The organism is Cryobacterium inferilacus, assembly GCF_019599185.1.
GTDB classification, from domain to species: Bacteria; Actinomycetota; Actinomycetes; order Actinomycetales; family Microbacteriaceae; genus Cryobacterium; species Cryobacterium inferilacus.
The window spans coordinates 1-55047 of record NZ_JAIEUL010000010.1 but is presented as its reverse complement, the minus strand read 5'-3'; the positions used below and the strand labels follow the sequence as shown (position 1 = coordinate 55047).

Here is a 55047-nt window from a genome sequence, read left to right as displayed (position 1 = left end):
GGACCACGTGCTCTGGCACCCCGACCTCGGCGACGCGCCCCGATACGGCACGGATGCCTGCGCGGCGTACCTGCTCACCCTGCTCGCGCAGCCGGACTGGCCGGAGCAGATCGCCGAGGGACTACCGCCGGAGTACGCCGAGGAGATCCCGATGGAGCTGCTCGGCCTCGTCACCGGCCTCCCCGCCGGCAGCACGCAACTGCCCTGGGACGGGCCCACCGTGCGGCTGATCGAGCACCGCGGCCACGCGCCAGGGCACGCGGCCCTGCTGATCGAGGAGAGCCGGGTTCTCGTCGCCGGCGACATGCTGTCCGACATCCTGATGCCGTTCCTCGACCTGGAGGCGGCGCATCCGCTCGAGGACTACCTGGCGGCGCTGGAACTGTTCGACAGCGTGGCCGACCGGGTAGATGTGGTCATCCCCGGCCACGGCTCCGTGGGCGTGGGCGAGCAGGTGCGGGCGCGGATCGACCTGGACCGGGCGTACGTGCAGGCGCTGCGCGACGGCGCCGCGTTCGACGACCCGCGGGTGGGCTCGTCGGCGCCGCTGGAGTGGCTGACCGACCTGAGCTCGTGGCAACGGGAGCAGCTCGCCCAGAAATGACCGCCCCGCCCCGGCCGCGAGGCAGGGTGTGACAGAGCCTCCCAGATGCGCGCGTGAGAACGTAGCGTCGACGTATGAGCGAATTCATGCACAGAAGAATGCTGGGACAGGGCCTCGAGGTGTCGGCCATCGGCCTGGGCGCGATGGGGATGTCGATGAGCTACGGCCCGAACCCGGGGGACCGCGACGACATGATCGGGGTGCTCCGGTTCGCCGTGGAGAACGGCGTCACCCTCATCGACACCGCCGAGGTCTACGGCCCGTACGAGAACGAACAGCTCGTCGGCGACGCGATCGCGCCGATCCGCGATGAGGTGGTGGTGGCCACGAAGTTCGGCTGGCGGATCGTGGACGGCCAGATGCAGGGCGTTGATTCCCGGCCCGAGCAGATCCGGCGGGTGGCCGAGGGGTCGCTGACGCGGCTCGGGGTGGAGGCGATCGACCTGTTCTACCAGCACCGGGTCGACCCGAATGTGCCCATCGAAGACGTGGCCGGTACCGTGGCGGAACTGGTGGCGGAGGGCAAGGTCAAGCATTTCGGGCTCTCCGAGGCCGGCGCGAACACGATCCGCCGCGCCCACGCGGTGTTCCCGGTGACGGCCGTGCAGAGCGAGTACTCGCTGTGGACCCGGGATCCGGAGGCGGCGGTGCTGCCGACCTGCGCCGAGCTCGGCATCGGCTTCGTGCCGTTCAGCCCGCTCGGCAAGGGCTTCCTCACCGGAACCGTCGCCGCGGATGCGACCTTCGGCGCCGGCGAGATCCGCGGTCGGGTACCGCGGTTCGAGGCCGACAACCTCGCCGCGAACCAGGCCATCGTCGACCATGTGCGGGCCCTGGCCGAGGCGCGGCACGCGCAGCCGGGCCAGATCGCGTTGGCCTGGCTGCTCGCGCAGCATCCGTTCATCGTGCCGATCCCCGGCACCCGCCGCCGCGAGCGGATCCTGGAGAACGCCGGCGCCGCGGCCGTGGCCCTGTCGGCGAACGACATCGCCGACCTCAACGCCCTGGTGGACCGGATCGGTGTGGCCGGCAATCGTTACGACGACTCCGGCATGGCGATGGTCGGCCTCTGAGACTGCGCGGCCACATCGTGCGCCGCGAACTCGGCCTCCTGGGTGGCCGCCCAGGAGGCCAGCAGGGCGAGCCCGTCGGCGGAGGCCGAGCCCGCAGGGGCGGTGTACACGTTCAGCACCAGGCCGGGCTCGCTGGGCAGGTCCATCGACTCGAAGTTGAGGTCGAGGTCGCCGACCACGGGGTGGTGCAGCCGCTTCACCCCGCTGCGGTGCAGCATCACATCGCGGGATGCCCAGCGCCGCCGGAACAGTTCGCTCCGGGTGGACAGTTCGCCGACCAGGGTTATCAGGTCGGGGTCGTGCGGGTTACGGCCCGCCTCCAGCCGCAGCATCGACGCCGCGTTGTGGGTGATCTGGTCGAAGTCGCGCCAGAACTGGTCGGCCGCCGGGTTGAGATAGGCGTAGCGGGTGGTGTTGACGGGCCGGTGCGGGTCGTCGAACACCGGTGAGTAGAGGGCCCGCGCGAGCCGGTTGGCCGCGATGATGTCGTGCCGGCCGTTGCGCACCCAGGCGGGGGCGTCGGAAATGGCGTCGAGCACCTGCTGCAGGGCCGGCCGTACCGTCTGGCGGGGTTTGCCCGCCCGTCTGCGGCTCGGACCGGCAGCCCGGGCGAGGTCGAAGAGATACTCCCGTTCGGCCTCGTCCAACTGCAGGGTTCTGGCCAGGGCGTCGAGCACGCTCTCGGAGGCGCCGGCGAGGTTGCCGCGTTCGAGCCGCACGTAGTAGTCGACGGAGACGCCCGCGAGCATCGCCACCTCCTCCCGCCGCAGTCCGGCCACGCGGCGGTTGCCGCCGTAGGCGGGCAACCCCGCAGCTTCGGGCGTGATCCGGGCCCGCCGGGAACTCAGGAACTCGCGAATCTCAGCGTGGACATCAGACATACGCTCCACAGTACGGTCCCGGCCGGCCGCGGGGGAGGCCCTGCCCGTACCCCGGTCGACGAGCCCGTTGTCGACGCGATGCCGGTTCGCGACCGCCCCTCGTGCAGGCCTCCCGGGAGTGCTTCACTGGGCGGCACAGAAATGCGACGCTCAGAGGAGGCACCACATGGACACTCCGACGTACCTTGGAACGGATATCGCCGGATTGATGCACGCCGCCCGCGCGGAGGCTCGACGAATCACCGCGGCGAACAAGGGCGACATGGTCAGTGATCACCGAGCGATCCTGGACCGGTTGCAGGCGGGCGGTCTCATCACCGAGGCCGAAGGGCGAACGCTGCTGGAGCTCTACACGATCGGCTATCAGGCGGGGGAGCCGAAAGGCGATGCCCAGCGGGCGTATTTCCGGACCCGGGACATGTATGGCGAGTTGGCTGCGACCGGCACGGCCAGCCCGGTCGCGCTGGTCGTGGCGTCGGCCGCGGTCGGGTCCTTCGAGCTGTCGGAGAATCCCGACGGATCGACGACGGTCACGATCGCCAGGGTGAGCTACGGGTCCAGCCTCGCCGGCATCGGAGCCGGGATCGGGGCGATCCTGGGCGGACCCGCTGGCGGGGCGCTCGGCGGAGCGATCGGTGGTCTCATCGGTGGCATCGTGGACGACAAGAAAGACAAGAAGTAACCTGCACCGTTTGAGGCGTCGGTTCAGTGGATGACCGCGAGCAGCACGCCGACGGCGATGAAGAGCAGCCCGAACACGCGGTTCAGCACCCGCTGGCCCCTGGCATCCCTGGTGAAGCGTTGAAAGGACCGCGCGGCGACGGCGAAGAAGAACCACATCACCAGGATGTCGATCGCGACGACGGTGGCGGCCACGATCAGGTACTGGGTGGGCAGCGGCCGGTCGACCCGGATGAACTGGGGCAGGAAGGCCAGGAAGAACACGATCGCCTTGGGGTTGAGCATGTTCACCCACAGGCCGCGCTGGAACATCGACCAGCGCGGCTCGTCGCTCAGCGCCCTGGTGCGTTCGGCATCGAGCTCTGGCGTGGCCAGAAACTGCCGGATGCCCAGATAGACCAGGTAGGCCGCGCCGGCGTAGCGGATGACGTTGAACGCCACCGGTGAACCGGCCACGAGCAGGCCCACCCCGAGGGCCACGATCACGATGTGGATGAGCAGTGCGGCCTGCTGACCGAGGATTCCCCAGATCGAGCGGCGGAACCCCGCATTGAGGGCGTTGCTCATGGTGTTGATGGCCCCGGCTCCGGGTGTGAAGCTGATCAGGGTGCCCGCGCCCACCAGGGCCACCCACAGGGAGAACTGCATCTGGCCATCTTAGTTTCCGGGCGCGACGCGACCGGTTTCCCGGCTTGACCTCTAGTTTGCTGAGAGTCGTTCCGCGGGCTTCGCAATCCCTTCCGATTGCCCGCACCGGACTATATCGTTGAGTATCGTTAGCGATTCACGGAGGAGGACATCATGGGCAATTCATTCCCCACAAGCGGGTTCGGTGGCAGCGGGTTCGGAGGCAGCGCAGAGGGCATGTGGCAGGCGATGGACCAGCTGCGCTCCAAGTTCGAGAAGCGGGCGGGCACCCGGATGGGCCGCGGTGACGTGCGCGCTGCCGTCCTCGCCCTGCTGGCCGAGAAGCCGATGCACGGTTACCAGCTCATCCACGAGATCGAAGAGCGCAGCGGCGGCAGCTGGAAGCCCAGCGCCGGCTCGGTCTACCCGACCCTGCAGCTGCTGGCCGACGAGGGCCTGATCAGCGCCGAAGAGTCCAACGGCCGCAAGACCTACTCGCTGACCGACACCGGCCGCGAAGCCGTCGCCGGTTCCGGGACGTCGGCCCCGTGGGAGCCGGAAGGCTCCGCGGAGGACACCGGCTTCACCGCCCTGCCCAAGGCCGGGTTCGAGCTCGCCCAGGCCGCCGCTCAGGTCGGCCGCACCGGCACGCCCGAGCAGATTCAGCAGGCCGTGGCCGCGATCGACGAAGCTCGTCGTCGCATCTACTCCATCCTCGCCCAGGACTAACGGGTGTCATCGGTTCGTCGGGGCCGCATCCAGCTGAAACCCGGCGACGGCGGCTCCCGCGCGCGGTACCGGCGCATCCTGCGCTTCGCCGGCTGGAACCTGGCGGTGACGTGGTTCTTCGAGCTGCTGTTGCCGCGGATCGGGCTTGCCACGGTGGCGGAGCGCACCCGGGCGAAGCGGATGACCCGCTTCGCTCAGCGCTTCCACGTGCTCGCGGTCGACCTCGGCGGACTGATGATCAAGGTCGGCCAGTTCCTGTCGTCGCGCCTGGACGTGCTGCCGCCGGAGATCACGTCCGAGCTCGAGGGCCTGCAGGACGAGGTGCCGCCGGTGCCGTTCGCGGCGATCCGCGCCCTGGCCGAGGCCGAGCTGGGCATGCCGCTGGAGCGGGCGTTCGCGTGGGTCGACGAGACGCCGGTGGCGGCCGCATCCCTCGGTCAGGCGCATCGCGCCCGGCTCGCCCACCCCGATGCCGCCGACACCGGGCTGGACGCCGTGGTGATCAAGGTGCAACGGCCCGGCATCGACACCATCGTGGACGTGGACCTCGCGGCCCTACGCCGGGTGAGCGGCTGGCTCAGCCACGTGCGGCTGGTCTATGACCGGGTGGATGCGCCGGCGCTGGTGGAAGAGTTCGCGGTGACCTGCCTCGAGGAAATCGACTACCTGCACGAGGCCGCGAGTTCGGTGCGGTTCGCGGAGGAGTTCGCCGGCGACGACCGGGTGGGGGTGCCCGCGGTGGTGTGGGAACGCTCCACCCGGCGGGTGCTCACCCTCGAAGACGTGACCGCGATCAAAATCACCGATGCGGCCGCGCTCGCCCGCGCGGGCATCGACCCGGCCGAGGTGGCGCCGGTCTTCGCCGCGGTGATGTTCGACCAGCTGTTCACCAGCGGTTTCTTCCACGCCGACCCGCATCCGGGCAATATCTTCGTCACGCCAACGCCGGGTGACCCGAACGGTCGCGGCTGGCGGTTGACGTTCATCGACTTCGGCATGATGGGCGAGGTCGGCCCGAGCACCAAACGGGGGCTGCGCAAGATGCTGATCGCGGCCGCCTCCCGAGACGGCCAGGGGCTCGTGGATGCGTCCCGCGACGTGGGCGTGCTGCTTCCCTCCGCCGACACGACCGAGCTGGAACGGGCGATGACGCAGCTCTTCGCCCGCTTCGGCGGGATGGGTTTCGCCGAGCTGCGTGACGTGGACCCGCGGGAGTTCCGCGAGTTCGCCATCGAGTTCGGTGACGTGGTGCGGTCGCTGCCGTTCCAGCTGCCGGAGAACTTCCTGCTGATCGTGCGGGCGATGTCGCTCACCTCCGGGGTGTGCAGTTCGCTGGATCCCGCGTTCAACCTGTGGGACTCGATCGAGCCCTACGCCAGCCAGCTGCTGCGCGACGAGCGGGGCAATCTGGCGCAGGACCTGGGCAAGCAGACGCTGGAGAACGCCGGCATCGCCTGGGGTCTGCCCAAACGGTTGGACTCCCTGGTCAGCCGGTTCGACAACGGCACGGTGGCCGTCACCAGCCCGGCCCTGGAGCGCCGGATGGCGCGGCTGGAACGCACCATCGGGCGGGTGGTGTCTGCGGTGCTGTTCGGCGCCCTGCTCATCGCCGGTGCGGTCATTCGGGCCGATGACACCGTGTTCGGCACGGTGCTCCTGGTCGGGTCGATCCTGCCGCTGCTGCATGCACTTTTTGCGGGTCGTCGCTAGGATTCCGGCATGACGGCGCCGAAGCTCTACCTGACGTTTCCCGGCACGACCCGCGCGGCGCTCGGCTTCTACGCCGAGGTCTTCGGCGGTGAGCTCAGCCTGTACAGCTACGAGGAGTTCGGCCGGCAGGACGGCCCGGCGGATGCGATCGCGCACGGCGTGCTCGACGGCCCGGTTGCCCTGTACGGGTCGGACGCGGCCGCTGGCGAGCGGGGCTTTCGGCTGGACGGCGCCCGGCTGGCCCTGCTCGGCACCGCGGAGCCAGCGGTGCTGCACGACTGGTTCGACCGGTTGGCGGTGGGCGGCACGATCGTGGACCCGCTGGCCCCGAAGCCGTGGGGCGCCTCGGACGGTCAGGTCATCGACCGGTTCGGGCTGCACTGGCTGATCGGCTACGAAGCCTGAGCGGCGCGCCCGTGCACCGGATTCGCCGGGGCGAATCGGGGTATTCGGCGGTAAAATTGATGGCGAAAAACGAGACGAAAGGAGCAGATGTCATGCAAAGCGTCAGTTGGTTCGTGCCGATCCTGCCCGACAAACTCGATGCCTGGATCAAGTTCACCGAGGAGTCCAACGCCCGCAAAGACGAGCACGCCCGGTCGCGTCGACGGGCGGGGATCACCCGGGAGGTGGCCGCGCTCGTTCAGACCCCGCAGGGCAACTTCACCAGCATCTTCCTGGAGGGCGAGGACGTGTCGGCGGCACTGAAGTCGATCGTGAAGTCGGACGACCCCTACGACAAGTGGTTCATGGCCATGACCGCCGAAATCCACGGGATGACGCCGGAGACCTTCGAAGCGCCGCTGCCTGCGGTGTACTTCGACTACCGCGAGGCAGACACGGAGAGCACCGCAGCGCCGAGCCGGGAGGAGAGGGTCAGCCACTAGTGATCTGCCGCCGGACCACTGGGTTCGACGGTGCCAACGTCGCTCCTGAGACACTCAGGGGCGACGCCTATGTGCGGCGGCTGGTTCGTGCGGATGCTGAACCGCGCGGCTGCCGCCCGGTGAGTCACCGGGGCTGTTGCCGGCTCACCATCTCGGTGATCCAGGCCGGCGCGTACGGGGACGTGCAGCCAGGCGGAGTGGGATAGTCCTCGAGCACACCGAGACGTTCGCCGATGGCCAGGGCACGGGCTCGCTGCCCCGGATGCTCGATGCCGATCTGCGCGAGGCAGTGGTTCATGGCCCACTGCAGGCGCGTCGGCGCATCCGTCATCTCGGCCTCAATGGTGTCGAGCAGGCCGGGCAGGTCGAGGCCCTCGGGCTTTTTGGCGACCCAATCGGTGGTGAGCGCCCAGCCGGCGCTCGCGACGACCGGGTCGGGGTCGGCGAACCAGAGCACGCGCAGCTCCTCGACGTGCGGGCTCTTCTTCACCACATAGTTCACGAGCCAGTCCTGCACCTTGGGTGCACGCGCCTCGCGCAGCATAGTGTCGAGCTCCTCGCGCCCGAACAGCTTGGGCCGGCAGATCAGGATGGCCAGCAGCCGAGCCGCCGCATCACCGCACTGCCACAGCTCGCGGGCCAGCTCGGGCTGAACCTTCAGCCGCTTGGCCACGGTGCGCAGCCGGGTGAGGTTCACCCCGTGGTCGTCACCGTGGTTGGCGTTCACCGCCCGCATCTGCGGGTCTTCGAGGGCGGCGAGCTCGGCCAGCACCTCGGCCGCGGTCGCCGTGGTCGTTGCCGTTGCCTGGGCCATAGCGGTCTCCCGTCCGTCGCGTGTGAGTCCAGCCTACGGGGAGGGAGAATTCGGAGCACAGGGTGCGCCGCGCCCGCGCCCGGGGTCAGTCGGTGTCGGATGCCACGCCGTCGGTGCCGCTCGAGTCATCGTCACCGGGATCCCGGCGCTCCACCCCGACGGTGACCTGGGTGAGCAACGCGGCGATCGCGCCCACCGCCACGAGCACGGGGGAGAAAGCAGCGGTGATCACGGTGACGGCGAGGCCGGCCGTGAGCGGAATCTCCAGGAGGGTGGCTCCCTCGTCGTTCTTTATGAACACCCGGCGCACATTGCCTTCGTGGAGGAGTTCGCGCACCTTGGTGAGGAGGGTGTCTCCGGAGATCTTGAACTCTTCGTAGCGGTTATTTTCGGTCATCACGAGCTCGGGACGCCCCGGAACGCGCGGATGACCTGGCCGAGCGCCAGGCCAACGGCCGTGATCACGGGAACGGCCACCACCAGCAGCGCGATGCGGTTGGGCCGAAACTGGAGGCCGTCCGCACTGCCGACGTAGGCGCCGATCGGCACCGCGTATCCGCCGCCTCCGCCGCCGCGGCCTTCGCCCACGCCCATACCGGCCGGGCCGGGGCCGCCGCCCTCTGGCATCTCGCTGGAGCCTTCGCCGCCGCCGAAGCCGAAGCCGACGAGCGCGACCGGGACGAGTTCGTGCCCGTCCACCGTCGTCCGCTCGCCGTAGGCCAACTTCGCGCCCCAGGAGGGCACCGATTCCGCTAGTTTCTCGATGAGATTCGCCATGCAGCGACCGTACGCGGGTTCGCGGGTTCCGGCTAGCCGACTTGCGGGCAGTATGGCCTGGCTACAGATCGTGGGCGCCGGGAAGGTGGCGTCGCCGGCGGGACATCGTCGCCGGCTCGGCCTCCGCTGCCCCCGGATGCTGTGCTCGGTGCGTCGAATACCAGCGCTGGTAGGCGGCCACCAGCGGCACCGAGGTGAGGCCGTGCAGCAGCACGCTCAGTGCCACCGTGACGAGAACCGTGGTGAGCACGACCTCGCCCTCTGGCACACCCCGCTCGAAGGCGAGCAGGGCGAACACCAGCGAGGCCAGCCCCCGCGGGCCGAACCAGCCGATGAACGCCACCGTGGGCCGTTTCAGCCCCTGACCGGCGAGGGCCAGCGCGACCGGGAGCATCCGCACCAGGGTGAGGCTGAGCGCGGCGTAGAGGATCACCTGCCAGGTGATGTGCGGCAGGGCCAGGGTGAGGGCCATCGCGCCGAATCCGATCCAGGTGACGGCGGCGAGGAGCCCGCCGGTGTCTTCGGCGAGCAGGGTGACGGCCGACCCGCGGGCGCCGGAGAGCCGGCCGAACGCGAGGCCGCCCACGAAGGCGGCGATGAAACCACTACCGCCGAGGGTGACGGCGATGGTGAACGCGAGCAGCGCTGCCGCCAGGGGAACCATCTGCCGCCACTCCCTGCCGATCCAGTCCCGGTGGTCGGCGGCTCGGAACAGCAGGCCGCCCAGCACACCGGCGACCAGGCCGCCGACGAGCCCCCAACCGATCTGGGCGGCCATGCTGCCGAGCACCGCCGAGGGCACATCGGTGTCCAGCTCCGCGTTCGCGATCGCGAGTGCCACCAGGAAGAACGGCACGGCGAGACCGTCGTTCAGGCCGCTCTCCACGTCGAGCGCCTGCCGTACCCGCCCGGGCACGGCCGGGTCGGAGACGACCTTCTGGCCCAACGCCGCATCCGTGGAGGCCAGCATCGTCGCGAGCAGCACCACCGACGCCAACGCCATCTCGGGGAAGACCAGCACACCGACCACCGACCCGGCGAGCATGGTGAGCGGCAAGCCGATCAGCAGCAGCCGGGTCGGCCAGGCGAGCTCGCGGCGGAGCGCCCGCAGGTCGATCCGGGTGGCGTCGCTGAAGAGCAGCAACACCAGCGCGAGTTCGGCGACGAGTTCGGCGACCGCGGAGTCCACGGCGACGTCGAGCCACCCCAGCGCCGACGTGCCGACGAGAAACCCGACGACGGTGAGAAACAGGGCGGAGGTGATGCCGCGCCGGTCGAGCGGCCTGGAGAACACACTCCAGAGAACGATGATCGCCAGCACCGTCGTGGCCGCAACCATCCGAACCCTGCTCTCGATCGTGGCGCCCACCCGCCGTTATGCACCACGTTTACACCCGAACGGGGCCGGATTCTAGGCATCCGGGTGTGGTCTGCGGCGGGCCGGATGCCGGCGAGGACGGTTGCTAGGCTGACCGGATGTGCACCGACGACGCGATTTGGCGGGAGTGAGCCGTGGCTGAGCTGCGGGGTACGAGTGGGGGTCGAGCCCGGTGGGCGCGCCTGACCGAGTCGGTGGAATCACGTCTGTGGCCGCTCCCGGTGGCCGCGGTTCTGCTGGCCGTGCTGCTCGGGCTGGTGCTGCCGCGCATCGACCTGCTCATCGACGCCGAGCTGCCCACCGCCGTGGACTCGGTGATCTTCAACGGGGGAGCGGAGACGGCGAGGTCGGTGCTGTCGTCGATCGCCGGCTCGTTGATCACGGCGACGTCGCTGACCTTCTCCCTCACGGTGGTGGCCCTGCAGCTGGCCAGCAGCCAGGCGTCGCCCCGGGTGCTGCGACTGTTCGCCAGGGACCGGCAGGTGCACGCGACCCTGGCCGTGTTCCTGGGTACCTTCGCGTACTCGATCACGGTGCTGCGGTCGGTGCGAGCGACGACGGATGACGCGGCCGAGTTCGTGCCCAGGGTCGCCGTCACGACGGCGTTCGTGCTCACCCTGGTGAGCGTCATCATGCTGGTCTTCTTCCTCGCCCACCTGGCCGCCCAACTGCGGGTGGAGACGATGCTCAAGGACATCCACGCCGAAACGGACCGCACCATCGACCTCGTCGGTGCCGGCAACGAGGCCGCCAGGGCGTACACCGCGCCGGTGCAGGTTCCGGCCGGAACGCACACCGTAACGGCGGCCGTGAGCGGTTTCATCACCGGGCGGAACCACGGGGCTCTGGTGGAGTACGCCGCCGTGCACGGCCTGGTGTTCCAGGAGGTGCGGCCGGTGGGCGAGAACGTCGTCGCCGGCACGCCGCTGCTGGTGTGGTGGTCGGCCGGGAACGGTACCGAGCCGGCGGACGCGGACGCTGCGGCCGCTGACGACGTGGCCGATGCGGTGCGCGGCGCGTACTCGATCGCGTACGAGCGCACCGCGGCGCAGGACCTCGATTACGGGGTGCAGCAGATCGTGGACATCGGCGTGCGCGCGCTGTCGCCGGGCATCAACGACCCGACCACCGCCGTGAACGCCCTCGGGCACCTCAGCGCGATCGTGGCCAGCACCATCCAGATGCCGCCCCTGCCCGCCGCGCTCGCCGATGCGGACGGGAACCTCCGGCTGGTGACGGTCACCCGCACCACCGCGGAGAGCATCCACGACGCGCTCGCCCAGATGCGGCACTACGGCGCCACCGACCCCACGGTGGTGCGACGGTTCCTGCAGCTGATCAGTGATCTGGCCTACACCTGCTCCGCCGGGGAGGTGCTGGCTGCCCTGCAGGAGCAGCTGGCCGCCCTGGATTTGCAGTTGCGGGCGCAGAGCGACGATCCGGCCGCCACCAGCGAGATGCGCACCGCCGTGGCCGACGTCGCGGCGCAACTCGCCGGCGCGCCAGTGACGAGATAGCGGTTTCGGTGCCCCAGCTGTTGTGCACACCCGCCGGGCGGGGGCGCTGTCCACAGGGGACAGGGTTTCCGGTGCCGGCCGGATGCCGGCCACGACACTGGGCGGATGGACCTTGGCAGCTGGCTCACCCAGCATGACGGCATCGCACACTCGGCACAGGCTCTGCGGGCTGGGTTCACCCGGTACTCGATCAGGCAGAGCGTCGCCGTCGGCCAGTGCGAACGCATCCGTCGGGATTGGCTGGCCGTGCCGACGGCCCCGGCCGATCTGCGCGCCGCAGCCGCGCTCGGCGGGCGGGTGGCTTGCCTCAGCGTGGCCCGTCGACTCGGGCTGTGGCACCTCTCGGACGGGATGACCCACGTGAGCGTGCCGCGGAACGCGGTGGTGGTGGCAGACACCGGGCTGCGGGTGCACTGGAGCGGCGGGCCGGTGGCGGTCGGTCGGTTCGCCCTCGTGGAGCCCATCGAGAACGCCCTGGTGCACATTGCCGGGTGCCAGCCGTTCGAGAACGCCCTCGTGGTCTGGGACTCCGCCCTGAACAAGAAGCTCGTCACCGAGCGGTCGCTCGCCCGGCTTCCGCTGCGCAGCGCGGTGGCTCGAGCCGTGGGGGCGGTGGCGAACGGGTTGGCAGATTCGGGCCTGGAGACCCTGCCGGTGTCGCGGCTGGCGGCCAACGGCATCCGGATGCGCCAGCAGGTGGTGCTCGACGGCCACCGAGTCGATGGGCTCATCGGCCACCGGCTCGTGGTGCAGATCGATGGCTTCAGCTTTCACTCCACGGTCGAGCAGCGGCGTGCCGACGTCGCCCAGGATCGCCGGCTGGCCCTGCTGGGCTACACGGTCTTTCGCTACGACTACCGGCAGATCCTGTTCGACTGGCCGCGCGTGGAGGCCGAGATCATGCGGGCCATGGCCCAGGGTGTGCATCTCGACCCGGCGTCCCGGCCCATCCGTGACGCACGCAAATAAGGAGATAGTGAGCTAAAAAGGACGCTTTCGGCCGAAAACGTCCTTGTAAACTCACTTTTTCCTGATAACCGCGCGCGTGCTCCGGCGGGCGGGGCCGGGCGGATGGCTGTCTAGGCTGTAGGACATGGCCACAGTCATCCTCGTGCGGCACGGACGCACCACCGCGAACGCCACCGGAATCCTCGCCGGACGGAGCCTGGGCGTGCGGCTCGACGAGATCGGGCAGGAGCAGGCCGCGCTGGCCGGCGCCCGGCTGGCCGCCGTGCCGCTGGTCGGAGTGGTCTCCAGCCCGCTGGAACGCTGCCGGCAGACGGCGCAGCTGATCCTCGACCGGCAGGCCGGCGCCCCGGTCACGCCGGTGGAGGACGACATCACCGAGTGCGACTACGGCGACTGGCAGGGTCGGTCCCTGAGCGACCTGGCCGGCGAGTCGCTCTGGCCGGTGGTGCAGACCCAGCCGTCAGCGGTGACCTTCCCCAACGGGGAGTCCATGGCCACCATGCAGGCTCGGGCCGTTGCCGCCATCCGCCGCCACGATAGAGCCTTCGAGGCCGAGCACGGCCCGGAGGCGGTGTGGGTGGCGGTGAGCCACGGCGACATCATCAAGTCGGTCCTCGCCGACGCCTACGGCATGCACCTGGACCTGTTCCAGCGCATCAACGTGGGCCCGGCATCCGTCTCGATCGTGCGCTACGGCAGCAATCGACCGACCGTGCACGCCACCAACACCGACGCCGGTGACCTGTCCTGGCTGGCGGCGAGCGCCCTTGCGGGCGACGCGCCGGTCGGCGGTGGGGCGGGGCATCAGCCGGTACCCACGGCGCGCGCCTAAAATAACCGCATGCCTACAATCGTCCATGAGTTCGCCTGGCCGGATCGGGTCGTCGTCGGCACCGTCGGTCTGCCCGGTTCCCGCACCTTCTACCTGCAGGTGCGCACCGGCGCCCAGATCGTGAGCATCGCGCTGGAGAAACAGCAGTCCGCGCTGCTCGCCGAGAAGATCGATGAGATCCTCGACCAGCTCATCAACTACGAGGGCAACCCGTTCAGCGTGCCCACCGCCACCCCCATCGAGCTGGTCGACAACGACCCGTTGGAGCCCGTCGAGGAGGAGTTCCGCACCGGGTCGATGAGCCTGGGCTGGGATCCGACGACGGTGCAGATCGTGCTCGAGGCGTTCCCGATCGCGGACGACGATGACGACGACGACCTGCTCGAGGTCGCCGTGATCGAACCGGCCGAGATGCTGCTGGTGCGGATGCCCGTTGGCACCGCCCGCGCGTTCGCCAAGCGCACCCGCGAGATCGTGGGCGCCGGCCGGCCGCTCTGCCCGCTCTGCGGCTACCCGATCGACTCCGACGGTCACACCTGCACCCTGCCCGCTCTCTGACCATGACGGATGCCGACCTCGCCGCCGGCGACCTGGAACTCACCGGGCGCATCACCACGGCGTCCAACGCGACCTTCCTCGGCGAGATCGACGGTGTCACCGTGGTGTACAAGCCGATCGCGGGCGAGAACCCGCTCTGGGATTTCCCGGACGGCAACCTTGCCAGCCGGGAGGCCGCCGCCTACCTGGTGTCGGAGGCGTTCGGCTGGAACGTGGTGCCGCGCACCTGGCTGCGGGACGGCCCGATGGGCCCCGGCATGGCGCAGCTCTGGCAGGACCTGGACCCCGAACAGGACGCCGTGGACCTGATCCCGGCCGACGCCATGCCCGAGCGGGGCTGGCGGCACGTGCTCGACGGACAGGACGAGAAGGCCCGACTGGTGTCCCTGATCCACGAGGACACCGAGGCCCTGCGCCGGATGGCCGTGTTCGACATCATCGTGAACAACGCCGACCGCAAGGGCGACCACATCCTGGCCATGCCTGGCGGTCACCGGCACGGCGTCGACCATGGGCTCACCTTCCACGCCGAACACAAGCTGCGCACCGTGCTCTGGGGCTGGTTGGGCGAGGAGCTCACCGCGGACGAGCTCGCCGGCATCGACCGGGTCAGCACCGCGCTCACCGGCGACCTCCGCGCCGCTCTGGCACCCCTGCTCACTCCGGCGGAGATCGTCGCCCTGGCGGCGCGCTGCGACCGGCTACGCGCCGAGGCCCGCTTCCCAGAGCCGCAGGGCTCGATGCCCGCGGTGCCCTGGCCGTTGTTCTGAGCATCCGGCGCCCGTTTCGTCGCCGTCGGCGCCCACCACGTGGCACGCTTGAGGCATGGACCTGGAGGTAACCCCCGCGCTGACGATTCCGGCGACGGAACTCGGCTGGCGGTTCTCCCGGTCGTCCGGCCCAGGCGGTCAGCACGTGAACACCTCGGACAGCCGGGTGCAGGTGTCCTGGAACATCGCCGACTCGGCGGTGCTCACCGACGAGCAGCGGGCGCTGCTGCTCAGCCGTCTCGACCGGCGCCTGGTCGGCGGCGTGGTCACGATCGCCGCCTCCGAGCAGCGCTCCCAGCTGCGCAACCGGGAGATCGCGCTTACCAAGCTGGCCGAGCTCGTCTCCACCGCGCTGGCCCCGGACGGCCCCAGCCGGCGGGCGACCAAACCCACCCGCGGATCCGGTCGGCGGCACCTGGCCGCCAAGCAGCAACGCTCGGCGACCAAGAAGCAGCGCCAGCGGCCGTCCGCCGAGTAGCGCCGCCGCATCCGCTAGGCGGGGTGGGCGCGCAGAAAATCGGCCGTGACGGCAGCGAGCGCGGCGCCGATCTCGGCGGCTGGGCGGGTGGCGCCCCGCACCTCGAAAGAGTGGTTGGCGCCGTCGACCAGGTGAAACGTCGCCGCGGTGATGCGCTGCAGCACCGGGGCGAACTCGTCGGGGCTGCCGAACGGGTCGCGGGTGCCCTGCACGAACAGCATCGGCCGGTCGATGCCATAGAGGTGTTCGTCGCGCAGCTTCTCCGGCTTGCCCGGCGGATGCAGCGGGTAGCCGAGCAGCACCAGTCCCGCCGCGGGCATTCCTTCTGCCACCGCCATGGACGCCATCCGCCCGCCGAAGGATTTGCCGCCCGCCCAGACGGGTAGCCCGGGGGAGAGGTCGGTCGCCGCGGCGTGGGCCGCCCGCCAGGTGTCGATCGCCTTCGGTGCCCGGTCGGGGAGCTTGCGGCCGGCCTCCCGGTAGAGGAAGTTGAACCGCAGGGTCGCCACCTGCGCGTCGTACAGTGCCCCGGCGAGTCCGACCAGGAACGGGTGGTCGAAGCCGGACCCGGCTCCCGGGGCGAGCACGAGGGTGGCGACGGCGCCGGTCGGCCGGGCGAAGGCTCCGGACACCGTCTCGTCGCCGACCGCGATGCGAAGATTCTCAGTCGATTCCATCGCTACACCGTCACGACAACCTTGCCCAGGGCACGGCCTTCGCCCAGGTAGCCGAGCGCCCGCGCCGTCTCCTGCAACGGATAGGTGCGGTCGACAGTGATGCGCAGGTCGCCGGCGGCGCACCGTTCGGCGACGGGTTCGAAGAAGACCGGGCCCTCCCTCGCGATGAGCACCCCCAACCGGCGCCCGGAGACCAGTCCGAGCGCCGCGCCGACGGTCACGATCCGCAGCAGGCTGCGCACGGTTCCGCCGACGCAGAGGTAGCGACCGCCGCGGGCAAGGGCCCGCCGGTAGGCGAACACCGACCGGTGCGCCACGAGGTCGAGGATCAGGTCGAACGGTTCGAGCCGGGTGAAGTCCGAGGTGGTGTAGTCCACGACCTCATCGGCGCCGAGCCCGCGCATGAAGTCCAGCTTGCCCCCGTTGTCCACGCCGGTCACGTGCGCTCCGGCGCGTTTGGCCAGCTGGATCGCGAAAGACCCAGACCCGCCGCCGGCGCCGTTGATCAGCACCCGCTGCCCGCGACGAACCCGCGCGGTGCCCTGCACCGCGATTGCACCGGCCTGGGGCAGGGTCGAGGCCTCCACGAAGCTCAGCCCGGCGGGCTTGGGGGCGAGAGCAGCGACCGGCGCCACCGCATACTCGGCGAAGCCGCCCAGGAGCCCCAGGTTGTCGCCGTACACCTCGTCGCCCACCCGCAACCGCGTGACCCCCGAGCCGACGGCAGCGACCCGCCCGGCGATATCGGAGCCCAACACCCGTCGCCGGGGCGCGCGCAGCCCGCCCAGCCGGGCGTATCCCGGGCGGCCGGTCAGGCCCTCCCAGTCGGACAGGTTGAGCGAGGTGGCGGCCACCTCGATCAGCACCTGGCCGGCACCGGGCGCCGGTGTCGGGATCTGCTCGACCCTGAGCACATCCGGCCCGCCGTACCGGTCGTACACGACGGCTCTCACACCGACCGGCTATCGAGCGCAGCACCCTGATCGACCATGCCGGCCAGTGTACGCGGGGCTGCCAGACACCGGAACGCGAACGTAGGCTGGTGGCATGACCGGCCCACGCGAACCCAGCGATACCCCGCTCAACGTGGCGCGGTACAAGATCAACCGCGAGATACCCGCAGCCGAGAAACCCGAACCGGCCGAGCCCGACACCAACGAGGCCGGTCAGTCGATGATGGATGCCCGCGCCCAGTACGTGGAGATCTCCATCCAGCAGGCCATGCGCCGTGGCGACTTCGACAACCTGCCCGGCACCGGCAAGCCGATCCCCGGGCTGGAGGCCCCGTACGACCCGGACTGGTGGATCCGCCAGAAGATCGAACGGGAGCAGATCACCGGTCTGGGCCCGCCCGCGCTCACCCTGCGCTCCGAGGACGCCGGCCTGACCGCCCGGCTCGACGCCGTGGTTTCCGAGCCGCAGGTGCGGGAGATTCTCGACGACTTCAACCGGCGGGTGATCCAGGCCCGCCGGCAGTTGCGCGGCGGCCCACCCGTCGTCACGGCCCTTCGCGAGGTGGATGCCGAGGTCGCCCTCTGGCGGGAACGCCGGGAGGCCGCCCGGGTGGAGCGGGAAGCGGCACGGGAGCGGGAGGCCGCCGCCCTGGCCGCGATGACCTGGCGTCAACGCCGCCGAGCCGCCCGCGAACGTCGTTGAGGCGCACGCCAGCCGGTGGCATCCTGCCCGTATGACCGCTGACCCGACCGCCGCGCGCTTTCAGGAGGACGTGGAGGCCCTGGCCACCCCGGAGCAACGCCAGAAGTACACCCGGTACTTTCCGGGTGATGTCTCGTTCATCGGCGTGCGGATGGGTGACGTGTTCGCCCTGGCCGGTCGGTCGCTGGCTATGCCGGTGGGTGAGATCGAGAGGCTGCTCGAGAGCCCGACGCATGAGGTGCGGGCCGGTGCCTGCTCGATCATGGCGAAGGCGGCGACACACCGCACGGCCGACCAGGGCCGGCGGGAAGAGCTCTACCAGCTGTACCTGCGACGGCACGACCGGATCGACGCCTGGGACCTGGTGGACCTGGCGGCGCATCAGGTGGTCGGCGGCTGGCTCGTCGACAAACCGCGCGACCCGCTCTACGCCCTGGCGGCATCGTCGTTCTGGCCGGAGCGACGCACCGCCATGGTCGCGACCGCCGCGTTCCTGCGCCGGGGCGACACCACCGACACGCTGGCCCTGGCTCGGCTGCTCGCACCCGACGAGAACGTCTACGTGCAGAAGGCCACCGGCTGGATGCTGCGCTACCTCGGCGACGTCGACCGGAACGCACTGACCGGTTTCCTCGACGAGAACGCCGCCCACCTACCGCGGCTGACCGTGCGCGCAGCGACCGAGAAACTCGCCAAGCAGTCCCGCCAGGACTGAAACCCCGTGCACGGTTCGATCCGGCCGAGCGGCCTATCGACCGCACGGGCGCGGGGTTAGCCTCGGTCGTGACGAGCCAGACCCGGCCTGACCTGCCCACGGCCGGACGAATCGACCAGGGAGACGTCGTGAGTGCGGTGACGGTGCAGAACCTGCGGAAGGAATACGCCGGGGTGGCGGTGGTGGACGACCTGTCGTTCACGATCGAACAGGGCGAGATCTTCGCTCTGCTCGGCCCGAACGGGGCAGGGAAGACGACGACGGTGGAGATCCTGGAGGGCCACCGGAACGCGGACGGTGGATCGGTGCGGGTGCTCGGCTTCGACCCGCAGACCGGCGGGCGCCGGTTCCGGGAGCGGATCGGCATCGTGCTGCAGGAAGCCGGGTTCGACGAGGACTTCTCGGTGCGGGAGCTGGTGAGCCTGTACCGGGGGATGTACCCCCGCCGGCTGGCGGTGGATGCCGTGATCGAGCAGGTGGGCCTGACCGACAAGGCCAGGGCCAGGGTCAAGACGCTCTCCGGCGGGCAACGGCGCCGCCTCGACCTGGCGCTCGGGCTGGTGGGCGACCCTGAGCTCCTGTTCCTGGACGAACCGACGACGGGCTTCGACCCCACCGCGCGCCGGCGGGCGTGGGAACTCGTGGAGGGGCTGCGGCACCTGGGCAAGACGGTGCTGCTGACCACGCACTACCTGGATGAGGCCGAACACCTCGCCGATAAGGTGGCGGTGATCGTGCGCGGCCGGCTGGTGGCGCTCGACACCCCGCAGGCGCTCGCCGCGGCCCGGCACGGCGACACCGTGACCTTTCGGCTGCCGGCGGGCATCGGCATCGCCGACCTGCCGGCGCTGGGGGACACCCCCGTGCCCGACGGAACCGGGTGGGCGGTGGAGACCGACCGGCCGACCGCGGTGCTGCACACCCTGACCGGGTGGGCGGTGCAGCGCGGGGTGGAACTGCCCGCACTGAGGGTGCGCCGGCCGTCGCTCGAAGACGCCTACCTGGCCCTGATCGGTGGGGAATCGTCGGAGGAGGACACCCCCACCTCTGAGGTGGAACTGTGAGTGCCCCCGCGCTGGCGACGGACCGGGGCCGGCCGACGGTGGCCCGGTTGGCGCTGGCCCAGGTCGGGTACGCGCTGCGGGCGCTCTGGCGTAGCCGGACCGTGCTGATCTTCACGTTCGGGTTGCCGCTGGTGTGGCTGGTGATCATCGGGGTCGTGGCCGGCAATGAGACCGTCGATGCGGCATCCGGGGTGCGCCTGATGCAGTTCGTCACGCCCATCGCCGTGGCCATGGGCACCTTCTTCGGCACCTACCCCACCCTGGCGACGTCGCTGTCGGAGGCCAGGGAGACCGGGGTGCTCAAACGGCTGCGCGGCACGCCGGTGCCGGCGGCGGCCTACCTGGTCGGTCAGGTCGGCGCGGCGGTGCTGCTGGCCCTGAGCTCGTTCGTGCTGACCCTCGTACTGGCGGCCGTTGCCTATGGTGTGGAGGTGCGTGCAGAGACCGCCCTGGCGCTCGCCGTGACCGTGCTGGTGGGTATCGCGTCGTTCTCGGCGCTCGGGTTGGCCGTGGCCATGCTCGCGACAACGGCCGCACTGGCCCAGGCGATCTCGATCGGCACCGCCATCGTGCTGGCGTTCATCTCCGGGCTCTTCGTCGTCGGCGGCGAACTGCCGGCCGTGTTGTCGAACATCGCCGGGGTACTGCCGCTCAAACCATACGCGGATGCGCTCACGGACCAGTTCGATCCCTTCCTGACCGGTGCCGGCTGGGACCTGGCCGCCCTGGCGATCATCGCCGCCTGGGGTGTGGCCGGGGCTGCACTGGCCGGTTGGGCGTTCCGCCGGCAGCCGGTGGCGCAGCGGGCGCGCCCACACGCCGCGGCGGCGCGGTCAGCGGGTGCGTCATCCGCCGTGGCCTCGGGCAGCGCCGAGCCGGTGCCGGCCACCCGGCCAGGTGCGGTGCGGGCGGATGCGGTCAGCACGGTCAGCAGGCCCTCGACGGTGCGACTGGTGTTCGACCAGGCCCTGGCGGCCAACCGGGCCACCTGGCGTGACCCCGGTTCGTTGCTCCTCGTCGTGGTTCCGGTGGGGCTCTACGCCCTGCTGCTGACGACGCAGGGGAACGTGCAACTGCCAGGCGGGATGCCGTTCGCGACCTTCTTCGCCGCGAGCATGATCACCTGGGGTGCGGGCACGGCGGTGGTATTGAACCTGCCGGAGGCCGTGGCCAGGGCCCGCGACCGGGGTGTGCTCAAACGGCTGCGCGGCACGCCGTTGGCGTCCGGGCACTACCTGGCCGGCGTCACAGCGGCCGGACTGGCGCTCAGCTACTTCGTGGCCGTGCTCGTGGTGACCACCGGGTGGATCTTCTTCGGGCTGCGGATCTCGCCCATCGGCCTGCTGCTCGGGGTGCTGGTGATCCTGCTCGGCACGCTGACCCTCGCGGTCTGCGGATTCCTGTTGGCGGCCCTGGTCCCCAACTCCCGGGCGGTCGGCGCGGTGGGCCTGATGGTGCTGTTCGTGCTCGCGTTCGTCTCGGACATCTTCATCGTGGGGATCGAGCAGGACTGGTTGCGGTTCATCGGCGCGGTGTTCCCGCTCAAACACCTGCAGGGCGCCCTCGCCGACGTCTGGAATCCGGCCGGGGTGGTGGTCGACTGGGTCGACTACGCGGTCCTGCTGATCTGGGCCGTGGGCGCGACGGCCCTGGCCGTGCGGTTGTTCCGCTGGGAGCCGCGCCGCGGCTGAGCGGATCCCTCGCCCGAGACCCCGACATCACTCTCGGGGCTCACAGTTCCCGGGCGATGTCCTGTGCCCAGGCGTCGATGGCGGGCCAGTCCCGGAAGTCGCCGTTGGGCAGGATCTTCTCCACGGCGGGCATCTTGCCCACCAGACTGTCCCGTCCGCGCAGCTTCGAGGTGTCCATGGCCCCGTAGAACACCTGGGTGCCGCGCGGCGAGAGGCTCTCGGCGAATTCGGCGAACTGCTTCGGAACCGCCTGGGTGAGCATGTCGCGGCCCTCGGCATCCGTTGTCTCGGTGCCGAGCGGGCCGCTGCTGAACAACCAGACCGGGCGGCCGGCGAGCAGCTCGTGATGGCGCCGCACGAATCGGGTGGCATCCTTGCGCCACGAACCCAGGTAGGCCGACGCACCGATCACAAACGCGTCGTAGCCGGTCGGATCGTGCACGTCAGCCACCGGGCGTGCCTCTGCGGGTAGCCCGGCGGTGGAGAGCGTGGCGGCGATGCGCTCGGCGATGCCGGCCGTGGCGCCGTACTTGCTTGAATACCCGACCAGTACGGTCATGGTCTCCTCCTAGGATGCTGAGCGGCGAGTGGGACGCACAGACCGTATACCCACTGGCGCCCGTGCGCCGCGCCTGACCTGGCTGGGTGATTCACGCTTGAAACCCGCGCGGCATGGCGAGAGAATTGGCGCTTCAGGCACCGCCGAGCACCGCCCGGCACCGTCAACAGGGAGCGCCCATGTCGGAACTCACCGTGATCAGGCAATCACCAGACCCGGAGCATTCGCACCAGCAGCGGGGCAGGGCCCCGTCGCTGACAGAACGGCTCAGAGGGCTGGGCCGGAACCGGGTCGGCGCGCTGCTGCTGCTCGCGGCCACGCTGACGGCGATCGTGTGGGCGAACATCCCGTCGGCGTCGTACGCGGAGTTCTGGGACACCCACTTCAGCGTGGGGGTGGCCGACCTGCAACTGGACTTCACCCTGCACGCCCTGGTCAACGACGCGCTCATGGCGATCTTCTTCTTCACCGTGGGACTGGAGGTGCGGCGGGAGTTCGCCATCGGTGAGCTCACCAGCTGGGCTCGGGCCGTGATACCGATGGTCGCCGCCGTCGCCGGGCTGGTGTTGCCCGCTCTGCTCTACATCGCCATCACTTCAGGCTCCGGACAGGAGCACGCCTGGGGGATCGTGATCTCCACCGACACGGCGTTCCTCGTCGGTGCGCTCGCGCTGATCGGGCCACGGATGCCCGGCCGGCTGCGGATCTTCCTGCTGGCGCTGGCGGTCGTCGACGACATCGGCGCCCTGGCCATCATCGCCCTGGTCTACACGGCGGACTTCACCCCGTGGCCCCTGGCGATTGCGGCGATCGGGCTGGTCGGGGTGTACTGCACCCGGTACCTCCGCGGCGGCCGCGGGCCGGTGTACGGCACCCTCGCCGTGATCGTCTGGCTGGCGTTCCTCGCCTCCGGCGTGCATCCCACCCTGGCCGGCGTCGCGATCGCGCTCCTCGTTCCGGTGTACCGGCCCAAGCGGCGTGACGTTGAACACGCCCTCGACCTCGCGCGCACCTTCCGGCAGTCCCCGAACAGCGAATACGCCCGTGCCGCCGCCAACAGCCTGCGTGAGTCGATCTCGATCAACGAACGACTGCAGTCCGCCTACGCCCCCTACGTGGCCTATGTGATCCTGCCCATCTTCGCCCTGGCCAACGCCGGTGTGCAGCTGAGCCCGACCATTCTGGCGGCCGCGGTGGTGTCGCCCATCACCTGGGGGATCGTGCTCGGCCTGGTGCTGGGCAAGCTGCTCGGCGTGTTCGGGTCGACCGCACTGATGCGCCTCGCCCGGCTGGGTGAGTTCGGCCCAGGCCTCACCCTAGACCGTATCGCCGGCGGCGCGGCCCTCTGCGGCATGGGCTTCACCATCTCGCTGTTCATCGTCGATCTGGCCATCGACGACCCGGCCATCCAGAACGAGGCCCGCGTCGGCGTGCTGGCGGCATCCGTGATCGCGTTCACCCTGGCGACCGTGATTTTTCGGCTGTCGGACGCCGTGCGCCCCACTGCGGCCACCGGACTGACACTGGTGCGGCCGGTCGACCCGGCCAGGGACCACATTTTCGGGCCAGTGGACGCGCCGCTGACGATGGTGGAGTACGGCGACTTCCAGTGCGGTTTCTGCCTCAAGGCCACCGGCTCGGTCGAGGAGGTGCACCGCGAACTCGGCGACCGGCTGCGCTACGTCTGGCGGCACGCACCGCTCACCCGGTACCACCCGAACGCCCTCGCGGCGGCGGAGGCGGCGGAGGCCGCGGCCCGGCAGGGCAAGTTCTTCGAGTTCGAACGGAGCCTGTTCGCCGATCAGGAGCACCAACTGCCGTCGGACATCATCCGGCGAGCCGAAGAACTGGGCCTGGACGTGGACCGGTTCACCGCCGACCTGGAATCCGCCGAGGTCACCCAGCGGGTGCAGGATGACATGCTCGACGCCGAGGCGATGGAGGTGACCGCGGTGCCCACCTTCTTCCTCAACGGGCGCCGCCACATCGGCCCGTACGACGCGCAGTCGCTCATCCGCGCGCTCGAGCGCACCGCCCCGGAGCCCGGGCCTGCCTGACGCCCGAGGGTAGCCATCCGCCGCAGTCGGGTCGATGATTGGTGCGTGACGGGATGGGGTGCGCTGATCGGACCCGGGTCATGAACCCGGCGTCGCGGCGCGTCCAGCGCATCTACCTCGTTTTGCTGCTCGGCAACACGCTGGCGGCGTCGTTCATCTGGGGCATCAACACGCTGTTCCTGCTAGACGCCGGGCTGAGCAACTTCGAGGCCTTCGCCGCGAACGCGTTCTTCACCGCCGGCATGGTGATCTTCGAGATTCCCACCGGCGTCGTCGCCGACACCGTCGGCCGCAAGGCCTCCTACCTGCTGGGCACGATCACGCTCTCGGTCACCACCGCGCTGTACTGGCTGCTGTGGCTCTGGCAGTCCCCGTTCGTCTGGTGGGCCATCGTGTCGGTGCTGCTCGGCCTGGGTTTCACCTTCTTCTCCGGCGCGGTGGAGGCCTGGCTGGTCGACGCGCTGACCTCCACCGGATACGCCGGCAGCCTCGAGGCGGTGTTCGGGCGCGGGCTCGTGGTCACCGGTATCGCCATGTTCGCCGGATCGGTGCTGGGCGGCGTGCTCGCCCAGGCCACCGATCTCGGGGTGCCGTTCCTGGTGCGCGCCGGGATTCTCGTGGTCATGTTCGTGTACGCGTTCATCGTGATGAGAGACCTCGGCTTCACCCCTGACCGCTCCCGCGGCCCGCTCAAGGCCACCAGGCTCGTGCTCACCGAGTCGGTCGAGCACGGGCTCAAGCGCCGTTCGGTGCGGTACATCATCCTCTCCGCCCCGTTCGCCTCCGGCGTCGGTTTCTACGCCTTCTACGCCCTGCAGCCGTACCTCCTCGAGCTGTACGGCGACCCGTCCGCGTACTCGATCGCCGGCCTGGCCGCGGCCATCCTCTCCCTGGCGCAGATCGCCGGCGGTGTGCTGGCGCCGCGCATCCGGGTGCTGTTCGCCCGCCGCACCAGCACGGTGATTCTGGCCTCGTTGGTCAGCGTGGTGTCCCTGGTGATTCTGGGCGTGAACAGCCTGTTCTGGCTGGCCGTGATAATGCTGATGGTGTGGGGGTTCGTCTTCGCGGTGGCCGAACCGGTGCGGCAGGCCTACCTCAACGACATGATCCCGTCGAAGCAACGCGCCACCGTGCTCTCGTTCGACTCGCTCTTCGGCAGCCTCGGCGGCGTGTTCATCCAACCGGCGCTTGGGCGTTCCGCCGACATCTGGGGGTACGGCGCCTCCCTCGTGATCGGCGGCCTGGTGGAGCTGATCGGTGTGCCGATCATGCTCGCCAGCCGACGCCAGAGAGACCCCGCCGATACCAGGACCGTGCAGGCGGATGCTCCGGCGCCGGAGACCTGAGCCGGGCCGCGGCGCACGGGTTGCCGGTGATGGCGCACGCGCGTAGCGTCACCAGCGGCATCCACCAACCGGTCGGGAGAGGCCGTCATCATGCACACGTTGCTCGAACGGTACGGGGTCTTCGCCGCCAGTCACCCGTGGCGGGTGGTCGTGGTCTTTCTCGCGGTCGTGGGGCTCGTGGCCGGGTTCGGTCTGGGGTGGGGGCAGAGCACCGACGACACGGTGACCCTGCCTGGCAGCGAGAGCACCGCGGCGCAGGACCTGCTCAACTCGGCCTTCCCCGACAGCGCGAAGGGCTCTGGCACGATCGTCTTCTCCGGCGACGCCGGGGCGTTCTCCTCGGCAGACGGCACCGCCGCGCTGCAGAGCCTGGCCGGCAGCATCGCCGGTGATGACCACGTCACCCAGGCCGTGCTGCTGCCCACGGCGATCAGCTCCGACGGCAGCGTGGCATACATCAGCGTCTCCTTCGACGTGGAAACCCGGGGAGTCACCCCCGCCATCGCCCAGGCCGTGCTGGACACCGCCACCGACGGCGCCCCCTCCGGCGCGACGGTGCTGCCCGGCGGGCAGATCGCCACCACCCTCGCCGCCGAGCCCACCCACGGCGCTGAGCTGGTCGGGCTCATCGCGGCCGCGGTCATCCTGCTGCTGTCACTGGGCACCGCCGTCGCGATGGCGCTGCCCATCCTCACGGCCCTGCTCGGCCTGGTCTTCGGGCTCGGCGCCATCGCCCTGCTCAGCCGGCTGGATGCCATCCCCACTGTCTCCGGAACGATCGCGGCGATGCTCAGCCTCGGCGTCGGCATCGACTACTCCCTCTTCCTCATCACCAAGTTCCGCACGGTTCGGGCCACGGGGGCGCCGATCCCGGTCGCGGCCGGCCGGGCCATGGCCAGTTCCGGCTCCGCCATCGTGTTCGCCGGGGTGACCGTGATGGTGGCCCTGGCCGGCCTGGTGCTGGCCGGGGTGCCGTACCTCAACTCGCTGGCCTGGGTGGCAGCGGCCGGCGTCGCCTGCGCCCTGCTCACCTGCCTGATCCTGCTGCCGGCCGTGCTCGGGCTGCTCGGCGACGGAATCGAGCGGCTGGCCCTGCCCCGCCGCACCGCCCGGCGCAAAAAACCCGGCGTCTGGCACCGGATCGGCGCCGCCACCTCGAAACGGCCCTGGTGGTCCCTGGCCGGAAGTGTCGTGGTGCTGGCGGCGTTGGCGTTCCCGGTCACCGCCCTGCAGCTCGGCCAGACCGACGACGGCAACGACCCCACCGACCGGGTCACCCGGCAAAGCTACGACGTGCTCAGCGACGCGTTCGGGGCCGGGGTCAACGGGCCGCTGCTGGTGATCACCGCCCTGCCGACGCCGGAGCCGAGCGACCAGTCGGTGCCCGCCGACCCCGCCCTCGCCGCGCTCACCACCGCGTTCGGCTCCACCGACGGGGTGGCCAGCGTGGTCGGCGCCACGGTCAGCGATGACGGCACCGCCGCCCAGTGGTCGGTGATCCCCACCACCGCACCGAGCGACCCGAAGACCGCGACGCTGGTGGAAACCCTGCGCAACACGGTGATTCCCGGCGCAGAGGGCGACCTCGACCCGCTCGTCGGCGGCCAGACGGCGGCGAAGGCCGACTTCGCCGGCATTATCGACTCGAGCCTGCTCACCGTGATCATCGCCGTGATCGCGGCGAGCGCCGTGCTGCTCTTCTTCGCGTTCCGCTCCCTGGCGATCCCGCTCACCGCGGCGGCGATGAACGTGGTGTCGATCCTGGTGGCGTACGGGGTGCTCGTGTTCGTGTTCCAGCAGGGCAACGGCATCCAGCTCACCGGCCTCGACGCCGCCGTGCCGATCGAGGCCTACGTGCCGCTGCTGCTCTTCGCCGTATTGTTCGGGCTGTCGATGGACTACGAGGTGTTCCTGATCAGCGCCATCCAGGAGTCCTGGCACAGCTTCGCCGACAACCGCCGCGCCGTCGTGCACGGTATCGGCAGCACCGGCAGGGTGATCACCTCGGCCGCCCTGATCATGGTGAGTGTGTTCATCTCGTTCGTGCCCAACCCCGACCCCGTCGTCAAGATGTTCGGCGTGGGCCTGGCCGTGGCCGTGCTCGTGGACGCGACCCTGGTGCGCGGCGTGCTGGTGCCCGCCGTGATGACGGTGCTCGGCCGCGCCAACTGGTGGCTGCCGCGCTGGCTCGACAAACGGATGCCGCACCTCACCATCGAAGGCTGACCAGGGGTCTTCGCCGTCATCCGCCTCGACGGGCATGCAGCCCCGTCGACCGAGGTGTGCGCCGCACGCCCGGCACCGGTATCGTGCTCGGTAGTGCGGCGCCGCTGCCGACATCCTGACGAAGACGGACCCTGCCATGTCGCTCACCCCTGACCCCGCCGCCCAGGCGCTACTCCCGCTGCTGGAGGAACAGAACGCCCGCATCGGTTTCACCTCGTTCGACTACGACGACGCATACCGGCTCGGCAGCGCGATCATGGCCAGGGCCGCAGCGGAGGACCTCAGGATCACCGTGACGATGAGCTTCGGCGAGCAGCGCGTCTTCCACGCGGCCCGGCCAGGCACGACAGCAGACAACGACGACTGGCTGGCCAGGAAGTTCCGGGTGGTGTCCCGGTACAACGTGCCGTCCTTCCTGGTCAGCACCAAGTACCGGGCCAGGGGCCAGGACTTCAACGCGGCCACCGGCCTGCCCATCACCCAGTACGTGGCGGCGGGCGGCGCCTTCCCGCTGCGGGTCAACGGCTCCCTGATCGGTGCCGTCGGGGTGTCAGGACTGGTCGAAAACCTCGATCACGACCTGGTCGTCTGGGCACTCGAGGCCGCCCAGGCCGCCGCGGCCTGACCGGAGCGCGTGCCGCTGACGACTCACTGCCGGGCCATGATGATGCGGAAACGCTCCTCTGGGTCGATGAAGTGGTCGTGGTTGTCGTCACCGAGGTCGATCTGCACCCAGTTGATCCGACCGCTGAAGCGGCTACGTGCCGTGGTGTAGTCGGCGGTGACGGCCGTGCCGGACTCGTAGCCGACATCCGTCGTCTCATCGGCGGAGAAGATCATCGCCTGGGTGGCCTCCACCCGGCCGGTGCCCACCGGGGTGCCGTCGTAGTACACGGTGACGTTGCCGCCCTTGCCCAGGCCGCCGCCGTCGTAGGCGAACTCCATGCGCACCTGGCACCGGCCGGTCGGGATCGGTCGGTCTGCCTCGGTGCTGAACTGCCGGATGCCGAGCACGTTGTACACGAAGGTGGCCCGACCCGCCTTGGCGTACAGGCTCCAGCCCCCGAACCGGCCGCCCTGGGCGATGATCACGCCGTTCGCACCATCGGGCGGCACCACCAATTCTGCTGTCACCGAGAACGATTTGTTCTTCACGCTGACCACGCTGTTCTCCGACAGCCGACCCATCCCGGCGAACAGGAGCTGGCTGTTTCCCCTGGTCAAGGTCGGGCGCCCAGCGATCTCGGGGGTGGCCCGTTCGATGCCGCGGTCGTCGATCGGCAACACGTTGTACTTCGTGGCCTCGATCAGCCAGAGCCGTTGCAGCTTGGCGAGCATCTCCGGATGCTCCGCCGCCAGGTTGCGAGCCTGGCTGTAGTCGGTGCTGCCGTCATAGAGCTCCCAGACGTCGTCATCGAACGCGGGAATCTCCCCACCGAGCATCACCCACGGGGTGCGGTGTTTCGTCACCGCGCTCCAACCCTTGTAGTACAGGCCCCGGTTGCCGAACATTTCGAAGTACTGCAGGTCGTGCCGCTCAGGGGCGCTTTGGTCGCCGAAGCTGTACAGCATGCTCACCCCCTCCATGGGGGACTGCTGCACACCGTTGACCATGGTGGGCTCCGGCAGGCCGGCGGCCTCCAGGATGGTCGGGGCGATGTCGATGCAGTGGGTGAACTGCTCCCGGAGCCCGCCCTTCTCTGCGATGCCGGTGGGCCAGTGCACGATGGTGCCGTTGCGCGTGCCGCCCCAGTGCGAGGCGACCTGCTTGGTCCACTGGAACGGGGTGTCCATCGCCCACGCCCAGCCGACCGCGTAGTGGTTGTACGAGCTCGGACTGCCGAGCTCCGGCAGCTTCGCGGCCAGGAACTCCGGTGTTTCCAGGGCAGCCATGCCGTTGAAGTTCGCCATCTCGTTGAACGCCCCGTTGACCGTGCCCTCGGCGGAGGCCCCGTTGTCGCCGATGATGTAGTAGATGATCGTGTCGTCCAGAATGCCCAGGTCGGTGACGGTGTCGATCAGCCGGCCGACGTGGTGGTCGGTGTGCTCCAGGAACCCGGCGTAGACCTCCATCTCCCGTTCGAGCACCGGCTTGAGCTCTGCGGGCATGTCGTCCCAGGCGGGGATCTCCGCGTGCCGGGGTGTGAGCTCGGCATCGGCGGGCACCACACCCAGCTCCTTCTGCTTCGCCAGGGTGCGTTCCCGCTGCACGTCCCAGCCGTCGGCGAATTTCCCCGCGTACTTGTCGGCCCACTCCTGCGGCACGTGGTGCGGAGCGTGCGTGGCTCCCGGCGCGAAGTAGACGAAGAACGGTTTGTCGGGCATCAACGCCTTCTGCGAACGCATCCAGTTGCACGCGTGATCGGCCAGGTCTTCGGTGAGGTGGTAGCCCTCCTCCGGGGTCGCCGGTGGCTCCACCGGGGTGGTGCCGTCGTAGAGGGCTGGATCCCACTGATTGTTCTCCCCGCCGATGAAGCCGTAGAACGTTTCGAACCCGCCGCCGCTGGACGGCCAGGCGTCGAACGGTCCCATCGGCGAGGACTGCCAGACGGGCACCTCGTGGCACTTGCCGAACTGGGCGGTGGAGTAGCCGTTCAGCTTGAGGGTCATCGCCAGGGGCGCCTTGGTATTGGGGCGCACCGAGCTGTTTCCCGGCGCCGAGGTGGCCGTCTCGGTGATGCTGCCCATGCCCACCGAGTGATGGTTGCGACCGGTGAGCAGCGCCTGCCGGGTGGGGGCGCAGAGCGCCGTGGTGTGGAAACGGTTGAAGGTGAGGCCGCCGGCGGCGAGCTTCTCGGCGTTGGGCGTGGCGCACGGTCCGCCGAAGGCGCTCGACGCGCCGAAGCCCACGTCGTCCAGCAGGATCACCAGCACGTTCGGCGCACCGGCCGGTGGCCGCAACGGCTCGATCGGTGGGTACTGCGTGTCTGGATCCTTCGCGTCGTAGGTGGTGAGCCCGGGCGCCGGGCGGTCCGGGATCGGCAGCATCGAGCGGGCGTGGCGGTCTGCGGTCATGGTGGGCCCTCCTGGCTCTCTCCGGGGGCACGGTAGCCTGCCCGCCCGACGAGCGGCATCACCCTCTTCAGATGAGGTCAGTCTCATGAGCCCGTACGATCGGGGGATGCCCCCACGTTCGCCTCTGCCGCCACGACACGGGCTCGACGCCGCGTGGCTGTGCACCGCGGAGCGCGACCGGCCCGGCGTTCCCCAACCCACCTGGCCGAGCATGGCCGCCTGGCTGCACCACCGGCTGGCCGAGCGGGTGCACGTTGCCGAGTTCCTGGCCGGCGGGCGGTTCGTCTACCAGAACGGTGCGCCGGTCACCGCGGCAGACCCGTACCTGCCCACGACCTTTGTCTGGTTCCACCGCGACCTGGCCGACGAACCAGTGGTGCCCGGCCCGCTGCACCTGGTCTACCGGGACGAGCGGATCGTGGTCATCGACAAGCCACCGTTCCTCTCCAGCATCCCGCGCGGCCGGCACGTCGTGCAGAGCGTCGTGGTGCGGCTGCGCGCCCAGCTGGGATTACCCGAGCTCTCCCCGTTGCACCGCCTGGACCGGGTGACCAGCGGACTGCTGGTGCTGGCCACCGAACGCCGCTGGCGCGGGGACTACCAGACCCTCTTCCAACGCGGTGAGGTGACCAAGGTGTACCGGGCGTTGGCGCCGCTTCGCGCGAACCTGCGCCTGCCTGTCACCGTGCGGAACCACCTCCGCACCCGGCCAGGCCAGTGGCAGGGCGAGGTCGTGCCCGGCGCCCCCGTCAACGCCGAGTCGGTGATCGAACTGGAGGGCGCGCACGAGAACACGGGCCGGTACCGGCTGACACCGCGCACCGGGCGTACCCACCAGCTGCGCCTGCACATGCTCGGGCTGGGCATCCCGATCATCGATGACCCGCTCTACCCCGTGCTGCAGGATGTCGACGTGCACGATTTTCGACGGCCGCTGCAGCTGCTGGCCAGCGAACTGGCCTTCACCGATCCCATCGATGGCGGCCAGCGGCGGTTCGCGAGTGTGCGCCGGCTGCCGGTGACAGCGGAGGTCGCAGGGGCCCGCTGACGCTCGTGCCTACTCCAGGCCGGCCTGGCCGGCTCGGCCGCTGGTCACGAGCACGGCCGTGGCGGTATCGAGCTCTGCCCAGCTGCCCGGCAGGCCCAGCACGGCCAGGGAGGACGTCGACAGTGTGATGTCCTCGCCGGTGAGCACGGCGACGAGTTCCTCGAGCCCGGGGTTGTGGGCCACGAGAATCACATTCTGCAGCTCGTCGGGCAGTTCGTGCACGATGTCGAGCAGATCATTCACGGATGCCGCATACGCCCGGTCATCGATCCGCGCCTCCGGCCCATCGATGAACTCCGCCGAGGCCAGCGCCCAGGTGGCCCTGGCCCGGGTAGCGGGGGAGACGATGGCCAGGTCGATGGCGGGGTAGTTCTCGGCCAACCAACTCCCGGCATCCGGTGCCTGGCTCTGCCCGCGGGGATTGAGGGTGCGATCGATGTCGGCTTCGCCGCCCGACCAGTCGGACTTGGCGTGCCGAAGCAAGATCAGGGTGCGCTGCGTGGGTGGGGTCATTGCACCAGTCTGCACCCGCCGTGCACCCGTCTGGCCGGCCGGCGCCCGACGCACTCGGACGCGCGGGGTCAAAGATGTGCGAGGAGGGGCGGCCCGGCCATAGGCTTGCACTCGGACCGCCTCGCAGCGTTGCGGGAGCCGTGGACCGTATTCCGATGATTCAGGAGGGCCTCGTGGCCGAATCTACCCCCGTTGATCCCACTTCCACCGCTGCGTGGACGCAGCTCGCCGGCATCGCCGACGGCTTCACGCCCGACCTGCGCGGGTGGTTCGACGCCGATGCCGATCGTGCAGACCGTTACACCTTCCAGGCGGCCGACCTCACAGTCGACCTGTCGAAGGGCCTGATCACCGAGGAGATCCTCGGCCACCTCGTGGAGCTCGCCCGCGACGTCGACGTGCCGGGGCGCTACCAGGCGATGATCACCGGCGAGCACATCAACGCCACAGAGGACCGCGCGGTGCTGCACACCGCTCTCCGCCGCCCCCAGGGCGCCGCCGGCCTGGTGCCCCCGGCCGGCTTCATCGTCGACGGTCAGGACGTCGACGCCGACGTGCACGCCACGCTCGACAAGGTCTACGCGTTCGCCGACAAGGTGCGCTCCGGTGAGTGGACCGGCGTGACCGGCAAGCCGATCAGCACGGTGGTCAACATCGGCATCGGCGGCTCCGACCTCGGCCCGGTGATGGTCTACGAGGCCCTGAAGCCGTATGTGAAGGCCGGCCTGGAGGTGCGGTTCGTCTCGAACATCGATCCCACCGACGTCTACGAGAAGACCGCGGGCCTCGACCCGGAGACGACGCTGTTCATCGTCGCCTCCAAGACCTTCGGCACCCTCGAGACCCTCACCAACGCCCGCCTGGCCCGCGAGTGGCTGTGGGCCGAGCTGGCCGCGACCGGCGCCATCGACGAGACGGATGCGGCGCGCACGAATGCCGTCGCCAAGCACTTCGTCGCCGTGTCCACGGCCCTGGACAAGGTCAAGGCCTTCGGCATCGACCCCGAGAACGCGTTCGGCTTCTGGGACTGGGTCGGCGGGCGTTACTCGGTCGACTCGGCGATCGGCACCTCGGTGGTCATCGCCATCGGCCCAGACAACTGGCGCGAGTTCCTCGCCGGTTTCCACGCCATCGACGAGCACATGCGCACCGCGCCGCTGGAGCAGAACGTGCCCGTGCTGATGGGCCTGCTCAACGTCTGGTACACCAACTTCCTGGGCGCGCAGAGCCACGCCGTGCTTCCGTACGCGCAGTACCTGCACCGCTTCCCGGCGTACCTGCAGCAGCTGACGATGGAGTCCAACGGTAAGAGCGTGCGCTGGGACGGCAGCCCGGTCACGACCGACACCGGCGAGGTCTTCTGGGGCGAACCCGGCACCAACGGGCAGCACGCGTTCTACCAGCTCATCCACCAGGGCACCCGCCTTGTTCCGGCCGACTTCATCGCCGTGGCCAACCCCGCGCATCCGTTGAAGGACGAGACCGGCGACGGCGCAGGGGTCGAGCCGGGGCAGGACGTGCACACCCTGTTCATGGCCAACTTCTTCGCCCAGACCAAGGCACTGGCATTCGGCAAGACCGCAGAAGAGGTGCGCGCGGACGGCGTCGCGGAGGCCATCGTTCCCGCCAAGGTCTTCAGCGGCAACCGGCCGACGACGTCGATCCTGGCTTCCGCCCTCACCCCGAGTGTGGTCGGTCAGCTCATCGCGCTGTACGAGCACATCGTGTTCGTGGAGGGCACCGTCTGGGGCATCGACTCGTTCGACCAGTGGGGTGTCGAACTCGGCAAGCAGCTGGCGCTGCAGGTCACCCCGGCCGTGCAGGGTGACAGCGCCGTGCTGGCGGCGCAGGACTCCTCCACCAAGGCGCTGATCGCGAAGTACCTGCAGCTGCGTCACTAACCGAGCGACTCCCGCCCGGTTCGCTCGCGCGGGCGCGCCGTCAGGCGCGCCCGCGCGCGGTCTCCTCCGCCCGCTGTTCCGCCGTGATGAGCCGGGTGGCGGCGTCGATCAGCGCCAGGTGGGTGAACGCCTGCGGAAAATTGCCCAGGTGTTGCCCGGTGGTCGCGTCGATCTCCTCCGCGTAGAGCAGCAGGGGCCCGGCGAACGAGAGCAACTTGAGGAACAGGGCCGCTGCCGCTTCGTGTTCACCGATCATGACCAGAGCCGACACCAGCCAGAACGAGCAGATGCTGAAGGTGCCCTCCTCGCCGGTGAGGCCGTCCTCGGTGCGGTCCACCCGGTAGCGCAGCACGAGGCCGTGCTCGGTCAGCTCCTTGTTGATCGCGAGTACGGTCGCCCGCACCCGGTCGTCATCCGGCGGCAGGAACCCCATGATCGGCAGCAACAGCAGCGAGGCATCGAGGTCGGTGGTGTCGTAGTGCTGGGTGAACACACCGCGGTCACTCACGCCCCGGTCACAGACATCCGCCTTAATTCGATCGGCGGAAGCCCGCCACGACTCAGCCCGGCGGGAATCGCCGCGACTGTCCGCGATTCGGGCGCCACGGTCGGCCGCGACCCAGCACAGCACCTTCGACGCGACGAAATGCCGCGGTGCCCCGCGCATCTCCCAGATACCCTGATCCGGTTCCGCACTGCGCGCTATCGCGGTATCCACCAGCACGCAGAGCCGTTCCCACGCCGCGGGGCCGATCTGCCCGCCGCCGCGGAGGTGCTCAGCGACCGAGTCGAGCAACATGCCCCAGACATCGTGCTGGTGCTGGTCGAAGGCCCCATTGCCGATGCGCACGGGCCGGGAATCGCGGTAGCCGGACAGGTGGTCGAGGATGTGTTCGGTGAGGTCCTGTTCACCGCCGATCCCGTACATGATCTGCAGTCCTCCGGCGGTGTTCGGCGGGGAGGCGCCGACGGCGTCGACGATGAACGCGAAGTAGTCGTAGGCCTCCCCGTCGAAGCCGAGCCCGTGCAGCGCGCGCAACATGAAGGCGGTATCCCGAATCCAGGTGAAGCGGTAGTCCCAGTTCCGTTCGCCGCCAGGTGTCTCCGGCAGCGAGGTGGTCGCCGCGGCCATGATGGCACCCGTCGGTGCGTAGCTCAGCCCCTTGAGAGCCAGGGCGCTGCGCTCGATATACGGGCGGAACCGATGGTCGGGAAAGGTGGCCATGCTCAACCAATTGCGCCAGTATTTCTCGGTCTGCTCGAGCTGGCGGGTTGCCTCGGCGAGGTCGTGCGGCACGCTGCCGTCCCAGCCCAGGGCCACGAACGCGGACTCGCCGGTTTCGAGAGTGGTGCGCCCGGTGCAGCGCCCGCCCACGACCCCCAGCGGCACGGTGCCGCCGAGCACGAGCACCACATCGTCGGCGGCGACCGTGGCCCTGGTGTACCCCGGGCCGTCGAAGTGCCAGACGGCCTGGTCCCTGGCGTAGTCGAACAGCGGGAAGCAATTCACCTGCAGCTCGACCCGGCCGTCGAAGCAGGTGGCGATGCGCAGGAGCGTGCGCTGTGAGATCGCGCTGCCGGGTGAGCGCCGGTAGCCCTCGCGGCGGTGCTCGGCCAGCGGACCCATCACCAGCGCATCCGTCACGGTCAGCCAACCGGTGGGAGTGTGCCAGGTGGTCTCGAGCACCATGGTCCCCGGTCGGTACCGGCGCTGTTCGGGCACCTCGGTGTTGGTGGGGGAGAAGCCGAACAGGCCGGCGGTGCGGTCCAGTAGCGCCGCGAAGACGCTGGGGCTGTCCGGCCGGGGCAGGCACATCCACTCCACCGCGCCATCCGGGGCGATCAGGGCGTTCACCTCGCAATCGGAGAGGAACGCGTAGTCGGCGATCGGTGGAAACCTCATGTCGGGTGGCCTTCCGGTGTCTGGCGGTGCGTCTGGCCGGGCGGATGAGTCCAGAGTCGTCCCCGGTCGTCGCACTGTCAACGCACCCCAGCGGCGGCAGCGCCCGAAGCCGTGCTCCGGGGCTATGGTGCAGGTGGGATCGGTTCCGCCGAGAGCGGGGAGGGCCAGGAGATGCGCGATGACATTCCGACGCGCGATGACACGATGGCGTTGGTGGTGGCCGGCTACGCCGACCCTGGCAGGGCCCGGCGGGATTTCGACGCCGTCACCGAGCTGGTGCGCAGCCGGCAGCTGTCCACCAGAGGCATGATCCTGGTGGTCAGGAGCGTAGGGGGAGCGGCCAGGCTGGAGGAGACCAGCGACGATCACGGGCACGTCGGCCACGGCTGGGGCGCCGGCGTCGGGGTTCTGGTCGGACTGTTCGATCCGGTGATGCTGGGTACCGTCGTGGTCGGTTCGGTGGGCGGCAGCGTGGTGGATGTGTTCAGCGGGCATCGGCTGCGACATGCCCTGCGGGTCGAGGTCGGACAGGCGCTGGCTGACGGATCGGCGGCGTTCATCGGCATGGTGCCGTCAGCTGCCCGCACCGCTCTGGCGGCGGCGCTGCCCGGAGCGCAGGCGGTGTCCGCCGTGGAATCGGATGAGATCACCCTGACCGACCTGGAGGCGGCAGTGGAGAGCGCCCTGGGAAGGATCGCGGAGTGACCGGAAGCGTGGCCGGCCGAGCACCGTCGTAGTCTGGCCGTCGTAGTCTGGGGGAATGCCCGCCCACTCGGATGACGCCCGCGCCGATCTGGCCGCGCTCTGCGCGCGCGGCCTGGACTGGGGCACCGGGCGCAGCCGCGACCTGCCGCAGGCGGCAGCGGCCCGCCACGCGGCGGTGCTCGTGCTGTTCGGGGCGCTCGACGCCATCCCGGCCCTGGCGGGCGGACCCGCTGCCCCGGCGGTGCCGCGCGATCTGGACGTCCTCCTGTTGCGTCGAGCCGCGACCCTCGGCAGCCACCCCGGTCAGATCGCCTTTCCCGGCGGCCGGCTGGAGGCATCCGATGCCGGCCCGATCGCCGCGGCCCTGCGGGAAGCCGTGGAGGAGACCGGCCTGGACCCGGCCGGGCTCGAGCCCCTGGGCACGCTGCCGGCCATGCCGGTTCCGGTGAGCAACCACCTCGTCACCCCGGTTCCGGCCTGGTGGACCCGCCCGTCCCAGGTGGCCGCCATCGACCACGCCGAAACCGTGGACGTGTTCCGAGTGCCAGTGGCCGACCTCCTCGACCCCGCCAACCGGGCCAACACCGCGCACACCGTTGCCGGTCTCGACTATCGGGCACCGGCGTTCACCGTCGGCGGCCGGCTGGTCTGGGGGTTCACCGCGATCGTGCTGTCCCGCATGTTCGACGAGCTCGGCTGGGCCGAACCCTGGGACCCCGACCGCATCGTGCACCCCGACCGCTGAGCCGCACGGGGCTGGCCCGCACTGCCAGCCCGCCGACCGCGGTGGCGTGGATGGAACCGAACCGTGAGTGTGGACATTATTAGGTATGACGGCTGCCCGGGGGACCAACGAGTACGAGGTGTGGGCACGCGCCGTCGAGGGGGATGCGGGGGCGTTCGGGGAGCTCTTCGATGAGCATCGTGACCGGGTCTTCGGTCACGCCCTGCGCGCGCTCGGCTCGCGGCACGACGCCGAAGACGCCACGGCGATCGTGTTCCTCGAGCTCTGGCGGCACCGGCGCCGGGTGCGGGTGGTGAACGGGTCGGTGATCGGCTGGCTGCTGGTGACCACCAACAACGTCTGCCGCAACCAGGCCCGATCCGCCCGGCGCTACCGTCTGGCCCTGTCGAAGCTCTCGCCAGAGCGCTCGCACCCCGACCCCACCGACGACCTCGGTGCGGACCTGGACCGCGCCCGCAGCGCGCCAGGGGTGCGCGAGGTGTTCGCGCAGCTGAGCGCCCGCGACCAGGACATCCTCACCCTCTGCGTACTCGAGGAACTGACCACCGCAGAGGCCGCCCTGGCCCTGCGGATTCCGATCGGAACCGTGAAATCCCGGCTGTACCGGGCGAAGAACCGCATGGCCGAACTGATGCTGCAGAGCACACCAGACGCCAGAGAGGGGTGGAGCCGGTGATGAACCCCGACCGCCACGACGACCGCCACGACCGCGCCGACCGGCCCACGATGGACCCGACCCGCAGCGCCGACATCCGGGCCTTGCTCGTGCGGACCGTGGCCGCGGCTCCGCGGCCGCGCACCGCCCGCCTCTCCCGTGCCGCGTTCTCGCTGGCCGCGACCGCAGCCCTGCTCTTCGCCGGCGGCATCGGGGCCGGCACCGTGGTGGCCTACGACCGGCTGAGCGACACCGTCGTCGCCCAAAACTCCAGCGGCCCCGAAGCCGTCAACGAGTCCGGCAGCGAGTCGGGCGATGCACTCCACGGCCAGAGTGCCGAGAGCCTGGATGCCGCGACGGACTCCGACCTCGGCGTCACCGAAGCCGCCTCAGACGAGCTCATCCCCGTGCTCGAGCTCAACGGCGAAACCGGGTACGCCTACCGGAGCGACATGCTGATCGGGCAGGCAGCCCAGGCCAACAGCGATTCAGCCACCGGTGACTTCGCCACAGAAGACACCGCGGAACCAGCCACGGGTGCCGCCCGCGTGCCCATCTACCAGTCCGACGGCGTCACCGTGCTCGGCTATTTCGATCCGGCCGGGCTGCTGCCGTGAGGCGCTCAACGGTCGGTGCGCTGACGCTGCAGGTCGCCTGCGCCGTGCTGCTGGCGGGCTGCGCGACCCCGGGAGCGTCCACCGATCCGTTCGGCTGCGGCATCGTGGTCACCCCGGAGCGGGCCGTTGTGGGCGGGGATGTCACCGTCTCCCGCCCGGCCGCCGAGCCCAGCGACATCTGCACCACCCTGGACCCCGGCAGCACCCAGACCCTCGAGATACGCTCGAGCATCTCGGATGACCCCATCCGGGGTACCGCCACGGCGGTCGTCGAAGACGACGGTTCATTCGAGGTCACGATGCCCGTGCCCACCGGCATCCGTCTGGACCGGGCGGTTGTGACCGCGATACCGCCGGCCGAGTCGGATTGCACCGAGGCGGCCGCCGCGGCGGGCACCCCCGACGACTGCTACTTCCCCCGGGCGCAATTCACGGTGGGGTTCGCAGACGACGACCTCGCACCCGTCACCATCGTCAGCACGGATGCGGCCCAGCCGCCCCATCCGCCCGGCGACGGGTTCCCCGACTCCTACGCCCTCGCCGGACCGGGCCGGAACGAGCTCACCCTGGTGATCTTCGGCTCCGGCTGCGCGTCCCGGCCCACTCGATACCTGCACGACGCGCCGACCGGCAGCCTGGAGATCGTGAGCGAGGTCATCATGCCCGCCGGTCAGAACGGCTGCAACGAACCCCTCATCCCCTGGACCACGGTGATCGAGGTACCCGACGAGTACCGCGACTACCGCAGCGTGAAGGTCGACAACCTGGACGCCATCCTGCTCGGCTAGCGCCCCCGCCCGGCTAGTGCGAGTCCTCGGCCTTGGTGATGGGCTCGCCGTCCACCTGGCCACGGTCGGCCTTGGCGGCGTCACCGCGGGTCTTGGCCAGGCTCGCGATGGTTGCCACGGTGATGGTGGCGGCGATGAAGACCAGGGAGAACCAGATCGGAATCTCTGGCACCCAGAGCAGCGGTTCGCCGCCGTTGATGAACGGCACCTCGTTGACGTGCAGGGCGTGGAAGACCAGTTTGAGGCCGATGAAGCCGAGGATCACGGCCAGCCCCTGGGACAGGTAGACCAGGCGTTCGAGCAGCCCGCCGATGAGGAAGAACAGTTGACGCAGGCCCATCAGGGCGAAGGCGTTGGCGGTGAAGACGATGTACGCCTCTGAGGTGAGCCCGTAGATGGCGGGGATCGAGTCGATCGCAAAGACCAGGTCGATGAAGCCGATCGCGATGATGGTGAGCAGCACCGGGGTGATGTACCGCTTGCCGTTGATCCTCGTGGTCAGTTTGTCGCGGTCGTACTCGTCGCTGACCGGCAGCACCCGGCGGGTCACGCGCACGAAGAGGTTATTGGCGGGGTCGCCCTCGTGGCCGCGCACCTGCAGGTAGGCCAGCACGAACAGCAGGGCGCCGAAGAGGTAGAACACCCAGGAGAAGTTCTCGATCAGGGCGGCGCCGATCGCGATGAAGCCACCGCGCATGATCAGCGCGATGATGATGCCGAACATCAGCACCTTCTGCTGGTACGCCTTGGGGACCGCGAACGCTGCCATCACGATGAGGAACACGAAGAGGTTGTCGATCGACAGGGCCTTCTCGGTGAGATAGCCGGCAAAGTACTCGCCGCCGTAGCGCCAGCCGGAGACGACGCCGATGCCGACGCCGAAGAGCAGGGCGAGCCCGATGTAGAAGGCCGACCAGCGGGCCGACTCACCCACGGTGGGTTCGTGGGGCTTCCGCACGTGGGCGAAGAACTCGTAGGCGAAGAACGCGATCGTCACCGCGATGGTGATCAACCAGATGGTGGGAGTGATGTTCAAGGAGAGCTCCAGGTCGGGGTGAACGGCGGAGTCAAGGTCTCTTCCACCCGCAGGCCCCGCAGGGCAGTCGAGCCAGCGTCCCGGGACTCGTCATCAAGTCCGTATTAACGGGTGCGCTGCGTGGGAATACTCCCCTTGCTTGCTCAAGGGTAGAACAGATTTGCTGAGATATCGCCGGGCGGATGCGTCGGATCGGGAATCGCTCCGGGGCGGGGCTTGGCGACAAAAAAGCACCCGCGCACCTCGAGAGTCGAGGTGCGCGGGTGCGGCGCCGTTTCGCGGGTGGCACGCCGCCCGCGAAGCGGCGCCTGACCCGCGTAACGGTGTCGAACTAGTAGCGGCGCGGCGGACGCTCGGAGCGCTCGCCCTGCTGCGGTCGGTCGTTGCGGCCGGCCGAGGCGCCGTTGTCGGCGTGGATCTCGATCAGCTTGCCGCTGATCCGGGTCGCGGACAGACGGCCGAGGATGTCGCCGGACATGTCGGCGGGAAGGTCGACCAGGGAGTACTCGGGCAGGATCTGGATCGCGCCGAAGTCTTCCCGGCTCAGGCCGCCCTCGTTGGCCAGGGCGCCGACGATCTGGCGCGGCTCCACCTTGTGGCGCTTGCCGACCTCGATGCGGTACGAGGCCATGGCCCGGTTGCTGTCGCGTGAGCGACGTTCGGGGCGTTCGCTGCGCATCGGACGGTCGTCCCGGCTGCCACGGTCGTCGCGGCTGTCACGACGGTCGTTGCGCACGGGACGGTCACCACGGTCGCGGTCGCGGTGCTCGGTGCGCTCACGGTCGAAGCGCTGCTGCTGACGCGCGTCTTCTGCGTTGAGCAGAAGGGGCGTCTCACCCTGGGCGACCACGGCGAGGGCGGCGGCCACGTCGGCCTCCGGCACGTCGTGGTGGGAGACGTAGTGGCCGATGATGTCGCGGAAGGTGTTGATCCGGTCGCTCTGGCCGAGAGCCTCGGTGATGGCGTCGTCGAACCGGGCGAGCCGGGTCACGTTGACGTCTTCGACGCTCGGCAGCTGCATCTGGGTGAGCGGCTGGCGGGTGGCCCGCTCGATCGCGTTGAGCAGGTGACGCTCACGCGGGGTGACGAAGCTGATCGCGGCGCCGCTGCGGCCGGCGCGGCCGGTGCGGCCGATCCGGTGCACGTACGACTCGGTGTCGATCGGGATGTCGTAGTTGATGACGTGGCTGATCCGCTCCACGTCCAGGCCGCGGGCGGCGACATCCGTGGCGACCAGGATGTCGAGCTTGCCGCTCTTGAGCTGCTCGACGGTGCGCTCACGCTGCACCTGGGGAACGTCACCGTTGATGGCCGTCGCGGAGTAACCGCGGGCGCGCAGCTTCTCGGCGAGGGTCTCGGTCTCGTTCTTGGTGCGGGTGAAGACGATCATGCCTTCGAAGTTCTCCACCTCGAGGATGCGGGTGAGCGCATCCACCTTCTGCGGGTAGGAGACCAGCAGGTAGCGCTGCGTGGTGTTCGCCGAGGTCGTGGTCTTGTTCTTGACCGTGATCTCTTCGGGGTCGTTCAGGTACTGCTTGGAGATGCGGCGGATCGCGGCGGGCATCGTGGCCGAGAACAGGGCCACCTGCTTGTCGTCCGGGGTGTCGGCGAGGATCGTCTCGACGTCTTCGGCGAAGCCCATCTTGAGCATTTCGTCGGCTTCGTCCAGCACCAGGTACTTGAGCTGGGACAGGTCGAGGGTGCCCTTGTCGAGGTGGTCCATGATGCGGCCGGGAGTACCGACGACAACGTGCACACCACGGCGGAGCGCGGAGAGCTGCGTGCCGTAACCCTGTCCACCGTAGACGGGCAGCACGTGCACGCCCTTCATGTGGGCGGCGTACTTCTCGAACGCCTCACAGACCTGCAGCGCGAGCTCACGGGTCGGGGCGAGGACCAGTGCCTGCGGGCTCTTCTGGGACAGGTCGAGGCGGGAGAGGATGGGCAGTGCGAATGCTGCAGTCTTGCCTGTGCCGGTCTGGGCGAGGCCCACGACGTCGCGGCCGTCGAGCAGCGGCGGGATCGTGGCGGCCTGGATGGCAGACGGGGTTTCGTAGCCGACGTCTTTGAGGGCCTTGAGCACGGCGTCGCTGAGCCCTAGCTCGGAGAAATTGATCGTCGTTCGGGCAGTGTCTGCCTCGGTAGGTGCAGTTGAATCAGGAGGCGTCATACTACTACGGTAGTCGGTCGGAGTGCGTACCCCGTTCGGGAGCGGCAAATCCGTCTGATCCGGCCGCGCCCAGAGGCCGGCAGAACCGTGGGGTAGGAGGCCGGGATGCTCGAGATGCGACCGAATTGTGAGTGTTGTGACCGCGACCTGTCGCCGGCAACGGATGCCGCGTACATCTGCTCTTTCGAGTGCACCTGGTGTGCCGACTGCGTGCGATCCTTCCCCGGCGGAGCGTGCCCCAACTGCGGTGGCAGCCTGCAATTGCGCCCGACCCGCGCCCCGCACAAGCTGGCGGGCGCCCCGGCCTCGACGACCCGAGTGCTGTCGCCGGGATGCCGGGAGACGGCCGCGCCAGGGTCAGTCCTGGGCGGCGTCCCTGCCTGACGGTTCCGCGCCCCGTGTCGAGGGGCGCCCTGGCGGCACGGCACCGCGGAGCACGGTCGAGAGAGCGGTCGCGAGCACGGTCAGGTCCACGTTGTGGGACTGGCCGGCAAGTTCGACATGCCGCCCGAGCGGGAAGGCCGTGGCCATGGCCCTGGCCGACTCGCGGATGAACTCCGGGGCGAACTCCCCGCTGAGCACGGTCACCGGAACCCGGACAGCCTCGATCCGCTGGTAGGGCAGCAGCCCGTCACCGAGTACGGCATCGTCGTAGGCCAGGGTGGGGGCGATCGCCTCAACGGATGCCCACGCCGGCGTGTGTCGCAGGCTCGCGACCTGATCGGCCTGCAGGCCGACCCGGTCGAAGAAGAGGGCCACCGCGTCCGCCCGGCGATCGTGTGCGAGCGCGTCGGCCAGTTCGCGTGAGTACTTCAGCGCGGCCGGGTCGAGTTCGATGCTCACGGGTACCTCGTGCACGGCCAGGTCGGTGATGACCGGGCCGAGCCTGGCGGCGGCCGCGATGGCCAGGGCGCCGCCGCTGGACATGCCGAACAGGGCAGCCCGGCCGCCGGCGGCGCCGATCAGGGCCTGGACGTCGTCGATCTCGCGGTCCACCGAGAACGGCAGCGTGTCTGAACTGGCTCCGCGACCACGGCGGTCGTAGGTGTAGACGGTGAATCCGGGTGCCAGGAGGGCGGCGAGCGAGCGAAGCGGCCCGGCGTCGCGGTAACACCCGGCCCCGTCCACCAGGATCAGCGCCGGGCCGGTACCCAGCTGGTCGAACCCGATCACGGTGCCATCTCGAGAGGTGACGGTAGCCATGGTGTCTCCCTCTGGGCGCCGCGGTATCCAGGTGCCTGACGGCCCGCGAGCGCGCCCGCTGACACCGTGCACCCGGGTGAGTACGTCGGTCAAGCTCTGGCGTCGAACTCGCGGCCCCGGCATCCGTCGCCTGTCGTGTCGCGCCCCACGCGGCAACGGATCGCGGGAGGATGTGGGCATGGCCATTACTGAGCAGCAACCCTGGGTGAAGCACTATCAACCTGGCGTACCCGCCGAGATCGACTACCCCGCCACCTCGCTGGTGGAGATGCTCGAACACGCGGTCGCGGAGGCCGGTGACGCCCCGGCCCTGGAGTTCTTCGGCCGCCGCACCAGCTACGCCGAACTCGGCGCCCAGATCGACCTGGCGGCCGAGGGGCTGCGGCAGCTGGGCGTGCGGGCCGGTGACCGGGTCGCACTGATTCTGCCCAACTGCCCGCAGCACGTCGTGGCGTTCTACGCCGTCCTGCGGCTCGGCGCCGTCGTGGTCGAGCACAACCCGCTCTACACCTCACCGGAGCTGCGCCACCAGTTCGAAGACCACCAGGCCCGCATCGTGATCGCCTGGGACAAGGTGGCCGGCACCGTCCGCGACTTCCCGGCCGACATCGAAATCGACCACATCGTCTCCGTCAACCTGCTGCACGCGTTCCCCGCCATCAAGCGGCTGGCGCTGCGCCTGCCGGTGAAGAGCCTGCGCGAGTCCCGCGCGGCGCTCACGGGCTCTGCCGCCGGCACCACGCCGTGGAAGGAGCTCTTCGGCCATGGGCCGATCGACCCGCTGCATCCGCGCCCCGGCCTGCACGACCTGGCCGCGATCCAGTACACCTCCGGCACCACCGGCCGCCCCAAGGGCGCCATGCTCACCCACTACAACCTGCACTGCAACGCGCTGCAGGGTGAGGCGTGGATGCACGGCGCCGAGTACCGCAAGGAGGTCTTCTACGCGATCCTGCCGATGTTCCACTCTTTCGGCCTGACGCTGTACCTGACCTACGGCATCCACAAACAGGCCCTGATCGTCCTGTTTCCCAAGTTCGACCCGAAGACCGTGCTCGACACCATGAAGAAGACCCCGGCGACGGTGTACTGCGCCGTGCCGCCGATCTACGAGCGCACCGCGATCGCCGCGAAGGAACGGGGCATCTCCCTGCGCTCGTGCAAGTTCTGCATCTCCGGAGCCATGAACCTGCCCGATCACGTGGTGGAGCTGTGGGAGTCGGTATCCGGCGGCCTGCTGGTGGAGGGCTTCGGCATGACCGAGGCGTCGCCGGTGGCGATGGGCAACCCGTTCTATCCGACCAGGCGGCCCGGCACCGTCGGAATCCCATTCTCGTCGACGCTGATGAAGGTCACCGACCCCGATGACCCCACCGTCGAGGTGGCGCAGGGCCAGCCGGGTGAACTGCTGATCAAGGGTCCGCAGGTGTTCCAGGGGTATTGGAACAACCCGGAGGAGACCGCCAAAACCCTCACGCCCGATGGTTGGTTGCGCACGGGCGACATCGTGACGGTCGACGAGGACGGCTTCTCCACCATCGTGGACCGGGCCAAGGACCTGATCATCACCGGCGGGTTCAACGTTGCACCCACCGAGGTGGAGACGGTGCTGCGCCTGCACGCCTCCGTGGTGGATGCGGCCGTGTTCGGCAAGCCGCTGGAGCGCGGCGGCGAGATGGTCATCGCGGCCGTGGAACTGGAACCCGGTGCGACCCTGGACGAGAAGGCCCTGCAGGACCACTGCAGGGAGCACCTGGCGGCGTACAAGATCCCGCGCCGGATCGTGCAGATCACCGACACCCCGCGCACCATGCTCGGCAAGGTGCTGCGCCGCAAGGTCCGCGAGCGGGTGCTGCCCACCCTCTAGCCGCCTTCACCCGCCGCGGGTGACGCGAACGCTGCCGGAGGGTTGGACACTGACACCTCCGGCAGCCGGAGACGGTGGCGCATCGCGCCGCCGTTCGCAGCACGTGAGCGCAGAAGAGCGGGTAATGACTGACACCATCGATGAACTCGGACCGGTCGACTGGATCGTCGTGGAGTTTCCGGGCAGCAGGTTCAATGGGGCGATCGCCCCGGAGATCACGTCGCTCGTGGATCGCGGCCTGGTGAAGATCCTGGACCTGCTGATCCTCACGAAAGACGCCGACGGGTCACTGGACATCGCGGAACTCGCCGACATCGAAGACGGCGAACTCGGTGAGCTGCGGGCGCTCGAAACCGAGCTGGCCACCCTGCTCAGCGAGGACGACGTGATCATGGCGGCCGAGGCCATTGAGCCGGGCAGCACTGCCGCGCTGCTGGTCTGGGAGAACCTCTGGGCCGCCCCGTTCGGTGCTTCGGTGCGGCACGCCGGCGGTCAGCTGGTGGCCAGCGGTCGCATCCCCGTGCAGGCCCTCGCCGCCGCGATCGAAGCGGATGCCGTGGCCGCCGACACTGGGACGGGGGCCTGAGATGCCGCTGGCACGCAGACGAGTCGGCCGCCCGGGAGTCATCGGCGCCCCGGTGGCGCGCACGGCCGCCACGGTGGGAACCGCGGCGGTTGTGGCCCACGGGGTACGCCGCCGCGGAGATCGTCGGGAGGAACGACGCGACCGGCGGTGATCCGTTGAGTTCCTTGACCTCACGACACTCGCCGCGGCTCGGGCATGAGCCGCGCCCACCACGACTCGCCCCAGGGGCACGGTCGTGGCTTCGGGCGGGGATTTGGCCCCGGCGGCCCGGGCTTCGGCGGTTTCGGCCCGGGCTTCGGCCCCGGCGGTCCCCGCGGCTCCCGTCGCGCCAACCGGGGCGATGTGCGGTCGGCCATCCTCTCGCTGCTCGCCGACGGGCCCTCGAACGGTTACGGGCTCATCCGGGCCATCGAGGAAAAGACCGGCGGCGCCTGGCGCCCCAGCCCCGGCTCGATCTACCCGACCCTGCAGCAACTCGTCGACGAGGGGCTCATCTCGCCGACCGGAACCGAACGGCGCACGGACTACGAACTCACCGACGCCGGCCGGGCCTACCTCGCCGAGCACGCCGACGACCTCAAGGAGGCGTGGGGCGCCACCCCCGGGCAGTCGGACGCCGACACCGCGTTCCACGAGAGCGTCGGCAAGCTCTTCGGCGTCGTTCACCAGTTCCGCTCCGCCGCCACCGACGCCCAGCGCGCCGCCGCCACCGAGAAGCTCGACGACGTGCGCCGCGCGCTGTACCTGATCCTCGCCGACTGAACAAACCTGGAGTGAACCGTCGCCGACGGCCGGTGAACGGGACAGAATACCGGCATGTCCGCCGTTCTCAGCCTGGTCCGCTCGGCCGTGGCGCCACTCACCCGCACCCGGCTGTTCCGTGCGACCGCGCCGGCGCTGCTGCCGCCGGCGGAGCGTTTCCTCGAGCGGATCAGCCGGGGCCGGCTGCAACTGAGCGCACTGCTGGTGCCCTCGCTGGTGCTGCGCTCGACGGGAGCCAGGTCCGGGCTCCCGCGGGAGACCCGGCTGATGTACACGCCGGACGGGGACGGCCGGGCCATCGTGGCCGGCACCAGCTTCGCCCGCGCGCGACATCCGGCCTGGACCTACAATCTGATGACCCATCCGGACGCGGAAATCGTCGTACGCGGCCGACGGCTGTCGGTGCGGGCGAGCCTGATTGGCCCGGCTGGCCGGGACGCGGCGTGGGACCGGATTGAGTGCCAGTGGCCGGGCTATCGCGGATACGAACGCGACTCCGGTCGCGTGGTGCGCATGTTCCTGCTGCGCCCGGTCGCCGAGCGGGGCACACTGTCGGTACCGTGGGTCGGCACGGGGCCGACCGTCTGACCAAACCGGAGGGACAAACCGTGGCCGTGACACTGAACAAACGGGCTGTGGCGCATGCCAGGAAGCTGATCGAACAGGGCGATGTGGTGCGCGACGAACGCGACGACTGGAGCGAACATGCCCCGACGGCGGCCGACGAAAACACCTTTCTCGACACCCACGACTTCGACGACTACGCGCTGTGGCATCTGGGCGTCGACCCGGACGGGTCCGCGCACACCAAGGGGCGCTATTCCTTCCCGATCGGCGACTTCTCGAAGGTGCATCGGTGCGCCGTGATCTCGGCGGAGAGTCGCGCCGGTCAGTACGACCACGACGACATCGAGGGCGCCCTGAAAAAGCTCCTTGACCAGATCGACGCATGAACGGCAAACGGACGGTCACGACACCATGACAACCAACGACATCCCTGCCGGTGGACCAGCAGGACTCGAAGACCCGCGGCTGGTGCCCGGAGAGCGCGGGCCGGACCTCATCCTCAGCCGGAGCTTCGCGGTGGGCGTTGACGAGGTGTGGGCGACCTTGACCGACCCCGCCCGCACCACGGTGTGGTTCGGGCCCTGGGAGGGAGAGGGCGCATCCGGCGCAACCATCCGGGTGCAGATGAGTTTCGAAGACGGCGACCCGTGGGTGCCCGTGCGGATTGACGCCTGTGACCGGCCCACCCGACTGGCAGTGTCCATGCTCGAGGACCAGGGCGACTGGCGGCTGGCGGTGGTGCTCGCCGAGACGGCCTTATCGACGCGTCTGAGCCTCATCCACCACCTGACGGGGGTGGATGGCCTGGGCGAGATCGGCCCCGGTTGGGAGTCCTACCTGGACCTCTTCGAGGCCGCTCTGCTCGGAGGGCCCGGCGCCGACCGGCCGGTGCCGTCGTTCAGCGACTACTACCCGGCCAGGGCTGCCGTCTTCACCGCCCTTGCCGAGAGTTACGTCAGCGCGCCGCCCGAGCCATGACGACGTCGGCGTTGATTCTCGGCCCCATGCTGCGGTACGTCGATAGCGACTCGGCCAGCGTGTGGGTCGAAACCGCCGGGGCTGCCTCGGTCATGGTGCGGGCCGGCACCAGGAGCTGGTCGGCGCGGACCTTCGCCGTGCACGGGCACCACTACGCGCTGGTGGAGGTCGACGGGCTGACCCCTGGCGCGGCCACTCCGTACACGGTCGACGTTGACGGGGCCGAGGTCTGGCCGCCGGAGTCGTCGCCGTTTCCCGCATCCGTGATCAGCACGCTCACGCCGGACGCGCCTCTGCGGCTCGCATTCGGCTCCTGCCGCACCAGCGTGCCGCACGACGCGGCCGGCAACCGCACCCACGGGGTCGACGCCCTGCGCAGCTACGCACTGCAGATGGCCGCACGGCCGGGGACGTTCGCCTGGCCCGACCTCGTGCTCTTCCTGGGCGACCAGGTCTACGCCGACACGACCAGCGAGCAAATGCAGGAGTTCATCCGAGCTCGGCGCGACCCGAACGAGCCGCCAGGGGAGGAGCTGGCCGATTTTGAGGAGTACGCCCACCTCTACGGCCTGGCCTGGTCCGACCCGGCGAACCGGTGGCTGTTGTCAACGGTTCCCACCGCGATGATCTTCGACGACCACGACATCCGGGACGACTGGAATGCGTCGCTGAGCTGGAAACGCGAGATGGAGCAGACCTCCTGGTGGCACGGGAGGCTGGTGGCAGGACTGGGCTCGTATTGGGTCTACCAACACCTGGGCAATCTCTCGCCGGCCGAGCGTGCGACCGATGAGATCTGGCGGCTGATCGCGGTGCACGACGCCGACACGGAGCTGGATCTCAGCGACCGGCTCGACGCCTTCGTCGAGCGGGCCGACGCCGACCCGGCCAGCTACCGCTGGAGCTACAGCCGGGACTATGGAGACAGCCGGCTGATCGTCGTCGATTCCCGGGTGGCACGCCGGCTCGACCCCGCCCATCGGGCACTGGTGGACGACGACGAGTCGGGCTGGCTCGACGACCGGATGCGCGGCGGCGTCCGCCACCTGCTGGTGGGCACCTCGCTACCGTTCCTGCTCCCGACGGGCCTGCACCACCTGGAAGCCTGGAACGAGGCAACGGCCGAAGGCGCATGGGGAGAGCGCATGGCCACGGTGGCCGAGACCCTGCGCCAGGCGCTCGACCTGGAACACTGGGCGGCCTTCCAGTCCAGTTTCCGGCGGGTGGCGCAGATGGCCACCGAGGTGGCCGACGGCAAACGCGGTCCGGCACCCGAGACCATCACGTTCCTCTCCGGCGACGTGCACTACTCCTATGTCGCCGAGGTTGAACGCACGTCGGGCAGCCGCATCATCCAGGCCGTGTGCTCACCGATCCGCAATCCGTTGGCCCTGCCGCTGCGGTCGTTTTCTGCGGTGCTGTCCTATGCGATCGCGAACCGACCCAGCGAGATGCTCGCCCGGGCGGCCGGGGTACCGGCCCCGCCGCTGCGCTGGCGGGGAATCCGGGGCCCGTGGTTCGAGAACTGCCTGGCCAGCGTCGCCGAGACACCGGAGGGCCTGCGGCTGCGCTGGATCACCGGCGTCCAGGGCGACGGCGGGGAGCCCAGGGTGAGGAAGGTCGCCGCTGTCACCGTGGCACCGCGCGACTGAGTATCCTGCGTCGAGCGCCCGGTGGCGGCGCCAACGACGACACCGGCATCCTGGCGCCTACGCGCTCGCGAGCCACAGGTCGGGGCCGAAGACCTCGTAGTGGATGCGGGCGGCCGGGACCCCCGCCGTCAGTGCCTGGGCGCGCATGGCCCGCATGAACGGCAGCGGCCCGCACAGGTACACCGAGGCGTCGTCGGGGATGGTCACGGAATCCAGGGACATGAAACCGTCGTGCGCGGTGTCCCCGGCGCTCGGCGCCTCAAGCCAGAGCTCCAGCTCGGCCGCTTCCAGGATCGCGACGTCGGCGCGCATCTGTTCGCGCAGCGCCCAGCGCTCGATGGTGCTCTCAGCGTGCAGCACCAGCACCTGCCGATCCGACCCGGTCTCGACGAGCGAGCGCAGGATCGACGCCAGCGGGGTGCAGCCGATGCCGGCCGACGCCAACACCAGGGGACCGTCGCCCGTGTCGAGGGTGATGTCGCCGCAGGGGTTCGACAGGGTCAACTGGTCGCCGACCTGCACGTCCCGGTGCAGCACCGGGGTGACCTCACCGTCGTTGTCGAGCCGCACCGTGAACACCCGTGTCGAGGTGGCCGTGCCCGCCGAGAGCGAGTACTGCCGCACCTGACGGATGCCGTCGGGCATCCGCACGGTCACACCCACGTACTGGCCGGGCCGGGACGCCGACGCGGGGGTGTCGTCAGCCGGAACGAGGGTGAAGGTGATCGCATCGGTGCCGGCGGGTTCCTTGTGCGTCACCGTCCACGGTGTCAGCGGCTTGTCGCTGGCCGCGGCGGCGTACAGCCCCTTCTCCTGCTTGATCAGGGCGTGCGCCATGAGCCAGTACACCTCGGTCCAGGCGGCCGCGATCTCGGCCGTGATGACATCGCGGAGCTCGGCCGCGATGGACTGGAACAGATATGTGTACACCACGTCGTACTGCTCGGGCAGGATGCCGAGGGAGACGTGCTTGTGCGCGATGCGGGAGAGCATGATCTCCGGCGCGCTGGTCGGATCCTTCACCAGGTGAGCGGCGAAGGCGGCGATGCTGCCCGCGAGCGCCTGCTGCTGCACACCGCTCTTCTGGTTGGACCGGCTGAACAGTCCGTCGAAGAGCTCCGGATGCGCGGCGAACATGCGGGCGTAGAAGCCGGTGGCGATGGCGGGCAGCCGTTCGCCGACGAGGGGGAGCGTGGCTGTGATGAGGGGGTGGGACTGGGGTGACAGCATGCCGGCTCCTTGGTTGGTGCGCGTGGAATTGTGAGGGGGTCTCACGGTAACAATCGATTCCCCCGTTCGGGGGAGGCGAAAGCCTCTGGTCGGGCAAACCGTCGATACCGGCCACCTCGTCTAGCCGGTCGGCCGCATCGGTCGTACCCTGCCCGTATGACCAGCCGTGTGATCCACTTCGACATCCCCGTCGACGACCCGGCGAGGGCCGGCGCGTTCTACGCGAGCGTGTTCGACTGGACGATCACGCCATGGGGACCCATCCCGTACTGGCCGATGACCACCGGCACCAAGCCAGCACGTGTCACGGCCGCGGGCGGCACCGTCGTCGCCGCACGGATGCCCATCCCGACCATCGGCTGGACCGCCCGGTTCCGGGACTGCGAAGGCAACCTGATCGGCCTGATCCAGGCGGATCCGTCGGTAACGCTGCCGGGTCCGCTCGACCCGTCGGACGGTTGATCGGCATCCGCTGATGCGGTGGCGAGAAAATTCGTTGACCGAGTTTGGGACGCCTACGACCCGGTATTTCCGGCCAGAATGCGCGTGACCGGCGCCCGTGAATCGCTCTGATCAGGCATTTGGATTGACCTGCAGAAAACGCCGAGGAACACAAGGGCATTTCGGGGCCTCGGAGGACATTCTCGGCACAAAGTGAGGATGCATGCAGAATCATGTTGCAGGGTGGGCACTTCGCCCGGGCGGGCCCCCGCCCGTGGAACGTCTCCGAAGAACCGCGCCCCGCACCGCCCCCGTGCCTGACGTGGTTCGCCCTGTGAAAGACATACTGAATCTTGACTACGCCGTTTTCCCGCACACCTGTCAGCCCCGACGAAACCGAAGGGGTGACCCAGCGTGACCAGCGGGCCACACACGCCCATCATGCCCGCGTCACCCGCCGTACGGCGGCTGGCGTAGCGGTTCTCGTCGTCGGTGCCATGGTCGGAACCGGCTTTGTGTTGCAGCCGGCCATGGCCGCCCAGAACGACCGCGTCGCCGAGACGGCCGCCCTCACCGAGAGCACCGGCCTGCACTCCGAGCAGCTGCGCAGCTACAGCGCGATCGCCGCCGCGCACGCCGAGAAGGCCGCGGAGGGAACCATCGCCGGCGCGACCGCGGTCGTCACCGCCGCGCAGAACAAGGCCGACGCCACCGACCTGGCCACGAGCGTGGCCATGCTCAGCGACTACGAACAGCTGGCACCCGAGCGCATCTACGACCTCGTCGACACCACCAATACCCAGGTTGCGCCGGTGCAGTCCGCCACGGCCGAGGCCGACCGGATCGCCGCGGAGGCCGCTGCTGCTGCCGCAGCCGCCGAGGCCGCCGCTCAGGCCGCCGCCGAAGAGGCTGCCGCCGAAGAGGCCGCTGCCGCCAGCGCCGCCCAGGAGGCGCAGGCCGCGCCCCAGGCCAGCAGCGCGCCGGCACCGTCTGCGCCGTCGAACCCGAGCGGCGCCCAGGCCATCGCCAGGGACATGATGAGCGCCAGGTACGGCTGGGGTGGCGACCAGTTCGGCTGCCTGGTGAGCCTGTGGGACAAGGAGTCCGGCTGGAACGCCAGCGCGTACAACGCCTCCAGCGGCGCCACCGGTATCCCGCAGGCGCTGCCGGGCAGCAAGATGGCCTCCGCCGGCGCCGACTGGGCGACCAACCCCGCCACCCAGATCTCCTGGGGCCTCGGCTACATCTCCGGCAGCTACGGCACGCCGTGCGCCGCCTGGGCCAAGTCCGAAGCCGTGGGCTGGTACTAGCCACCCGCGATCACGTCGCACCGAACGGCCCGGGAACCTCGAGTTCCCGGGCCGTTCGGCCGTTAAGGGCCGAGATCATTCGTTTGGGTGCCTGGGCTGCCGCGAGTGCGCAGGCGGTTGTACTCTCGGGGCATGAAACGTGTGATCACGTTCGGTCTGGTTCTCGGTCAGGTGCTACTGCTCGTGGCCCTGCTGGTGATGCCGCACGGTACGGCGTGGCCATTGAACGGTTTTGTAGCGGCCTCCGCCGTCACCCTGATCGTGGTCGGCATGACGCTGGCCATCCGCGGCTCGACCACCCTCGGCCCCGCGATGACGGTGAGCCCCATCCCTCGCGACGACATGCCCCTGACCACCGCGGGGCTGTACGGCATCGTGCGCAACCCCATTTATACCGGTCTGATGGCCGGTGGCCTCGGCCTGGTGCTGATCGGGTCGTCGTTCCTGCACATCGTCACCTGGCTGGCCCTGGTTGGCCTGCTCTCCGGCAAGGCCAGGTGGGAGGAGCGGATGCTGGTCAACGAGCATCCGGCGTACTCGGAATATGCGGCGAGGGTCGGCCGGTTCTTGCCCGGTCTGGGGCGGATTCGGTGAAATCGGGAACGAAATCGCGCCCGAAACCGTTACCCCGAACATGACGACACCGCTCTCCATCCTCGACCTCGCCCCCATCGCACCCGGTCAGACCATCCGGCAAAGCTTCGCCGCCAGCGTCGCGCTCGCCCAGGCCGCCGAGAAGCATGGGTACACGCGGGTTTGGTACGCCGAGCACCACAACATGCCCACCATCGCATCGTCGGCCACGAGCGTGCTGGTGGGCCACATCGCCTCGCAGACCTCGACCATCCGACTCGGGTCCGGTGGCGTGATGCTGCCCAACCACTCGCCGCTCACCATCGCCGAACAGTACGGCACACTGGCCGAGCTCTACCCCGACCGCATCGACCTGGGGCTGGGCCGTGCCCCCGGCAGCGACCAGACCACGGCCAGGGCCATGCGCCGCGACCCGCGCGCCTCCGACCAGTTCCCGCAAGACGTGATGGAGCTGCAGGCCTACCTGCGCGACGAATCCATCATCCCCGGCGTGCGAGCGGTGCCTGGCGCCGGCACCAACGTGCCCCTCTACATCCTCGGCTCCTCACTGTTCGGCGCCGGCCTGGCCGCGGCCCTCGGCCTGCCGTACGCGTTCGCGTCGCACTTCGCGCCCGGGTCGCTGTTCGAGGCCGTCGCCACCTACCGGCGCGACTTCCAGCCGTCGGCTCAGCTCGCGGAGCCCTACCTGATGGTGGCGGCCAACGTGATCGCGGCCGATGACGCGACGGATGCCACCCAGCAGTTCGAGACGATGCGCCGCTCCCGGGTACGGAGCATGATCAGCCGCGGACCGGCCACACCGGAATACTCCGACGAGCAGATCGACGCCTTCCTCACCACGACTGAGGGCAGCAGGCTCGCCGACATGATGCGCTACACCGCCGTGGGCACACCCGCCGACGTGCGGGCGTTCCTCGACGACCTCGCCACGACCACCCAGGCCGACGAATTGATCGTCGCCCACGCCTCGCAGGGCATCGACGACCGACTGCGGTCGGTGGAACTCACCGCCGGTGCCATGCTCGGCCTGCCGGCATAACTCCTGCAATTCTGCCCGGCGCCGGCAAACAGCCGCGGAATTCCGGCTGCAGTGACCCGTTTGTTCAGGACAGGGAGTGGAGTTTCATTTTATGCAGCGGCGAGGATGAGCTCGTCGAGTCTTTCGGCGGGTGTGGCGTAGCCGAGGGTTTGGTGCAGCCGGACGGTGTTGAAGTGAGTGATGTAGCTGTCGACCTCGGCCCTGGCCGCCCGGCGGGTGGTGAAGGTGAGCCAGTTCAGGCGTTCTGTCTTGAGCTTGGAGAAGAACGTTTCTGCTGCGGCGTTGTCCCAGCACTCCATTTTCGCGCCCATCGACTGAGTGATGCCGTTCTTGCCACAGAAGCGGCGGAATTTCTTGGATCGGTACTGGGATCCGTGATCGGAGTGGAAGATCGCTCCCGGCTTCACGTGCCCGGTTGCGATAGCTTTCTGCATCGCCCGGGTGAT

Annotated in this window: 57 protein-coding genes (1 of these 57 only partly in view); 40 read left to right on the top strand and 17 right to left on the bottom strand. The window is 69.6% G+C overall.

Translation table 11 applies throughout. The annotated features are described in order from the left end of the window. A protein-coding gene (locus K2F54_RS10530) for an MBL fold metallo-hydrolase (protein ID WP_220605826.1) crosses the window boundary here: on the top strand, positions 1–604 show its 3' portion. It extends 197 nt beyond the left edge of the window; only the last 604 of its 801 coding nucleotides appear in the window; its start codon lies beyond the left edge, outside the window; it ends in the stop codon at positions 602–604. Between the two features lie 86 nt (positions 605–690). Continuing rightward, complete coding sequence (locus K2F54_RS10525) at positions 691–1677, top strand: aldo/keto reductase (RefSeq protein WP_220605901.1); 987 nt, start codon at positions 691–693, stop codon at positions 1675–1677. On the opposite strand, the gene K2F54_RS10520 is transcribed toward K2F54_RS10525, so the two are convergent. Next, entirely contained in the window at positions 1641–2558 is a 918-nt protein-coding gene (locus K2F54_RS10520) for a helix-turn-helix transcriptional regulator (RefSeq protein ID WP_220605825.1), read from the bottom strand. The genes K2F54_RS10525 and K2F54_RS10520 overlap by 37 nt on opposite strands. 166 nt (positions 2559–2724) lie before the next feature. Between K2F54_RS10520 and K2F54_RS10515 the strand changes: the two genes are divergently transcribed. Beyond that, a complete protein-coding gene (locus K2F54_RS10515; protein WP_220605824.1) occupies positions 2725–3240 on the top strand; it encodes a hypothetical protein in 516 nt (171 codons plus the stop codon). Between the two features lie 23 nt (positions 3241–3263). Here the strand turns inward: K2F54_RS10515 and K2F54_RS10510 are convergent, their stop codons facing one another. Beyond that, positions 3264–3887 carry a LysE family transporter gene (locus K2F54_RS10510; RefSeq protein WP_220605823.1) on the bottom strand — a complete coding sequence of 208 codons (624 nt, stop codon included), beginning with the start codon at positions 3885–3887 and terminating at the stop codon, positions 3264–3266. Positions 3888–4040: 153 nt separating this feature from the next. Here K2F54_RS10510 and K2F54_RS10505 point away from each other — a divergent pair, with 153 nt between their 5' ends. The 4 genes from K2F54_RS10505 to K2F54_RS10490 all read left to right on the top strand — a co-directional run bounded on the left by K2F54_RS10505 (position 4041) and on the right by K2F54_RS10490 (position 7192). Continuing rightward, positions 4041–4595, top strand: coding sequence for a PadR family transcriptional regulator (locus K2F54_RS10505; RefSeq protein WP_220605822.1), 555 nt, complete (start codon positions 4041–4043; stop codon positions 4593–4595). Between the two features lie 3 nt (positions 4596–4598). After that, on the top strand, positions 4599–6305 hold the full coding sequence (locus K2F54_RS10500) for an ABC1 kinase family protein (protein ID WP_220605821.1): 1707 nt from the start codon (positions 4599–4601) through the stop codon (positions 6303–6305). 9 nt (positions 6306–6314) lie between these two features. Then, positions 6315–6710 (top strand): VOC family protein, encoded by a 396-nt coding sequence (locus K2F54_RS10495; RefSeq protein ID WP_220605820.1) that lies wholly within the window; start codon positions 6315–6317, stop codon positions 6708–6710. Positions 6711–6802: 92 nt separating this feature from the next. Beyond that, positions 6803–7192, top strand: coding sequence for a hypothetical protein (locus K2F54_RS10490; protein WP_220605819.1), 390 nt, complete (start codon positions 6803–6805; stop codon positions 7190–7192). Between the two features lie 124 nt (positions 7193–7316). Here the strand turns inward: K2F54_RS10490 and K2F54_RS10485 are convergent, their stop codons facing one another. The 4 genes from K2F54_RS10485 to K2F54_RS10470 all read right to left on the bottom strand — a co-directional run bounded on the left by K2F54_RS10485 (position 7317) and on the right by K2F54_RS10470 (position 10122). Continuing rightward, positions 7317–8006 (bottom strand): DNA alkylation repair protein, encoded by a 690-nt coding sequence (locus K2F54_RS10485; RefSeq protein WP_220605818.1) that lies wholly within the window; start codon positions 8004–8006, stop codon positions 7317–7319. An 85-nt stretch (positions 8007–8091) separates the two neighbouring features. Next, positions 8092–8403: a DUF4342 domain-containing protein gene (locus K2F54_RS10480; RefSeq protein WP_220605817.1), complete on the bottom strand. Its 312-nt coding sequence runs from the start codon at positions 8401–8403 to the stop codon at positions 8092–8094. After that, on the bottom strand, positions 8403–8783 hold the full coding sequence (locus K2F54_RS10475) for a hypothetical protein (RefSeq protein WP_220605816.1): 381 nt from the start codon (positions 8781–8783) through the stop codon (positions 8403–8405). Before K2F54_RS10475 ends, K2F54_RS10480 begins: the two co-directional genes overlap by 1 nt. Before the next feature lie 61 nt (positions 8784–8844). After that, a complete protein-coding gene (locus tag K2F54_RS10470) occupies positions 8845–10122 on the bottom strand; it encodes a cation:proton antiporter (RefSeq protein WP_220605815.1) in 1278 nt (425 codons plus the stop codon). A 233-nt stretch (positions 10123–10355) separates the two neighbouring features. On the opposite strand from K2F54_RS10470, the gene K2F54_RS10465 reads away from it, so the two are divergent. The 6 genes from K2F54_RS10465 (at position 10356) to arfB (ending at position 15285) form a co-directional block, all read left to right on the top strand. Next, positions 10356–11678 carry a DUF2254 domain-containing protein gene (locus K2F54_RS10465; protein ID WP_220605814.1) on the top strand — a complete coding sequence of 441 codons (1323 nt, stop codon included), beginning with the start codon at positions 10356–10358 and terminating at the stop codon, positions 11676–11678. A gap of 105 nt (positions 11679–11783) precedes the next feature. Further along, complete coding sequence (locus tag K2F54_RS10460) at positions 11784–12647, top strand: endonuclease domain-containing protein (protein ID WP_220605813.1); 864 nt, start codon at positions 11784–11786, stop codon at positions 12645–12647. 124 nt (positions 12648–12771) lie between these two features. Next, positions 12772–13479, top strand: coding sequence for a histidine phosphatase family protein (locus K2F54_RS10455; protein ID WP_220605812.1), 708 nt, complete (start codon positions 12772–12774; stop codon positions 13477–13479). Positions 13480–13488: 9 nt separating this feature from the next. Then, positions 13489–14037 (top strand): DUF3090 domain-containing protein, encoded by a 549-nt coding sequence (locus K2F54_RS10450; RefSeq protein ID WP_220605811.1) that lies wholly within the window; start codon positions 13489–13491, stop codon positions 14035–14037. 2 nt (positions 14038–14039) lie between these two features. Then, the gene (locus K2F54_RS10445; protein WP_220605810.1) at positions 14040–14807 is read left to right on the top strand and encodes an SCO1664 family protein; all 768 of its coding nucleotides are present in this window, start codon (positions 14040–14042) and stop codon (positions 14805–14807) included. A gap of 55 nt (positions 14808–14862) precedes the next feature. Next, positions 14863–15285: an alternative ribosome rescue aminoacyl-tRNA hydrolase ArfB gene (arfB, locus tag K2F54_RS10440; protein ID WP_220605809.1), complete on the top strand. Its 423-nt coding sequence runs from the start codon at positions 14863–14865 to the stop codon at positions 15283–15285. Positions 15286–15299: 14 nt separating this feature from the next. On the opposite strand, the gene K2F54_RS10435 is transcribed toward arfB, so the two are convergent. Then, on the bottom strand, positions 15300–15962 hold the full coding sequence (locus K2F54_RS10435) for an alpha/beta hydrolase family protein (protein WP_220605808.1): 663 nt from the start codon (positions 15960–15962) through the stop codon (positions 15300–15302). A gap of 2 nt (positions 15963–15964) precedes the next feature. Further along, entirely contained in the window at positions 15965–16915 is a 951-nt protein-coding gene (locus K2F54_RS10430; RefSeq protein WP_220605807.1) for an NAD(P)-dependent alcohol dehydrogenase, read from the bottom strand. Between the two features lie 94 nt (positions 16916–17009). On the opposite strand from K2F54_RS10430, the gene K2F54_RS10425 reads away from it, so the two are divergent. The 4 genes from K2F54_RS10425 to K2F54_RS10410 all read left to right on the top strand — a co-directional run bounded on the left by K2F54_RS10425 (position 17010) and on the right by K2F54_RS10410 (position 21088). Then, the gene (locus K2F54_RS10425; RefSeq protein WP_220605806.1) at positions 17010–17618 is read left to right on the top strand and encodes a DnaJ family domain-containing protein; all 609 of its coding nucleotides are present in this window, start codon (positions 17010–17012) and stop codon (positions 17616–17618) included. A 31-nt stretch (positions 17619–17649) separates the two neighbouring features. Next, positions 17650–18333: a DNA alkylation repair protein gene (locus tag K2F54_RS10420; protein ID WP_220605805.1), complete on the top strand. Its 684-nt coding sequence runs from the start codon at positions 17650–17652 to the stop codon at positions 18331–18333. Positions 18334–18401: 68 nt separating this feature from the next. Next, positions 18402–19397, top strand: coding sequence for an ABC transporter ATP-binding protein (locus K2F54_RS10415; protein WP_308287611.1), 996 nt, complete (start codon positions 18402–18404; stop codon positions 19395–19397). Further along, positions 19394–21088: an ABC transporter permease gene (locus K2F54_RS10410; protein WP_220605804.1), complete on the top strand. Its 1695-nt coding sequence runs from the start codon at positions 19394–19396 to the stop codon at positions 21086–21088. Before K2F54_RS10415 ends, K2F54_RS10410 begins: the two co-directional genes overlap by 4 nt. 40 nt (positions 21089–21128) lie before the next feature. Here K2F54_RS10410 and K2F54_RS10405 read toward each other — a convergent pair whose 3' ends face one another. Beyond that, a complete protein-coding gene (locus K2F54_RS10405; protein ID WP_220605803.1) occupies positions 21129–21647 on the bottom strand; it encodes a flavodoxin domain-containing protein in 519 nt (172 codons plus the stop codon). Positions 21648–21826: 179 nt separating this feature from the next. Between K2F54_RS10405 and nhaA the strand changes: the two genes are divergently transcribed. The 4 genes from nhaA (at position 21827) to K2F54_RS10385 (ending at position 27901) form a co-directional block, all read left to right on the top strand. Then, entirely contained in the window at positions 21827–23704 is a 1878-nt protein-coding gene (gene nhaA, locus K2F54_RS10400; protein ID WP_220605802.1) for a Na+/H+ antiporter NhaA, read from the top strand. 80 nt (positions 23705–23784) lie between these two features. Further along, a complete protein-coding gene (locus K2F54_RS10395) occupies positions 23785–25050 on the top strand; it encodes an MFS transporter (RefSeq protein WP_220605801.1) in 1266 nt (421 codons plus the stop codon). A 90-nt stretch (positions 25051–25140) separates the two neighbouring features. Then, a complete protein-coding gene (locus tag K2F54_RS10390) occupies positions 25141–27276 on the top strand; it encodes an MMPL family transporter (protein ID WP_220605800.1) in 2136 nt (711 codons plus the stop codon). Between the two features lie 136 nt (positions 27277–27412). Then, entirely contained in the window at positions 27413–27901 is a 489-nt protein-coding gene (locus K2F54_RS10385; RefSeq protein WP_220605799.1) for a heme-degrading domain-containing protein, read from the top strand. A 23-nt stretch (positions 27902–27924) separates the two neighbouring features. Here the strand turns inward: K2F54_RS10385 and K2F54_RS10380 are convergent, their stop codons facing one another. Next, positions 27925–30291 carry an arylsulfatase gene (locus tag K2F54_RS10380; protein WP_220605798.1) on the bottom strand — a complete coding sequence of 789 codons (2367 nt, stop codon included), beginning with the start codon at positions 30289–30291 and terminating at the stop codon, positions 27925–27927. Positions 30292–30397: 106 nt separating this feature from the next. On the opposite strand from K2F54_RS10380, the gene K2F54_RS10375 reads away from it, so the two are divergent. Continuing rightward, complete coding sequence (locus K2F54_RS10375; protein WP_220605797.1) at positions 30398–31339, top strand: pseudouridine synthase; 942 nt, start codon at positions 30398–30400, stop codon at positions 31337–31339. Positions 31340–31348: 9 nt separating this feature from the next. On the opposite strand, the gene K2F54_RS10370 is transcribed toward K2F54_RS10375, so the two are convergent. Further along, positions 31349–31852, bottom strand: a complete 504-nt coding sequence (locus K2F54_RS10370; protein WP_220605796.1) for a SixA phosphatase family protein — start codon at positions 31850–31852, stop codon at positions 31349–31351. A gap of 155 nt (positions 31853–32007) precedes the next feature. Between K2F54_RS10370 and pgi the strand changes: the two genes are divergently transcribed. Continuing rightward, positions 32008–33753, top strand: coding sequence for a glucose-6-phosphate isomerase (gene pgi, locus K2F54_RS10365; protein WP_220605795.1), 1746 nt, complete (start codon positions 32008–32010; stop codon positions 33751–33753). Positions 33754–33793: 40 nt separating this feature from the next. On the opposite strand, the gene K2F54_RS10360 is transcribed toward pgi, so the two are convergent. After that, positions 33794–35656, bottom strand: a complete 1863-nt coding sequence (locus K2F54_RS10360; protein WP_220605794.1) for a glycoside hydrolase family 15 protein — start codon at positions 35654–35656, stop codon at positions 33794–33796. 171 nt (positions 35657–35827) lie between these two features. On the opposite strand from K2F54_RS10360, the gene K2F54_RS10355 reads away from it, so the two are divergent. From K2F54_RS10355 to K2F54_RS10335, 5 genes are all read left to right on the top strand, one after another. Further along, the gene (locus K2F54_RS10355; RefSeq protein WP_220605793.1) at positions 35828–36361 is read left to right on the top strand and encodes a hypothetical protein; all 534 of its coding nucleotides are present in this window, start codon (positions 35828–35830) and stop codon (positions 36359–36361) included. Positions 36362–36416: 55 nt separating this feature from the next. Beyond that, positions 36417–37106: an NUDIX hydrolase gene (locus tag K2F54_RS10350; protein ID WP_220605792.1), complete on the top strand. Its 690-nt coding sequence runs from the start codon at positions 36417–36419 to the stop codon at positions 37104–37106. Between the two features lie 85 nt (positions 37107–37191). Next, the gene (locus K2F54_RS10345) at positions 37192–37782 is read left to right on the top strand and encodes an RNA polymerase sigma factor (RefSeq protein ID WP_220605791.1); all 591 of its coding nucleotides are present in this window, start codon (positions 37192–37194) and stop codon (positions 37780–37782) included. Continuing rightward, positions 37782–38378 (top strand): hypothetical protein, encoded by a 597-nt coding sequence (locus tag K2F54_RS10340; protein WP_220605790.1) that lies wholly within the window; start codon positions 37782–37784, stop codon positions 38376–38378. Before K2F54_RS10345 ends, K2F54_RS10340 begins: the two co-directional genes overlap by 1 nt. Next, a complete protein-coding gene (locus K2F54_RS10335) occupies positions 38375–39166 on the top strand; it encodes a hypothetical protein (RefSeq protein WP_220605789.1) in 792 nt (263 codons plus the stop codon). Before K2F54_RS10340 ends, K2F54_RS10335 begins: the two co-directional genes overlap by 4 nt. Before the next feature lie 13 nt (positions 39167–39179). Here the strand turns inward: K2F54_RS10335 and K2F54_RS10330 are convergent, their stop codons facing one another. Then, positions 39180–40202, bottom strand: a complete 1023-nt coding sequence (locus tag K2F54_RS10330) for a TerC family protein (protein ID WP_220605788.1) — start codon at positions 40200–40202, stop codon at positions 39180–39182. Between the two features lie 331 nt (positions 40203–40533). Beyond that, complete coding sequence (locus K2F54_RS10325; protein WP_220605787.1) at positions 40534–42372, bottom strand: DEAD/DEAH box helicase; 1839 nt, start codon at positions 42370–42372, stop codon at positions 40534–40536. Positions 42373–42477: 105 nt separating this feature from the next. Here K2F54_RS10325 and K2F54_RS10320 point away from each other — a divergent pair, with 105 nt between their 5' ends. After that, positions 42478–42756: a DUF1272 domain-containing protein gene (locus tag K2F54_RS10320; protein WP_220605786.1), complete on the top strand. Its 279-nt coding sequence runs from the start codon at positions 42478–42480 to the stop codon at positions 42754–42756. Here the strand turns inward: K2F54_RS10320 and K2F54_RS10315 are convergent. Next, positions 42730–43575 (bottom strand): alpha/beta fold hydrolase, encoded by an 846-nt coding sequence (locus K2F54_RS10315; RefSeq protein ID WP_220605785.1) that lies wholly within the window; start codon positions 43573–43575, stop codon positions 42730–42732. The genes K2F54_RS10320 and K2F54_RS10315 overlap by 27 nt on opposite strands. Positions 43576–43753: 178 nt before the next feature. Here K2F54_RS10315 and K2F54_RS10310 point away from each other — a divergent pair, with 178 nt between their 5' ends. The 7 genes from K2F54_RS10310 to K2F54_RS10280 all read left to right on the top strand — a co-directional run bounded on the left by K2F54_RS10310 (position 43754) and on the right by K2F54_RS10280 (position 49987). After that, the gene (locus tag K2F54_RS10310) at positions 43754–45442 is read left to right on the top strand and encodes a long-chain-fatty-acid--CoA ligase (protein WP_220605784.1); all 1689 of its coding nucleotides are present in this window, start codon (positions 43754–43756) and stop codon (positions 45440–45442) included. 124 nt (positions 45443–45566) lie between these two features. Next, entirely contained in the window at positions 45567–46028 is a 462-nt protein-coding gene (locus K2F54_RS10305; protein ID WP_220605783.1) for a DUF6325 family protein, read from the top strand. 195 nt (positions 46029–46223) lie between these two features. Continuing rightward, positions 46224–46790: a PadR family transcriptional regulator gene (locus K2F54_RS10300; protein WP_220605782.1), complete on the top strand. Its 567-nt coding sequence runs from the start codon at positions 46224–46226 to the stop codon at positions 46788–46790. Positions 46791–46844: 54 nt separating this feature from the next. Beyond that, positions 46845–47378, top strand: coding sequence for a nitroreductase family deazaflavin-dependent oxidoreductase (locus K2F54_RS10295; protein WP_220605781.1), 534 nt, complete (start codon positions 46845–46847; stop codon positions 47376–47378). A gap of 20 nt (positions 47379–47398) precedes the next feature. Beyond that, positions 47399–47743: a hypothetical protein gene (locus K2F54_RS10290; RefSeq protein WP_220605780.1), complete on the top strand. Its 345-nt coding sequence runs from the start codon at positions 47399–47401 to the stop codon at positions 47741–47743. 25 nt (positions 47744–47768) lie between these two features. Further along, complete coding sequence (locus tag K2F54_RS10285) at positions 47769–48335, top strand: SRPBCC domain-containing protein (protein ID WP_220605779.1); 567 nt, start codon at positions 47769–47771, stop codon at positions 48333–48335. Beyond that, complete coding sequence (locus K2F54_RS10280) at positions 48332–49987, top strand: alkaline phosphatase D family protein (protein WP_220605778.1); 1656 nt, start codon at positions 48332–48334, stop codon at positions 49985–49987. Before K2F54_RS10285 ends, K2F54_RS10280 begins: the two co-directional genes overlap by 4 nt. 57 nt (positions 49988–50044) lie before the next feature. Here the strand turns inward: K2F54_RS10280 and K2F54_RS10275 are convergent, their stop codons facing one another. Further along, entirely contained in the window at positions 50045–51217 is a 1173-nt protein-coding gene (locus K2F54_RS10275; protein ID WP_220605777.1) for a globin domain-containing protein, read from the bottom strand. 156 nt (positions 51218–51373) lie between these two features. On the opposite strand from K2F54_RS10275, the gene K2F54_RS10270 reads away from it, so the two are divergent. From K2F54_RS10270 to K2F54_RS10255, 4 genes are all read left to right on the top strand, one after another. Then, positions 51374–51679: a VOC family protein gene (locus K2F54_RS10270; RefSeq protein ID WP_220605776.1), complete on the top strand. Its 306-nt coding sequence runs from the start codon at positions 51374–51376 to the stop codon at positions 51677–51679. 383 nt (positions 51680–52062) lie between these two features. Then, the gene (locus tag K2F54_RS10265; RefSeq protein ID WP_220605775.1) at positions 52063–52968 is read left to right on the top strand and encodes an aggregation-promoting factor C-terminal-like domain-containing protein; all 906 of its coding nucleotides are present in this window, start codon (positions 52063–52065) and stop codon (positions 52966–52968) included. 132 nt (positions 52969–53100) lie between these two features. Beyond that, positions 53101–53562, top strand: a complete 462-nt coding sequence (locus K2F54_RS10260; protein ID WP_220605774.1) for a methyltransferase family protein — start codon at positions 53101–53103, stop codon at positions 53560–53562. A gap of 40 nt (positions 53563–53602) precedes the next feature. Further along, on the top strand, positions 53603–54601 hold the full coding sequence (locus tag K2F54_RS10255; RefSeq protein ID WP_220605773.1) for an LLM class flavin-dependent oxidoreductase: 999 nt from the start codon (positions 53603–53605) through the stop codon (positions 54599–54601). Between the two features lie 89 nt (positions 54602–54690). Here K2F54_RS10255 and K2F54_RS10250 read toward each other — a convergent pair. Then, a partial coding sequence (locus tag K2F54_RS10250) for an integrase core domain-containing protein (protein ID WP_220605772.1) occupies positions 54691–55047 on the bottom strand: 357 nt, incomplete at its 5' end.

Excerpts from the sequence above, each read along its gene's own strand:
- K2F54_RS10270 (WP_220605776.1), top strand. The coding sequence starts at position 51,374 with ATGACCAGCCGTGTGATCCACTTCGACATCCCCGTCGACGACCCGGCG.
- K2F54_RS10340 (WP_220605790.1), top strand. The coding sequence starts at position 37,782 with ATGAACCCCGACCGCCACGACGACCGCCACGACCGCGCCGACCGGCCC.
- K2F54_RS10255 (WP_220605773.1), top strand. The coding sequence starts at position 53,603 with ATGACGACACCGCTCTCCATCCTCGACCTCGCCCCCATCGCACCCGGT.
- K2F54_RS10490 (WP_220605819.1), top strand. The coding sequence starts at position 6,803 with ATGCAAAGCGTCAGTTGGTTCGTGCCGATCCTGCCCGACAAACTCGAT.
- K2F54_RS10370 (WP_220605796.1), bottom strand. The coding sequence starts at position 31,852 with ATGACCCCACCCACGCAGCGCACCCTGATCTTGCTTCGGCACGCCAAG.
- K2F54_RS10445 (WP_220605810.1), top strand. The coding sequence starts at position 14,040 with ATGACGGATGCCGACCTCGCCGCCGGCGACCTGGAACTCACCGGGCGC.
- K2F54_RS10275 (WP_220605777.1), bottom strand. The coding sequence starts at position 51,217 with ATGCTGTCACCCCAGTCCCACCCCCTCATCACAGCCACGCTCCCCCTC.
- K2F54_RS10285 (WP_220605779.1), top strand. The coding sequence starts at position 47,769 with ATGACAACCAACGACATCCCTGCCGGTGGACCAGCAGGACTCGAAGAC.
- K2F54_RS10505 (WP_220605822.1), top strand. The coding sequence starts at position 4,041 with ATGGGCAATTCATTCCCCACAAGCGGGTTCGGTGGCAGCGGGTTCGGA.
- K2F54_RS10495 (WP_220605820.1), top strand. The coding sequence starts at position 6,315 with ATGACGGCGCCGAAGCTCTACCTGACGTTTCCCGGCACGACCCGCGCG.
- K2F54_RS10455 (WP_220605812.1), top strand. The coding sequence starts at position 12,772 with ATGGCCACAGTCATCCTCGTGCGGCACGGACGCACCACCGCGAACGCC.
- K2F54_RS10450 (WP_220605811.1), top strand. The coding sequence starts at position 13,489 with ATGCCTACAATCGTCCATGAGTTCGCCTGGCCGGATCGGGTCGTCGTC.
- K2F54_RS10460 (WP_220605813.1), top strand. The coding sequence starts at position 11,784 with ATGGACCTTGGCAGCTGGCTCACCCAGCATGACGGCATCGCACACTCG.
- K2F54_RS10405 (WP_220605803.1), bottom strand. The coding sequence starts at position 21,647 with ATGACCGTACTGGTCGGGTATTCAAGCAAGTACGGCGCCACGGCCGGC.
- K2F54_RS10325 (WP_220605787.1), bottom strand. The coding sequence starts at position 42,372 with ATGACGCCTCCTGATTCAACTGCACCTACCGAGGCAGACACTGCCCGA.
- K2F54_RS10310 (WP_220605784.1), top strand. The coding sequence starts at position 43,754 with ATGGCCATTACTGAGCAGCAACCCTGGGTGAAGCACTATCAACCTGGC.
- K2F54_RS10395 (WP_220605801.1), top strand. The coding sequence starts at position 23,785 with ATGAACCCGGCGTCGCGGCGCGTCCAGCGCATCTACCTCGTTTTGCTG.
- K2F54_RS10510 (WP_220605823.1), bottom strand. The coding sequence starts at position 3,887 with ATGCAGTTCTCCCTGTGGGTGGCCCTGGTGGGCGCGGGCACCCTGATC.
- K2F54_RS10260 (WP_220605774.1), top strand. The coding sequence starts at position 53,101 with ATGAAACGTGTGATCACGTTCGGTCTGGTTCTCGGTCAGGTGCTACTG.
- K2F54_RS10470 (WP_220605815.1), bottom strand. The coding sequence starts at position 10,122 with ATGGTTGCGGCCACGACGGTGCTGGCGATCATCGTTCTCTGGAGTGTG.
- arfB (WP_220605809.1), top strand. The coding sequence starts at position 14,863 with ATGGACCTGGAGGTAACCCCCGCGCTGACGATTCCGGCGACGGAACTC.
- K2F54_RS10345 (WP_220605791.1), top strand. The coding sequence starts at position 37,192 with ATGACGGCTGCCCGGGGGACCAACGAGTACGAGGTGTGGGCACGCGCC.
- K2F54_RS10295 (WP_220605781.1), top strand. The coding sequence starts at position 46,845 with ATGTCCGCCGTTCTCAGCCTGGTCCGCTCGGCCGTGGCGCCACTCACC.
- K2F54_RS10355 (WP_220605793.1), top strand. The coding sequence starts at position 35,828 with ATGCGCGATGACATTCCGACGCGCGATGACACGATGGCGTTGGTGGTG.
- K2F54_RS10420 (WP_220605805.1), top strand. The coding sequence starts at position 17,650 with ATGACCGCTGACCCGACCGCCGCGCGCTTTCAGGAGGACGTGGAGGCC.
- K2F54_RS10380 (WP_220605798.1), bottom strand. The coding sequence starts at position 30,291 with ATGACCGCAGACCGCCACGCCCGCTCGATGCTGCCGATCCCGGACCGC.
- K2F54_RS10485 (WP_220605818.1), bottom strand. The coding sequence starts at position 8,006 with ATGGCCCAGGCAACGGCAACGACCACGGCGACCGCGGCCGAGGTGCTG.
- K2F54_RS10425 (WP_220605806.1), top strand. The coding sequence starts at position 17,010 with ATGACCGGCCCACGCGAACCCAGCGATACCCCGCTCAACGTGGCGCGG.
- K2F54_RS10515 (WP_220605824.1), top strand. The coding sequence starts at position 2,725 with ATGGACACTCCGACGTACCTTGGAACGGATATCGCCGGATTGATGCAC.
- K2F54_RS10520 (WP_220605825.1), bottom strand. The coding sequence starts at position 2,558 with ATGTCTGATGTCCACGCTGAGATTCGCGAGTTCCTGAGTTCCCGGCGG.
- K2F54_RS10475 (WP_220605816.1), bottom strand. The coding sequence starts at position 8,783 with ATGGCGAATCTCATCGAGAAACTAGCGGAATCGGTGCCCTCCTGGGGC.
- K2F54_RS10315 (WP_220605785.1), bottom strand. The coding sequence starts at position 43,575 with ATGGCTACCGTCACCTCTCGAGATGGCACCGTGATCGGGTTCGACCAG.
- K2F54_RS10480 (WP_220605817.1), bottom strand. The coding sequence starts at position 8,403 with ATGACCGAAAATAACCGCTACGAAGAGTTCAAGATCTCCGGAGACACC.
- K2F54_RS10375 (WP_220605797.1), top strand. The coding sequence starts at position 30,398 with ATGCCCCCACGTTCGCCTCTGCCGCCACGACACGGGCTCGACGCCGCG.
- K2F54_RS10320 (WP_220605786.1), top strand. The coding sequence starts at position 42,478 with ATGCTCGAGATGCGACCGAATTGTGAGTGTTGTGACCGCGACCTGTCG.
- K2F54_RS10435 (WP_220605808.1), bottom strand. The coding sequence starts at position 15,962 with ATGGAATCGACTGAGAATCTTCGCATCGCGGTCGGCGACGAGACGGTG.
- K2F54_RS10350 (WP_220605792.1), top strand. The coding sequence starts at position 36,417 with ATGCCCGCCCACTCGGATGACGCCCGCGCCGATCTGGCCGCGCTCTGC.
- K2F54_RS10305 (WP_220605783.1), top strand. The coding sequence starts at position 45,567 with ATGACTGACACCATCGATGAACTCGGACCGGTCGACTGGATCGTCGTG.
- K2F54_RS10280 (WP_220605778.1), top strand. The coding sequence starts at position 48,332 with ATGACGACGTCGGCGTTGATTCTCGGCCCCATGCTGCGGTACGTCGAT.
- K2F54_RS10300 (WP_220605782.1), top strand. The coding sequence starts at position 46,224 with ATGAGCCGCGCCCACCACGACTCGCCCCAGGGGCACGGTCGTGGCTTC.
- K2F54_RS10390 (WP_220605800.1), top strand. The coding sequence starts at position 25,141 with ATGCACACGTTGCTCGAACGGTACGGGGTCTTCGCCGCCAGTCACCCG.
- nhaA (WP_220605802.1), top strand. The coding sequence starts at position 21,827 with ATGTCGGAACTCACCGTGATCAGGCAATCACCAGACCCGGAGCATTCG.
- K2F54_RS10385 (WP_220605799.1), top strand. The coding sequence starts at position 27,413 with ATGTCGCTCACCCCTGACCCCGCCGCCCAGGCGCTACTCCCGCTGCTG.
- K2F54_RS10525 (WP_220605901.1), top strand. The coding sequence starts at position 691 with ATGCACAGAAGAATGCTGGGACAGGGCCTCGAGGTGTCGGCCATCGGC.
- K2F54_RS10360 (WP_220605794.1), bottom strand. The coding sequence starts at position 35,656 with ATGAGGTTTCCACCGATCGCCGACTACGCGTTCCTCTCCGATTGCGAG.
- pgi (WP_220605795.1), top strand. The coding sequence starts at position 32,008 with ATGATTCAGGAGGGCCTCGTGGCCGAATCTACCCCCGTTGATCCCACT.